The organism is Sinorhizobium prairiense, assembly GCF_029201645.2.
GTDB lineage: Bacteria > Pseudomonadota > Alphaproteobacteria > Rhizobiales > Rhizobiaceae > Sinorhizobium > Sinorhizobium meliloti_A.
In genome coordinates, this window is the sequence record NZ_CP104132.1 from 57,672 (window position 1) to 115,342 (window position 57,671).

A 57,671-nucleotide genomic window follows, 5' to 3' on the forward strand; every position below is an offset into this window, starting at 1 on the left:
GGAGGATCATGATCCCAGCGACGTTGATCGAGTGCATACGGCCTGCCTCTGTCTTTCGCAGTGAACCTTGCAGGCGGCGGTATGTTCCGCAGCCTCCGGAGGCCCGCAAAGTCATCAAGGGCCGGGCTAAAAATGCGAGTGCCCGCGCGCGGGGACGACACGGGCACTGCTAACAGGTTTGGGGACCTGATTGCCGATCGGCTCGGCACGACAATAATCCGCTTGGCGCATCATTGTTCCCCGCTGGCAGCCAAATCGAGAAGGTAGCCGCGCTCGCCGATCTCGGGCCGCGATCCCGCGCATTCGGTCTGTCTAAGAACGCACCTCCGACGATCAGAACCGTGAGGTAACCTACTGCGCAGGCTGCGAGGTAGACGGCTGAGTGGTTGATGGTTGCGTCGACGGCGTCGTTGGGGCTGGCTCGGTCGTCATAGGAGGAGCGGCGGTCGAAGGTTGCGAAGTCGTCGGCTCGGTCGTGGTAGCCGGCGGTGTCGCTGTTTCCCTGGCATTGTCGTCGGTCCCGGGCATCAGCAACGCGACAGCTACCAGAATCACGATGCCTATCGCTATGGCGATGTAAATGTTCCGATTCACGCCGGGTCCTCCTGAGCTGTCTCGGCCTTTGGGACGTCCAATGCGGGCGATGGAGATCCAGAACTGCCTAGAACGGACGTCTAGGCAGCTCCGGGTGATACATTATGCAATTTGCGGGGCGCGCCCTAGCGATGGAGCACCCTGCTTGCTTTGTGACCAAGACATAATGTCGCTGCGATTCGGTTCAGTTCCCGGCTCGGGATTCGTTTCCCCGAGTGTCGCCCTCGATTGTTGTCCTTGCAAGTCTAGTGCCGGACCCCTCCTTCCGGGCCGCTGGGATCGCCCGGCCCAGATGGGGTCGCGGAGGGACCTATGCCGGATTCTTTCTTTCTCATTTCTTTTTCCGCCTCCTCCCAATGGCGCTCGTGATCACCATCTTTGCGACCCTCGCGCTCCCAGATTTCATAGGCACGTTCGCGGATCCGGTCTTCCCTACTTTGTTCATTACCTGGTGCCATTGAGTGCACTCCTTATTCAACCGTTTGCACCTTCGCGATCACTCCCGAAGCCTGCCGATGAACTTGGCTCGAATAAGCAAGCTCGAGAACACTCGTTGGCAGTCGAAGAGCCTCAAATAGCCACCGCTTATGATTTGTTCGCCTGTAATTTGAGCGGAAGACCTTGAATTGCGTAGCGCGACCGCGACAGGCTACACGCTTGTCTGTGCTTGCCGGCTCTGCCCAGTTGGCACTCCAGCTTCGCCGCTAGTGCCGACCGGGAGTCTACACCAGACAGGAAGAGCTTGGTCACGAGCAACGCCGCCGTGTCGAACAAGCACTGATCCTGGACGAGGACGCCGGCATCGTAGCCGGCATCGTCCAAGACGGATCGGATCATCTCAAAATCGGCGGGTGAGATATTGTTTTCGACGGAAGACATGACGTCCTCCTTTCCTTGGGGCCAGGGCCTTCTAGCCCTCAAACGGCAGCGCCCGTAAAATTTGCTACCGAAGGTCGGCACATTGCGCCTTGGTCATGCAAATAGCAATCGTCTGCGTTTCATTCGTAAAGACGCGATCGATCGGAGGGTCAAGGGTGCCGGAGGCACCAGGTGGGCCCGCCGAAGGACCAAGATGAGCGCGATGAGAAAGGCATGGGCGCTTCTACCCTCACCGGCTTTCCTGAAGGACTATTCAGCGGTGCGAGCGGCTTCTCGCCTTTGCACAACTCTCAAAAGAGACGGCTTGCGCTGGGGTTGAAGTTCGCGAATTCTCCGATAACGAACTTCTGAGCCTCTCGCTGTGCCTTGCTAGAGAAGCTCATTTCTATCCTTGGTCGCTTTTGCCCGCCGCCCTTTGCCGTCCGTGTCATTGCCACGCCTGCCTTGAGTTTCGCCGCGCGGCAATTTGTCGACTGCGCCGCCTTCATTGTCCCATTCATCAAGCGAATCCCTCATGCGCGGCGCAGACTTTGGTTCTGGGGTATCTACGTCGAAACCCGCTAAAGCAGCTTCGCTGCTGATGGCGGCCATGAGATCTATATCTGAGATATTCAGGTCAGGAAACATGCGCCGCACCGCGCCAAGGGCTTCAGAGGTCGCAAATGGCCGCGCTTCTTTCAGACACCCGTTCAAAAATGCGCTGATCGCCGCGCGCACCTCAGGCGATAGTTTGCGAGAGGGCTTTCTCATCATCACCTCCCAGTGCATCAAGTCTCTGAAACAGAACGCTGCGTGCGTCTGGATGTTCCTGATTCCTCGCGAGTGCTATCGCCGTCTCTGGTCTCGGCGACCTTCACACAGATGGAACAATCAGTCGGATTCGCCGTCCGGAAGACCCAAGCGCCTTGTTTAAAGCCCAATTCAGGCACATATATACAACTCGTTGATCTGGCTGAGGTTTGGGTTCGCCGCCTCAAAGGACCTGCCATTCACCACGATTAGGAGCGAGGTTTTGCGCCGCGCGGGCGTGGAGAGTCGCTTCGTTCAAACTTGCTATACCTAGGCACCGCCCACTTCGGCGCGTGTCGACCATAACCTTCGCATACGGAACGCTGGAGGAGACGGGGCAGTCCGATCTGCACCCACGCCTTTAACGTCGTGCGAAACAGAGGCACGCTGAATATGACGCTGTTATTTCCAAATTCGAGCCGCAGCTTCGATGAAAAAAGAAACGCCGTCCGTTTCCTTGGCCACGAGGGTATGTTTGAGGTGAGGTTTTTCGTCGAGGCTGACGCGCTCGTGGTGGCCGATGCCGAACTGGGCAGAACGAAAATCTCTGAATTGAAGCTCCTTTCTGCTTTCGACGCATTGCGCTCGTCCGTCTACGATGTCGCTCGGAAGGCCTATTCGGGTGGTCGCCGCGATTGCTACACGCTGACGGCCGCCCATTTCCGCTAAAAGCATCCAAACTCTTCCGCGTTCGTAGGCCTGCTGCGGTCCACGAGACCGAGCGGCCGATATTCGCGGTCCCGAAGCGACATTGACCCCCCGATGTGCCGACATCCCTATCGCGATCTCTTGGGTCGCCGGTGCCGGCGGACCGGCAGGATTCTTAGTTTGTCGAGGCCGTGAGCGGCCGATGTCATCAAGTCTATCGGCCGCCCGTCCTAAGGTCGTCCGGTGTTGACTTTATGGGATTCGGCCTCGCAATAGTCGCTGGAGACATTTGCCAGTCGCGATCAATACCGCAGGAGTGGTTCACGGTATGAACGACAGTCTCTCAAGGCTTCCCAGGGAACCGGCAGATCGGCTTACCAAGCCGTTTATGCGGTTTCTGCGGATCGAGGCCACCGCAGGCATTATCCTTTTGCTCAGTACGCTCTTGGCGCTCGGCCTCGCAAATACCGCGTGGTCGTCGTCGTTTCTCGCCTTTTGGGAGATACCCGCGGGTGTCAGACTGGGCGACATCGGGATCTATCGTTCGCTGAAGCACTGGATCAACGACGGGCTGATGACGTTTTTTTCTTCGTCATCGCCCTTGAGCTGAAGCGCGAGCTGGTGCTGGGGGAGCTGCGCAATCCGCGAATGGCCGCTCTACCCGTCGCCGCCGCTCTCGGGGGGATGGTTGCACCGGCCGGAATCTATTTGCTGCTTGTCGGCGGGGGGCCGGGTGCGAGCGGCTGGGGCACCGTTATGTCCACGGACACGGCGTTCGTCATCGGATGCCTTGCTTTGCTCGGTTCGCGCGTACCTGGGAGCTTGCGACTGTTCCTGCTCTCTCTTGCGATCTTTGACGACATCGGCGCAATATTGATCGTGGCGGTCGGCTATGGCGAACCGTTGAATTGGGTGGCACTCGGAACCGGGGGACTCGGATTTGCCTTCGTCGCAGGAATTGCGCTTCTGGGCATCCGCAGCATTCCGGTCTATTTCGCGATGGGTGCCGCCATCTGGCTGGCATTCGACGCATCGGGGGTTCACGCGACGCTCGTCGGGGTGATACTTGGCTTGATGACGCCGGCGCGAAGGTGGGTAAGCGAGATCCGCCTCCACGCGATACTCGACCGGGTGATCGCCCATCCCCCCGGCGACCATCGCAGCCGTGACACGGCGGCACGCGGCGACCTCCATCGGGCAGGCGTCGCGACCCGCGAAGCAGTGTCGCCGATCGAGCGTCTCGAGATCGCCCTCCATCCCTGGGTCGCATTCGCAATCATGCCGCTCTTTGCCGTCTCCAACGCGGGCGTCCCGATAGAGGATGCAAACTTCGACGTTCCCCTCACAATCGCAATTGTCGTCGCCTTCGTGGTCGGCAAGCCGGCTGGCATTGTGCTCTTCAGTTTCCTCGCCGTGAAACTTCGCCTCGCGAGTCGCCCGGACCAGCTATCCTGGAGCCTATTGGCGGCCGGCAGTCTGCTGACCGGGATAGGCTTCACCATGGCTCTGTTCATTGCCGAGCTTGCTTTCGAGCCCGAGCTTCTGAACCCTGTCAAGCTGGGTGTGCTCGGCGCTTCCGTCATATCGGCAGCACTCGGTTTTATGGCGCTGACCTTGCTAACGTCTCCTGAACAGACGATAGTGCAGGCGCCCATCGGCGTTGCTGGCGACAGGTCCCTTGCGCATCCTTGTTCTGCGTCCATCGCCCGGGACCGTTATGAAGGGGATAGGACATTGCCGCAGAATGCCGATCCGCATTCTCTAGTTGTACCGGCGGCTATATCGCGCGACAGACGCGCTGCATCGGCGCGACGCACTAAGCTGTCGGCCAAAACAACAGGATCAGAGGCACACCCAGCACGACCACAATAAACGAGAGCGGCAGCCCCAACTTCCAATAGTCGCCGAAGCGATAACCACCAGGACCCAGAACCAGAGTATTGCACTGGTGTCCGACGGGCGTGAGAAAATCGCAAGCTGCCCCTACCGCGACTGCCATCAGAAAGGCGTCCGGATTGTAGCCAAGGCGATGAGCAAGGGTAACTGCGATTGGGGCGACGACGAGAACGGTGGCGGCATTGTTCAAAAACGGCGTCGCCGCCATTGCGACCACCATGATCATTGCAAGCGCGCCGAAGAGGGGCAAGGCGCCGGCAAGCGGAGTGAGGGCGCCGGCAATAAGATCGGCACCACCGGTGGTACGGATGGACTCGCTGACTGGGATGAGAGCGCCAAGCATTATGACAATTGGCCAGTCGATAGCCTCGTAGGCTTCTCTGAGTGAAAGGGCACCGAACAAGACCGTCAGAACAGAAGCGGCGAAGAACGCGGTGGCAACAGGCAGTACACCCAATGCGGTGAGCGCCATAGCACCGGCTAGGATCAGCATGGGCATCAGGCGTTTTCGCGGATTGCCAAGGCGGATCTCCCGTTCGGCCAAAGGAAGAAGACCGAGTTCCATCAGCTTGGTCGGGAGAAGCACGAGATCGCCCTTTAAAACGAGAACGTCACCCGGTCTCAACGCGATGTCGCGCAAACGTTCGGTGAAGCGCTGGCTACTCCGGCTTACCGCGAGCAAATTGATGTTGAATCGGTCATGCAGCGCCAAGCGCTTGGCCGTTTGCCCAATCAAAACTGATCTCGGACCGACTACCACCTCAATTCCGGCAATCTCTTCGTCGACTCCTTTTGCTTCGGTGGGACGGTTGTGCCCCTCCAGTTCCAGGCGCGCGCGCCGTATACCTCGCTCCAGCGCTTCAGGATCTCCCTCCAGCAATACGATATCGTCCTGCTGGAGAACGAGATCCGGCAGTGGCAGAAGGCGCTCGACCTGATTTCGAACGAGCCCTGTGATCAGGACCTCGTCATCCAGCAAAGTAGACAAATCACTGATCGATTTCCCGACGACGGGCGAATTCGCAGTGATGCGAGCTTCCGTCATGTAGTCTTTGATATTCAGTGCCTTCTCCATCGTAGACACCGCCTCTCTGTCTCGGGGAAGCAGCCGATAGCCGAAGGCCAGGAAAACCACCCCCGCTGCGGCAATACCAATACCGACAGGGGTAAAATCAAACATGCTGAAAGGCTGGCCCGTCAGTTCCTCACGCATCCGTGATACGACAATATTGGGAGATGTGCCGACGAGGGTGATGAGCCCACCGAGTAAGGAGCCGAACGCCATCGGCATAAGAAATGACGAAGGGGATGCTTTCGAACGGCGTGCCATCTGGAACGCGACCGGAATCATCATCGCCAACGCGCCGATATTCTTGATGAAGACGGACAGAACCGTGACGGCTGCCACCAGAATAACAACCTGGCCCTGCACGGAGGTCACGCTCGGCGCCACGCGATGAAGCAATGCCTCTATGACACCACTGCGCTCGATCGCGGCGCTTACGACGAGTGCGCTGGCGACGATAATGACAACGTCGTCCCCGAAGCCGGAGAACGCTAGCTTGTGCGGCACGATGCCGGCGAAAACTGCGGCAAGCAACGCGAGAACTGCGATGAGGTCGTAGCGGAGGCGTCCCCATATGAAAGCGACCATCAGGCCGATCAGGATGGCGAATGCGAAAGCCTGAGGCTGTGTCATCTCGAGGATCCGACGAACTCTTCCGATGTCGAGGCCATTTTACTCGCCCGAAGAGCTAATGTCGGGATAACTTGTCGGCTTCATTCAATGGCTCGGCACCCTGAACGCCGGTCCAGGATGCTTTGCAGCTTCATTGAACGGATGCACGCATGATCGCGCCTATAGAATGCTCCCGAAAAGGACCGAATAGACGATTACGGCAATCGCCAGAGTAAAGGCAATCATCGCGACCAGACGCGTGAAATCATAGGTATAGAAGCGAGCGGGAATGAGGTTTTTCATTTCGACCTCCTGATTGTAGAATATTTGAGATGCCCAAAGCATGGCATTTCGCCTTGCTTCAAGATAATGAGCGGCTACAGCTCGAGCTGATCTGGGGAGGATGTCCGCCGGAACCTGAATGTCGGCCATAATCACCGCGACGAACTCGTCGCGTTTCGCACGATTGTCGTAGCCCTTGAACGTGGCCAGGTCTGTGCTGCGGGCGGTTGCCATTCGCCCTGCGGCACTTGAGCAAATACCCGTGAGCGCATCCACTCTGGCTGTCTCGGCCGCCTGCGCGCTGGCCGTCGTGGTAGTAATCCATCCCGCATTGAACCCGACGATGGGTGCAGCAAAAAGCCCTACCACCAGGCCAATCGCATAGGGTTTCGTTCTTTCAAGAATCTGTTCGAATGTCATTAGTTTATTCCCTTTAATCGGTTGATTATCGGGATCGAGGCGGGCCCGCGCTCTAACCAAGAGCCAGTTGCAATCCAGATTTTCCATTTTGCGCGTTAATGTTCACAATGTAAACAGACTATTATTTGTGACGATCGCTTTACGCTAATTCGTGGATATGCAGAACAAATCAAATTATTTCGGAATATTTTATTGCGAACAAACGAGTGTTTTATTCGGTCTTTCCGTGAATTATTGCATGGTGACTTGGTAATGCCGCAATGGCGGTGTATTTATTTCCCCTTGATGTCGGCGGGAGTTTCCGCTGCTAGAAGAGACATCGGCACGGTAAGCTCACCGATCTGGAACGCAACTGTACCGATCCGGCCCACTTTCAAATCCCGCAGAGGACTCAAATCATGTTCGCCAGAACAAAACACCGAACGGTCCATTTTGATAAGCCATTCTGGATATCAGGACTATCTGAGATGGTCACTGCCGGCGACTACGTCGTCGATGAAGACGAGGAACTGATCGAAGGTCTCCCCTGGACGGCCTATCGTCGCGTGGCAACTTTCATCACGCTCCCGGCAACAACCGAGAACAAGTACCGAATGCGCCTTGTGCCGATCGATCCAGAGGAACTCGAAGGCCTCATAGCAGTCGATCGGCGCGACGCCGTGACTTGATCCAACCTGTAAAGGCCAATCCAATGCGTGACCATCGCTTTCCAATCGGCGTGACCGTGCGCCTCAAGAATCGCGCGTATATCTCGCCCGGCGCGGCAACGACCTATCGCATCACAGCCAAACTGCCCTTGACATCCGATTGGCACCAGTATCGCATTCGCAATGACGAACTCGGCCAGGAACGCGTCAGCGGGGAAGACAACTTGGAGTCTATTGAACGTGGCAATGCCGTCTCCTCACAGACGATCGCCGCTCCCGCTACTGGCAAGCCCGAGGAGGGCCACAAGAGGAAGACAAAAAACGAGGAGCACGCGCTCGCCCTTAGCGTATGGGAGTCTGAAGGCGGTGCGCCCGACAGATCTGGACAACTCTATCAATACGGCCGCCGTTTCGAAGGGGACGGCACCTATACGATTCACCACGTTTTTACGGGAGAGACAGTAAGGATAGGCCTTAGGACGATGGCAGGGCTTAACCCCACAAACGCAGCACGGGCAGTGCGGGTTCTCAATACGTTGCAAAAAGCTTCGGATTGAACGATGCGCGGCTGTTCCGACGATATCGTCGCAACCTCGAGCAGGGCCGAAGTGCGCGTCCTTCGATGCGTATACGCGTCGGTTTGTGTCGAGTTTGAGGTTTCGCCGAACGGAAAGGTGCTCAAGACGTTGCAAATTTCCTGATGGCCGAGTTTCAGCGTCACCCGTCTGACGCAAGCATGTTTCTCGCTGCAGCGCGGGCGTTCTGTCTCAACCGCAGAAGTACCGTAGCAGAGGGGGATTGGGTAATATCCTCCGGGCATCTGGTGATTTCCAGTTCCGCTCGCCTCCGCTCGTCCTTTTCTGACGCTTGCCGTTTGAGTTTCAGGACCCTTTGGGTGAGCACTCGGTGACATTCTTGGTTATTCCGGAACTTCTTGGAATATAGCAAAGCCCGCGAACCGCGAGCTTCACTAGAGTAATAAGGAGCGGCAATACGAAAACTTACTAAAAATAATGTAGAGATTTTTAAAAAGACACCTTCTTGCAAACAGCGGGAAAAGTCCAGTAATATTTAGGGGTATTGGAACGATTGCCATCTTTCTCTCCTCCACTCACCTCTCATAAGCACCGCAGCCAGAACGCTCCCTGTCGAGCACCGAACCGCACCCAAGGGAACAATGCCGCGGCGGTTACATCGTCCAACCGGCTCAGGGGTTGCAACGCCCCTTTGCGCAGGTCCCGGCGTGAGCGGACTTCAATGTTTAGCAAGAACATTTGGCACTTGTCTGCCGACCTCTCTTGATCGCTACCGAGATCCTGAAAGGAGAAGAATGCACGGGCCACGTTCATTGTGGATCGAGACTTCATCATTTAACGGTCGGTGACACCTTCGCGCATATCGTTCAATGTTAATTTGACGCCCGACGGGTGCCACGACCGCATTCGCGTGGAGCAGCCCGGTATTTCACTTGGCGCCGACGATCGAGATGACTTCACGGCAGGCGCCGTGAGCTCGTTGGGCACGCATGATCGAGGCCCTCTCTTCAAGCTCGTTCACAAGTGGATGGTTCTCAACATCCACGGGCAGCGTGAAAACGCCGGTAAGGTCGAAGACAACGGACACCGCGTCCGAGTGACCGATATTTCCAGCAACACATTGGTGCCTAAAGTGGTGACCGGCAGACATCGAGGCCAGCTTACCGCCGCGTGTCTCCCAGACTGACTGTACTCCAAGCGTTTGGTTGTTGATGCCGTAGTGCACTCTGATAATTTCGTTCTGGTACTCCTTGGTGCCTTTTTTCGGCGGCATGGTGACCTCCTCGTTGGCCTACGAACCACGTTACAGCCTCCTTCTATCACGTTAAGAGCGCACTCGATAATCAGATGAGGAACTACCGACCGTGCTAAAAACGCGTCGTCCTGCTGGAACTGGTTCAGGCCCGCCACCAGATGCGCGACGAGGGCGAACCCTCGATCATTGCGGCAATCACCACCGAGGTCATATCGGAACTCGGCCGCGATCGCGGTCGAACCTTCGTGGTCGGCCCATCGGCAGGGGGCGCAATGGCGGCGGTCACGGGCGAGACCTGCAACGATCTCAATTCAGCCGCGGGAAGCCATTCCGGCCTGGCATACGGGTCGGTCGACGCCGTCGTGTCCGCTTTCTCCACGATGCGCGACGATGGCGGCCTTGCATCCAGTCCGAAGCGGCTTGCCAATCGGCACCGGCTCCGGACGATCGTGTTACAAGGAAGTGTGGACCGGACGGTGCATTCTTCTAACGCCGATCGGATCGTCGAGGCGGTAACGTCAAGTGGCGCGGGCTGGGCCGTCCGGAAGAAATCTGGCCGATCCACCGGCGGGCGGCCGTATGCAAGAACCATCGTCGCGGACAGCGCGGATAGCCCGGCGCTGGAATGCTGGCTTGTGGAGGACGCCGGCCAAGCCTGGTCCGGCGGCCACTTCGCTGGAACGTATACAGATCCGCATGGTCCGGATGCCTCTTCCCAAACCGTGCGCTTCTTTCTCGAAGGGCAGGAATGAAGGCACGGATGAACCCCTGCCGGTATGCTGGTCGGTCAGTCATAAGCGCTTGCGACGACGAATGGCATGTTCTGCGCCCGCAATGGGCGGCAAGAGAAACCTGTTCCGGCAGGCGCAGGAACAGGTTCGCACCTTTGCACCAACCGCAGCTTCAATGCCTTAAGTCTTGTCGACAGCACCTTTAACTGCGTCCTTTAGCTTTCCCTTGGCTTGCTGGGCACCGCCCTTTGCCTTTTGCGCCGCGCCTTTGGCGCGGAGCGAGTTGTTGTCGGTTGCATCGCCTGCGGCCTGCTTGGCCTTACCAGCGAGCTCATTGGCCTTGCCGGCCACTTTGTCCTTTGCACTGCCCATGCGGGGTCTCCCGGTTTGGAGGACGCGACTTGCCCCCCACAGGCGCTCGAACGAGCGGCTCGGCGCTTTGTTCCCATTTGATTTGGATCAGGCGGCATGCATCAGCACCAGGCTGCGATCCTCCAGCCGTAAGCTTTGGCTTCACCGATATCCTCGCCCTGCACCTGAATCCGAAATGGTCAGGGCTTCGTTCCGCGGTGTGACAAAAGGACCGAGGGCGCTGCCGGGTGCTGCGGCTATTATGGGGACTTGGTATTGCCGCATGCGACTTGCTCAGTAAGCGTGGCTTAGTGACCGCCTACCGGCGCTGCCTCGGAGTGGGATAATGTCCACCGTCGAACTAGGCGTCAGCAAGCCCTGCCGGACGCGCAGATTGGGCAACATTGCTGTCAGCTAGAGCATCCACCGAGAACCGAACCCTGGACCGCCCTCTCTCAGCAAAGCGCTCTTCTGAGCGGGACCGTCTCACCTCCCCTGCGCCAGCGCCCAGGCGATGACAATGATGCCGTCACGCCCGCCGGTCGGACGCTCCTTGTCGAAGGCCATCCCGAGCCCGATGCGCAAGTCGATTAGCCCTCACCTTTCCGGCTCGGAATTGCGATGCGGCATGCCTTCCGTGGCGCGAAGTCTGGCGAGACCGGCATAGGCTAAAGCTACGAGCTGATGAACGGCAGCACGAACGCGGTGATCGTACCGGCGCCAGCAATGGTTTGCAGCGAGCTGGCGTTATTCGTGATCAATACCAGCGACCTCGGCCGTACCAGCCACCCCCGAGCAGCAATACGATCAGAACGATGATGAGTAATGTGGTGATATCCATTTGAGCTCTCCTAAGCAGCGACGCGTTTGCGCCTCTGGGATCCTGAGAACGCTAGGGATGCCCTTCGTTCCTGCGGTCGAGGAGCCGTTTCAGGAGGCGCCGAATGTGTTGCCGAAAGGCGTTCCTCCTAAAGCGTGTGCGCATTCTTCCCGGCGAGGCAATGACGCTGTAGGGTGATGAACGTGCAGCCCACCCCCGGAGTTCCATATGACCGAAATCTTGCTGTTCCATCACACACAGGGGCTGACCCCGGGTGTGCGCGCGTTCGCCGACGACTTGCGGGCCGGTGGTCACATCGTGCACACGCCGGACCTGTTCGACGGACGCACGTTTCAGAGCATCGACGAGGGTCTTGCCTACATCGGTGAGATCGGGTTCGACGAAATGCGCGAGCGCGGCGTCCGCGTCGCCGACGAACTGCCTCCCGAGCTCGTCTACGCTGGGTTCTCGTTCGGAGTGCTGCCGGCGCAGAAGCTTGCACAGACGCGGCCCGGAGCCCGCGGAGCACTGCTCTTCTGCTCTTGCCTGCCGATCAGTGGCGAGTGGGCCTTCGGACCCTGGTCGGATGGCGTCGCGGTCCAGATCCACGGTATGGAGAACGATCCGATCTTCGTCGGCGAGGGCGACATCGACGCCGCCCGCGAGATTGTGGAGAAGGTCGAGGACGCAGAGCTGTTCCTGTATCCCGGCGATCAGCACTACTTCGTCGACAGCTCACTTCCGTCGTACGACGCGAATGCGACCGCGCTACTCACCAACCGAGTGCTTGAGTTCCTGGATCGCGTCTGAGTTATGCAGGTATGCCGGCGTGAAGGCGTCGTTCTAGTCTAAACAGTTTGGCTGAAAGGGATTGGAACTGTAGAGCCGCTCGGGATGAGCGGCGGTTCCGCTTGATACATTATGCGATCTTTTGAGCACTGAACGCAAACATCTCCCACTGTGTGCGGCTCCCTCGATCCAAACCTCCATCATTCACCGTTTTCCGGTCAACTCCCAAGTGCCGGGCCTAAGGTCGCCCACTCGAAATCATCAGGTGGAAGCGACGGACGGATTACACCAAGCCGGCAAACCAAGGCCTCATTGGATCGATATTCAACGATACAATACAGTACCACCATCGATTGTGAGGCAGCTATCTTGGCGAGAGAAGTTCACGCCGTCCAAAAGGCGAGATCAGCTGGCACGTGGTAAGCGAGCATTCGTCGTTGCGGACGAAGAGGCTATTGCGGAGCCTCTCCTGGCGATTGCCTGATCCGCGCGTTTCGCTGGAGGATAGCCGGTCGTCAGAACTACGAATAGTTGACCGGTAGCCAGTCGCAATTGGTGCTGTCTTTACGCACATGTCCGATGCCCGGAAAGGCGATGTGCGCGCCTGCCACCAGATATTTGCCTGCCACCGCCTGTCGGAACGCAATGTCGCGCGCATCAACGGCGGCCTTCTGGTCAATATCGAATTCGATTGCGATGCCGGGTTCATCGAATTGCAGGATATCGCCATGCGTGATGTCGCCCCAGAATACGATCTTCTGGCCTTCGCTTTCCAACGTGATGGCGCTGTGACCCGGTGTATGTCCCGCATAAAGAATGGAACCAAGGCCGGGAACGGGCGCTGCGTTATCCGCGAAGGTTTCGAATTTTCCGGCTCTGACGTAAGGCGTTACGCACTGGTCCGCCTCGCGAAAATGCTGCTTGACGATGCCGGTCGCTGCCCTAGCGTTCTCCGGGCTTAGCCAGAATTCGGCCTCCCGCTCATTGACCCGCAATGTGGCGTTCGGAAAGGTACGCTTGCCATTGCTCATCAACCCGCCGGAATGATCGGTGTGAATATGGGTGAGGATGACATCATCGATGTCATCCTCCTTGTAACCGGAAGCCTCGATGTTGGCCACGAGTTTGCCGAGCGATGGCCCGAGATAGGCACCGGTGCCCGCATCGATCAGTACCAGTCTATCGCCGTTGTTGACCAGGAAGGCGTTGACGGAGGTTGGTACGAGCTCCGGCAGAAAGGCATCCTTCAACACGTTCTGGGCATATTGTTGGCTGGTATTGGTGTACAGCTTGGCCAGCGGCAGGGCGACCGTGCCGTCCGACAGGGCCGTGACCTCCACGGAGCCGATTTTCAGCCGGTAGAAACCGGGCGCCTGAACAGCGGCATAAGGTGCCTTGGCGAAGGCGGTCGGCGGTGCGACGAAGGGTGCAGCGATGATGCCGGACAGAGCGCCTTTGAGAATGGAACGACGGGATGGCATGGGTTTGCTCCTTGAAAGATGGTTCGGAACGGCTTGCAAGTTCCTGCTCATCAGCTAAGGATGCCTTGGTCAGCAATCAAATCGATATTGGTCATGCAAGTCATCAATCATTTCAATCTTCGTTCCTTCGACCTCAATCTGCTCGTTGCCTTCGATGCGATGATGGAAGAAATGAGCGTGACACGTGCTGCGCAGCGCTTGAAAATCCAACAACCTGCCATGAGCCACAATATATCCACGCTGCGCACACTGTTTCAGGATGAGCTTTTCATCCGTGTAGGGCAGGTGATGAAGCCCACCGCACGGGCGCTCAATTTGTCTGGCCCGGTGCGGCAGGCTTTGCGACAGGCGCAGGCGGCCGTGTTGATGGCAGACGCATTCGATCCGGCCACCGAACGGCGCACGTTCCGGCTGGGGCTTTCCAGCGAGGTGGAACTGCTACTGCTTCCCGATCTGACGGCTCGGCTGCGCGATATCGCGCCGGGCATCCGTATTCTGGCCCGCGGTGGTGATGCCCAAGAGGTTGACGCGATGCTGGAGGCAGGCGTCGTCGATCTGTCCGTGGGGTGCAGCTATCTGCCCGATTCACGGCACCATTGCGAGCCGCTGTATCAGTCCAGCGTTTTGTGCTGTTTCAATCCGCAATTGCTGAAGGTTTCGAATCCGGTAGGCCTCGATGCCTATATGACCGCACAACACGCGGTGATCTCACAGACAGACAGCCTGCATGGCTGCGTCAAGGATGCGCTGAAACACGCGGGCGCAGAACTGGAGGTGGTGGCGGCAGCACCCGATTTCATGTCGATATTGGCCACGGCACGCTCATCTGCCGTGATTGCCACCGTATCATCGCGCATTGCACTTCGTTACGGACCGCTGCTGGGACTTGAGGTGAGCCCGGTGCCACTGGAGCTTTCTTTTCCACCCGTGGCAATGGTTTGGCCGCTTCAGACGGACAGCGATCTTGGCTGCGCATGGTTGCGGCAGCAGATCCGTGAGGCGATGCTGAGGACGAACGGGAGTAACGTCGCGCATATTGCGGCGTGACGGGCGGTGGAGATCAGCGTGTGTGTTTAGGCCTCGCCTTGGGTGGATTCGAACCGCAGCCCCACAATCAAGGCCCCACGGCTGCGGAAAAGTTCCATTCAATGATTATCCGGCTCCTGCATCCCCTGCGGAATGTCGCGCTTGGCATGAAGCACACGCCAGACGTCGACATGATCTGGCTGGTCACGATAAAGGATTAGATAGGGATATCGCTTCAGCGAAACGCTCCGCAGATCAGGCAACCCCAACTCGTATGCATACCGCAATGATCCGGCCTCCGGATGGCTTGCGATCAGATCATAAGCATCTTCAAGTGCGTCAATGAAGCCGAGAGCGACTTCGGACCCAGCTTCGCGAGCATAGTAATCGACGGCTGCCTCGACATCACTGCGAGCAAGCTCTCGGGGAACGATCGATTTATTCACTTGCTGTGCCGACCACGTGCTCGATCGCGAAGGCTGCTGAAGTAATGCCCATCGACCGGTTCGGACCGTGCGGACGATGCTCCGTCAAGCAAAAGCCGGCGCAGAACAAGACGGTCCTGATCTCGACGGATCAGTTCGCGGATATACTCGCTGCTCGTCCCGTAGCCCCGCCCCGCAACCTGCTCATCGACGAAGCTCTTCAAGTGGTCCGGTAGAGAAATGTTCATCGTGCCCATACGAGAGACCATAACGGCAATGGCAAAAATTGGCAAGATTGGATCGCGTTCCCATTGAACTCCCGCCGCACGGAAGACGGGCAGCCATTGCACGTTCCCGTCGATACATGATGCGATGTTCGTGGCCCAAAGAGTGAACATCACAGCAACAAGGCTTGCCGGGCTCGTGGAAGAACAATTCTGTTCGGCCCTTAAGGCGCGTCCACGCTTGGGCCTGAAAACGACAGCATTGCGCCCATGCCGGCCATTCGAGCTGCATCCATGACGACCGAATGACGCTCGAGATCGACCATGATGCCGTGCCGCAAGGAATGCCGCCAGCTCCAATCATCAATGCCCACGACCCGAATATTGTCTTTTTGTATAGCCGCCGGATTATCGCGCTTCAATTGCCGCAAGATCGTGTCGGCGCTGACCGGCATGCCGAGCCGATGCATCAAGTATTCACCCGGCGACCACCCATCCTGTGCCCAATCAACCCGACAATCTCAGCCATCCGTTTAGTTCCTCGCATGTAGGGCGAAGCAATCTCGGGCAACCTGCCGGTGAAGGTCCGTCGCGCGGATTTTCGGTGTCTACACTGCCACCGGTTCAGTGCGAGGTTGATTTTCACAACTTGACCCTGAAAGGCAAATCCTGGAGGCGGCGGTTATGCCAGCAATCTGATGGCGGGCGATGTTGCGGTCTTCACCCATATCGCGGAGACAGACATCTCCATGAATGGCGAGGCACAGCGATCGCGAGCGCGAAACCATCGTCTTCAGCCGCGAAGGCGGCGATTGGCTCGCTTTTCGCGAACACCTGTACATGTCTCCTCGACTGAGCATTATCAAGAATGCACAGAGGGTATCGCCTCGGGACCGCCGTTCCCGTCCGTCTTTTGGGCGGCAGCCGTAGTTCCCGGCACCGAGCCACCGGTTTCCTGCTGCTCGGCCTCACTGCGGAGTGGTTGCTGTTGTCTTATGGTAGCGCCATTTGCCGCTGCCATCCTCAAGCAGATCAATGCCATATTTCGGAGAAGGTGGCCATCGGGGTCCGAGCAAAGAGGACCATAGATAAGGTCGAGAACGAGACGCTGGCTTGCAAGCAGCCAATGCATCCCCTAGCGTTGATAGCAGAGTTTCGGGTCTTAGCTCCACAACAAGACGTACCCGCAGTATCCGATGGGTCGGCAGGTTCGCTTCTGACTCGAGTTCACCACGAGGAGGATTCTATTGCGCTATATTCGTCCGAGTACGTTGGAGGACGCAGTTGGCCTGTTGGCTGAGGCCTCAGGCAAGGCGGCGGTTCTGGCCGGCGGGAGCGATCTGCTGGTGAGAATGAAGGGCGGCTTTGTCGAGCCTGAACTCATCATCGACATCAAAGCCATAGACGCTCTGCGCCACATAACCGAAAGCGACGAAGATTTCGTCATCGGCGCCGCCGTGCCATGCGCAGTCCTCAGCGAAAACGCCGCGCTCCGAGGAGCATGGCCTGGAGTGGTAGAGGGAGCCAATCTCATCGGCTCCAAGCAAGTACAGGGGCGTTGCACCATCGTCGGTAACCTCTGCAATGCGTCACCTGCGGCTGACAGCGTGCCGCCATTGGTGGCGGCGGGCGCCAAGGCTCTGATCAGAGGACCGGCCGGCTCGCGCACGATTGCCGTCGAAATGGTGGCAAACGGACCCGGCAGGACGTCGCTTGCGCCCGGAGAGATCATCGAGGCCATTCTGCTCGACAGGCGCCAGCCACGTTCGGGCGACGCCTATCAGCGGTTCACGCCACGTACCGAAATGGACATTGCCGTCGTTAGTGCCGCAGTGAATCTCACCCTTGATGATCAGGGTGTCGTCCAATCCGCGCGTGTCGCGCTTGGCGCCGCAGCGCCGACGGTGCTTCTCGTCGAGGAAGCAGCCAAAATCCTGGTTGGCTCCCGAGTGGACGATAGAGCATTGGACCGCCTTGCAGAGGCATGTTCCGGCGCCTGTCGCCCCATAGACGACAAGCGAGGCACCGTGGAATTCCGAAGGAAAGTCGCGGGAGTGCTGGCCAAGCGGGTCGCGCTGACCGCCTATCAACGCGCAGGACAGAAGTGATGGCAGGCATAGCAGTTTCGACGATCATCAATGGCGATAAAGCCGAGTTTCTCTGTCACGCAGACGAGACGTTGCTTGATGTGTTGCGCGATCGCCTGGGGCTCATGGGGGTGAAGGAAGGTTGCGGTACAGGTGACTGCGGCGCCTGCAGCATCATTCTCGAGGACCGCCTCGTTTGCTCCTGCCTCGTGCTTGGGGCCGAGGCGGAAGGCCGGCGCATCGAGACGGTCGAGGGCATGGCGCAGGGTGACAAGCTTCATCCGCTGCAGCAGAAGTTCCTCGAACATGCCGCCTTGCAATGTGGCATCTGCACACCCGGCTTCCTCATTGCGGCCAAGGATCTGCTGGCCAAGAATCCGGATCCGACCGAAGAGGAAATACGGTTCGGCCTTGCCGGAAATCTCTGTCGCTGCACCGGCTATGACAAAATCGTGCGTGCCGTTCAGGACGCTGCAAGGGTTATGAGAGGAGCATGACCATGAATTTTGATCCCAGCCACTCGACACGCAACTTCTCCTCCGTGGGCACCCGTCCCATCCGGCCGGATGGAGTCGACAAGGTGACGGGCCGCGCCCGCTACGGCGCGGACTTCAATATGCCCGGCCAGCTGGTCGGACGGATCCTGCGCAGCCCGCATGCCCATGCCATCATTCGCAAGATCGACACGTCGAAGGCCGCGCAGCTTCCTGGCGTCAAGGCGGTTTTGACGGCAGCGGATCTGCCCGACCTCACCCATGGCGACGCGGCGATGTATGACATTCTCGACAACTGCATGGCGCGCAAGAAGGCGCTTTACGACGGTCACGCCGTGGCCGCCGTGGCGGCAATTGATGCACGCACCGCCAAGCAGGCGCTCAAGCTCATCGAGGTCGAGTATGAAGTGCTGCCGCACGTCACAGACGTTGACCAAGCGTTTGCCCCGGATGCTCCGCTCGTCAACGACGCGATCTTCACTACGGGCGTTGATCCGAAGCCCGATCGCCCTTCGAATGTCTCGATGCGGAGCCAGTTCGGGCATGGCGAAGTCGATACCGGCATGGCAAAGGCCGATTTCGTGGTTGAGCGGACATTCAAGACCGAACAGACGCATCAGGGCTATATCGAACCTCACGCCTGTGTGGCCAATGTCAGTCCGGACGGCACGGCGGATCTGTGGGTCTGCACGCAGGGCCACTTCGTCTATCGCCAGCATTGCGCACAACTGCTCGGCCTGGATGCCTCCAAGCTGCGCGTGACGTCGTCCGAAATCGGCGGCGGTTTCGGCGGCAAGACCCATGTCTGGGCCGAGCCCGTCGCGCTGTCGCGCAAGGCCGGCAGGCCGGTCAAGCTGGTGATGACGCGTGACGAGGTGTTTCGCGCCTCCGGCCCGACCAGCGCCACGTCGATCGACGTGAAGATTGGCGCATCGAAGGATGGAACGATCATCGCTGCCGAAGCGACACTTCGCTATTCCTGTGGTCCCTATGCCGGATCATGGGCCGAGATCGGCGCCATGACCGCATTCGCCTGCTACAAGCTCGAGAATGTCAGGACCGTCGGCTACGAAGTGCTGGTAAACCGGCCGAAGACCGCAGCCTACCGTGCGCCTTCCGCGCCGATGGCAGCGTTTGCAGTGGAAAGCGCCATCGATGAACTTGCGAAGAAGGTCGGCATGGATCCGGTCGACTTCCGTATCCGGAACGCGGCACAGGAAGGGACCAAGGCTTCTTACGGTCCGGTCTACGGCCCGATCGGCATTGGCCCGACGCTGGAAGCCGCGAAGAACCATCCTCACATGAAGGCACCCCTTGGCAAGAACCAGGGGCGCGGCATGGCCTGTGGCTTCTGGTTCAACTTCGGGGGCCAGACATGTACCGATTTGAACATCGGAATGGATGGAACGGTCTCGCTCGCGGTTGGCACGGTGGATGTCGGCGGTTCGCGCGCATCGCTCTCGCTGGTGGCCGCAGAGGAGCTTGGGATCGACTATTCGCAGGTCAGAACGGTGATCGCCGACACGTCAAGTCTCGGCTACAACGACATGACCGACGGCAGCCGAGGAACGTTCTCATCCTCTATGGCCACAATTTCTGCCGCCCGCAACGCGATCAAAGTTCTCCGCGGGCGTGCGGCGCAGATGTGGGACGTTCCGGTCGAAGATGTGACGTGGGAACAGGGCCACGCGGTTGCCAAGGGCGAGACGCATGGAAACCTTCCGAAACTCTCCCTGAAGGAGATCGCGGCAGCATCGGGCACCACGGGTGGCCCGATTGCGGGTCACAGCGAGATCGTGGCCGATGGCGCAGGCGTGTCCTTCGCCACTCATATCTGCGATATCGAGGTCGATCCCGAAACCGGCGCGACAAAGGTGCTGCGTTACACCGTGGTGCAGGATGCCGGCAAAGCCGTGCATCCGACCTATGTCGAAGGACAGTACCAGGGCGGCGCCGCGCAAGGCATCGGCTGGGCGCTCAACGAAGAGTATATCTATGGCAAAGACGGCCGGCTGCAGAATGCCGGTTTTCTCGACTACCGCATTCCCGTATGTTCGGACCTGCCCATGATAGACACGCAGATTCTGGAGATTCCCAATCCCAACCACCCCTATGGGGTTCGCGGCGTCGGGGAAACATCCATCGTTCCCCCGCTCGCGGCGGTGGCCAATGCAGTATCCAGTGCAGTGGGCGTGCGGATGCAGCATATTCCGATGTCGCCGCCGCGGATCCTGGAAGCACTCGAAGCGTGAGGCGGTCCGATGATTGAGGTGACGCTCTGGGGTGCGCTCGCCGCGGCGGCCGAGGGCAACAGCAAGGTCGAGGTCGAGGCAAAAGACATCAGGGAACTGTTCAAGAGATTGATCGAACGGTTCCCTGGGCTGGAGCCGCTCATGGATCGAGGCATTGCGGTCGCAATAGATGGAACCATCTATCGCGACACCTGGTCGAAGCAACTACCTGCGGGAGCGGAAATCTATCTGCTGCCGAGGTTGGCGGGCGGTTGACAATGGGTCAAGATGAGCACGGTTTCTGGCCCGGTAAAGGCATGTGGTGAGGCAACTACGCCTCAAAACTACGATCGCTCGCCTTGAAGGGACTCGAACCGTGAACCCGTCGCGATTTTCCAGCTGATTAGATTCTCCCAGAAGGGAACTTCTCTTGTTCACGAGCGGGGAAATTGGCCGCTACAAGCTCAACCGCAAGGGCTCGGCGTCAGCGTCGACTGAACCCGTCCCTCAAACCCAACCGTCACCCTCGAGGGCGCGCCACCTTCGACGGCAAACTCCAACAGCGACACCGCCCCGAACCGAGCGGCCAACAACTTGCCGCTTCCAATCCTGCGCAGGCCGGCCTCGGACAGAGTGAGAAATTGTCGGCGATCGAGGAGTTTGCTCGCAAGCCGACGCGCATCGCCGTTTACACCGGCCTTGACCTGTTTGGCGATGACATCGCAACAAAGAGGACGATCGATCTGGCGGAATGCGCTAGAAGCTGCCTCGCCGCCTTGGAGGCTCGCCGCGCCCAGAAGGATCTGGGAGCATCATTTCGCCCGGCCTTAGGCCGAGGGAAATCGAGATCGCCCAGGTCTCTCGCGAGTTCGCCCCAAGGCAGATCGAGATTATGCGTGGTGAACTCGTGTCGGCTCTCGAGCAAAACATAAGCTATTTTCGACAACTCGATAAGCAGCATCGATGAACACGCAGGCGTCTGACCGTTACATTCGAGAAGGGTGGCTCACGCGATTTTTCGCTGGTAGTCGGAGCCGACGGCCAGCACTCGAACGTTCGGCATATCGCCTCCGGTGAGGAGGCTCGGTTTAGCCACTACCTCGGTGGCTATATCTGTGGGCACACGATTCCAGCCGTTCGGGAGCTTCAAGGTCGCCTATATCGGTACGTAGTGCCGAACAAGACCGTTATCGTCTTCCCAATTCGCCAGAGCGAGGGAAGCGGTCGCCTTTCTCTTCCGACGGCCAAACATGCTGAACCTTCACCACGAAGACTTCGACGGGCACGTGCGCGTCTTGCAAGAGACGTTCTCGGGGGAATCATGGAAGGTGCCGCACCTTTTAGACCGGCTGGACTGCGCAAACGGGTTTTAATTCGACGCAATCAGCCAGATCATCATGCCAAGCTGCCACTGCGGGCGCATCGCTGTCGCATCGAATGCACTCGGCCACTTTCCGATAAATAACGGATAAGCGCCGATGGTGATCTTGGTGCCTTTTCGGTCGGCATAGTGAGACCTCGCCAGATTTTGTTCGTCCCAATCGGACCGTCGGTGTACCACGCATATATGTGGATGGTTTCAAACCCCTTGGCTTCCGGCATCTACCGCATAGCGGTGGCGCCGGATATCTCGATCAGCCCCTTTCGTTGCTCTTCGAGGATCCGCCGCCTGTGAAACTTGGCGCGCGAACTCCGTTCAACGCGTCCGCCCGGCTAATCTAAGAGCGTCGCCGATGACCGTTGGGATTTTATCGACAAAAAGAACCGTGTTCAGATCGGATAGGCAATGTGGACAGTCGACGATATACGACGTCGAGCATGTAGGGGCCGCGTCCCGCAACGTGGCGCGGCAGGCCACGCACCATTCCTTCGTCGAGATTGACGTGTTCCCTGCCGCTATTGTCTTTCCAGATCTTCCGCGCCTGCCCGTCCACGGTTTCGGTAAGGCTCGGTTCTCTACCTGGGTCATGCACGCCGCGCCATTGTTCGACGATTGCGTGCGCGTTTACGACCGCAACCGTACTGTCCCTCGGACCATGCAGACGGAGTTGCCGGCCATGGTCCCGAATGAATGGATGCTGCGAGAACTCTGTCGCGCAGTTCTCGCGGTTTCGGGATGCCCTGCCCGCGCATCCGCTCGAATGCCTCCGAGACGGTAAGCGCGGTTTGCATATGGCAGGCCGGCAATAATCGCGCCCTAGCAACGGTCTCGGGACGGTCGAAAGCAAGACTTTCGCCCTTGCGCCGCCGGCGGACAGTCCGGTCATGTATATTCTTTAGGTTGCGACGTTGTGCCTCGAGCAAATCGTCTGGATCATTCCCGAACAGAGAGAGAGCCTCGCCTGCTTCGCGTCGAATATCGCCTGGCAAGAACCAGTTGCAGCAAAAGGAATGATATCGGAATAAGGGGCGGCCTGCCCCGGAAACTGCAGCTTAGAACTTCGGCGTGCATTATCGCGGATTGTGGCCCGGGACAAATTCAAGCCTGCGCTGAATCTTTCGCAAAGCACGGGCAAGAGGTGCATATACTGCACGTCCATCACCCGAAATCTGCGCCGCAAACAGACCGTTTTCGCAAGGCCGCTCGTCATCCCAGCCGAGATGAGAGATAATTGGATAAAGGCATATGCCCTCTACGGGTACTCCTGCGTCCATAGCGGCTCTGACCTCGGCGTAAACATAGGTTATCCAATCGGCGCGTCGTTCCGCTTCTATCCCCGTTTCCGCGAGAAAGAGCGGTTTACCATATCGCGCATATGTTTCGATCAGAATTGTCCTGAGTGGCTTGTAGAGCGGATGATCAATATCGATCGGCCGCCCGCCGTGAATCCATTGGTTGTTATGGTAGTAGTTCACGCCAACGATATCGAGAAACTTATCAGCACCGCCAATCTGCGGCCAGAGCCGTCCCGCAAGCAGATCCCAGCCCTGAAACTGGGATTGACGGTGGCCCTCAGCGGCGCGCCGCTCCCAAGGGCGCGACGGATCGGTGACAACATTGATCACCGGATCGCAGTGGACGAAGCGCGCTCTCGGATCCACTGCAAGAATGGCTTCCATCGCCTCGATAGAAGCACGCGCTAGCTGAACCTTCAATTCGAAGCCGCGCCCATTGGCAAAAGGATTGAGGTAGCCGGCGTCGCCGCCGCCCCACGAGAAGAACGAGATCTCGTTGACGGGCGAGTAAAATGGCACGGCGTCACTTTCCTGCCGGACGATACTTGCTGCAGCACCCGCAAAGCGCGCGAAACGTGTCACAAAATCCGGAGACCAGATGTCGATGGCGTCGGGCCAGCCATAATGCAACAGATCCCAGACCACCTGCGTCCTGGTCTCCTTCGCTGCCCTGAGCATCGGCAGGAAACTTGACCAGTCGTACTTCCGGGGGACCGTCTCAATCCGGTGCCAGCGCAATCCGTCGCGCACGGTGCGGATCGCATGGCGAGCGAGCTGCGCATAGTCCTCCGCCGCATAGATATCATGCCCAGTCGCGGCGATCACATCCAGGCGTTTTCCGGTAATTTCCCCTCGCGTGGACGCAAGCGATGCGTAGAACACTCGAAGCCGCCCTGAAGAAAGGACTGGAATATGCCCGCGGGGCCCGACTTCCGCCTCTCGTCGACGACCTTCTCGATGACGCTTTCCCACTGGGGTACTACGGCCGCCACACTGTAGTGGGTTTCCACCTTTGAACGCAGAGCCTGTCCGAGCTTTCTGCGCAAATCGGCTGACGCGATCAGTTTCTTCATCGCCGCCGCGACCGCGGCCGGGTCGTTATAGGGCACGAATATGCCAGACACTCCATCATCGATCTGCTGCAAGGCGCCGTTGTCAGGCGTCGCAATAACAGGCAAGCAGGCCGCACCCGCCTCCGCTATCACATGCGGCATACCTTCGCCCTTCGACAGCCAGGTGAAAATGTCGAAAGCCGACAGAAGCGCCTGAATATCCTTCCGGTCCCCAAGAAAAGTCAGCACATCGCCCAGCCCGCACGAAGCGACTAGCGACTGCAGCTGCACGGCATAATCCGGCATAAACGCGTCCGGACCACCTACAATCACGAAACGCGCAGACTCATTTTCCGCATGCACGATTGCCGCTGCTTCGATGAAATCCTCGACATTTTTCTTTGGATCGAGCCGCCCCACCCAGCCGATAAGAACTGTATTATCCGCTACACCAAGCGACGCACGCGTTGCGGCGCGCTGGGTAGCGTCGAACTCCGTCAGATCGACCATCGAGGGGATTTCGATCGCATCTTCTGCGCGCCCCGGCATGACCGAAGCAGCGGCGTCGCGTATAGATCGGCAGACGCCGACATAGCGACTGGTGAAATGCTTCGGCCCTGCCAGCGCTTCGGACACAAGTCCACCATGCTCGATCAGGGGCGGTCGCAGATGGACACGCTCCAACGCCGGGTAGATATCTGCAACATTCTGACACGCGACCACGACGTCATATCCCGGGATCTTATTTGCAAGATAGGAAACCGTGTCGTCGAAGGACAGATCGTAAGGCGTCGTATCCACGTCGACGCCCAGGGCCGTCAATTGTTCATGCGTCTGGCTGGGCATGTTGGGCTTATGGAAACAGGCGACAACATCTATCCGGTAGCGAACTCGATTGAGACTACGAGCCAGAAGGCGGACTTCCGTCTCCTCGCCCCCGACCACCAGCCACGCGAAGACGAACAGAATACGGAGTGGTGGCTCAAGCGGCCTCATCCGCTGACCTTAAAGACGATCTGCAGGAATTCCGGCCGGTTCTCCACCAGATCAGCGAGGAATTTTGGCCCATCGTCGAATGGAACGACATGCGTAATCATATGCTCGCGAATGAGAGCTCCGTGGATTTTTACGAGCTGGATCGTTTCCTCGGCAAGCCGGCGCCTGTTCCAGGCCGGCGCCAGTCCTCTGGGTACGCGGTTAATCTGTGCGCAGCGGATGTTAAGGCCATTGTGATGAAACTCTTCGCCTAGCCGCAGCCGCTCGGCGCCGCCCTGATAGAATGCGAGATCAATCACCGTGCCCTGCGGGCGCAGTGCCTTCAGCGCGACGTGGAGGCTCCACGGGTGCGCCCGTGTCTGAAACACGACATCGGCGCCGCGATCACTTCCGCCGTTATGCCACCGCGTTTTGGCGTGCTGCCAGACCTCATCCTCGGTCATCGCAATCAGACCCATGCCCCGCGCCTTGTTCCGCCGAAACGCCGAAGGATCGGCAACGACGATTTCCAAGGCCCCCGCTTTCTGCGCAAAAAGCGCCGTCATCAATCCAACCGTGCCTCCTCCGAGCACGACCACGTGACGCCCCGCAACGCCAACTCCGAGACAGGATACGTTGCTCCCAAAGCGTCCGCATCCGCGTGTAGAATGCCGTTGGCCGCGATAGGGCCCATCTGCGCTACGAAGACGCCGAGAACGGGATCGATTTCGGCTGGCAAGGGCACCAGCAAGTCGAGGAATGGATCGGCAGTATGGCCGCTTTTGTGCGCGTAGGTCGCGGCAACGACATCCCCTTCCTTGAAGCCTACCGCCTTCGACTCCGAGACGCGCGCCACTTCCATGTATCCCAGAAAAGGCACCGGGTAGTGAAGATCCGGCTCGTTCTCGACAAACACGCCACGCTCGCTATCGAAACGGGAGTGGAAGTAAGGATTGGTGTTCTTCATGAAGGTAAGTTCGGTGCCGGCGGAAAAACCGGTAAAGAGCGTTTCCAACCGGACATGGCCGTCAGCGGGCGGACCCTCTTCATAGTGGAAGAAGAATGCTTTTCCGGGCCCTTCGATGCCAAGAGATCGAACGGCACGATGGCCTGCGGATAATCCCTGAGAGGCCTCGGACGACGGTGGATACTGCAGCGTCGTCACGGCGTTGCGGACTATGACAGGCGGATCGAGCTTTATCGGCTCGCCGCTGCGCGCCGAGGATGCGACCGCGAGCGCGAGCCGGTGCGTCGCCAGCGCATCCGCGTAGGCACAGCGAATGTTATTATTTCCCCGCGCACCGCGTCGACAAAATCGCGATCTTCACGCCAGACGGGATCACCCTCGGCATGCCGCACTGGTCGCCCAGCACCCACATCGATCATGATGTCATGGTCAGTCAGCTCGATCGCAAGTCGGTCGGCGAAGATGTTCAGTCCGACCCTGTGGCTCCAACCGAGAAGACATGTCGAGGAGATGTTGCCGATAACGCCCGACTGAAAGGTGAGGCTCGCAGTGGTCACCGCCGGCACATCGAGGCCTGGAAATTCGGGCCGATCTTTGAAGCCGACACGGCCATAAACGTCCGTGACTTCACCAATGAGGTATCGCGCCAGATCGATGATGTGGGTCGCCTGCTCAACCATCTGGCCGCCCGAGCGGTCGTTCTTCCACCACCATTGCGGCGGTGGCGTCTGGTCCAGCCAATAGCCCGAAAGAAGCTGAGCGGGATTTTCGGCCAGAAGCCGGCGCGCCTCCTCTACTGTATCGAGATTGCGCCAATGATAACCGACAGCGGTGATCAGCTTTGCGGCTTCGATCGCGGCAGACAGTTCCTCCGCCAGGCCGATATCGAGCGTGATAGGCTTCTCGACAAAGAACGGGATGCCACGCGCGATCAGATCCCGTTCGGCATCGCCATGGGCAAAGGGGGAATGCAGATATAGACCGCATCCAGCGCCTCTTTCTCCAGCATCGCACTGTGGCTCTCGAACGCCTTCGCACCGAACCGCGACGCGGCATGCTCGGCGCGTCCGAAGTCCGGGTCTGCAAAAGCAACGAGTGCCACGTCCTCGAAACCGGCGAAGATATCGAGATGCCGGTGCGCGATGCCCCCCACGCCAATGAAGCCGACACGTGTCTTGTCCATGAAATGATGTCCTTGTTTATTCTCCGTCCGCTCGGAAAGAAATCGCCGATAAACAGCCGCGGTTTCGTCCGCCATTCGCTGCGCTGAAAATTGAGTGTGAAACCTGTCCTGGCCGGCCCGGCCGACCGTTTTCGCCCGTTCCGGGTCTCTGAGAGCTTCGATCAGCACGCGGGCCAATGAGGATGGATTTTCGCGTTCAGCCAGGAACGGATGTTCCGATCCAAGCGCCTCGAGAGTGCCGCCGATACGGGTCGCGACGACAGGCAGTCCGATCGACATTGCTTCGAGCACTGCTAAGGGAAGCCCTTCAAATCGCGACGGCAGGACGAAAAGGTTGGCGCTGCCCATCAACTGGTCGACGTCGACGCGATGCCCCAGAAACTGGACATGCGGGCCAAGCGACAGGTCTTCGACCAGTGCCCGAACAGCATCCATCTCCTCGCCTTTGCCCACAAGAAGCAAAACGACCGATGGGTCCGCCGCTAATACTGCCGGCATTGCCCTGATCAGAGTGGCGTGGTCCTTCTGCTTAGAAAAGCGCGCCACCGCAATGAGGACGCTTTTGCCGTCGAGCCCAAGTGCGGCTTTGCTGCGATCGGCAATGTTCCGTGTGCCCAGCGAGAAGATCCCATTGCGGACGACCGTCATTCGGTTGGCATTGACCCCGTTGCTCTCAAAGCTGAACTTCGATGCTTCCGAAACGACGATATGATGCGCAAGAGCGTTACTCTCACTGGCATAGCGCTCCTTCTGCTCGGTATCGGTGAGCAGATAGGGAAGGTGCTCCGTACGGATAACCGGGATGCCGCAGGCGACCCCTGCGCGCGCTATCTCATGCCCCTCCCAACCGATGCCAGCGTGGACGTGGAGCAAAGAAGCGCCCGAAAACCCCAGCCAATGTTCGAACGACCCATTATCATCGATGCCTTTAACCGCGAAGCCGCAACGCGCAGCCCTTGTCAGCAGGGCGGCTTCGATCCCATCGATGGCGGCAAGCGTCACGTCGAACTGGCCCTGGAGCACCCGACCGAGCGTCAGCATGTGTTCACCCATTCCGGATGGATCGACGCTGTCGGTCGCAAGCACTATGCGCAAACGTGTGTTCATTGAGCGCTGGCAGTCATGGCGTCGCTCAGGACTGTCTTCACCATCCGCCGATAGGTTGCTAACGCCTGACCAACAACCTGGTCCATATTGAAGTATTTGTAGGTTCCCAGTCGTCCGACGAACGTTACGTCCGCGCGCGCTAGTGCCAAGGCCTCGTACTGCTTGTAGAGCGCCTGGTTTTCCGGTCGCGGAATCGGATAGTAGGGGTCTCCGTCGGCACAGGCGAACTCATAGGAAATGCTGGTTTTCGGGTGGATCTGCCCGGTTAGATGCTTGTATTCGGTAACGCGGGTATAAGGCACGGCCTCAGACGGATAGTTTACGACGGCTACGGGTTGCACGCGACTGATGTCATGCGTTTTATGCTGGAACCTCAGGCTGCGATACGGCAGTCGGCCAAAGCGGTAACCGAAATATTCGTCGATTGGCCCTGTGAAGATCGTATGCGCTGCCAGGCTGTCCCGGTGGATGTCGGCATACTCGGTGCCGGTCATGACGGTGATGTTCTCGTGAGCCAGCATCTTTTTAAACATTTCGGTATACCCATGAAGCGGCATCGCCTGATAAGTGTCGAGAAAATACCGGTCGTCCGTATTTGTGCGCGTCGGCACCCGCGCCGTTACCGACTTGTCGAGCTGCGCGGGATCAAGCCCCCATTGCTTTCGGGTGTAACCCTCAAAGAATGCACGGTACAAATCACTGCCGATCTGTGACACGACCAAATCCTTTGACGACACGATCGCACCGCACGGCTTGGCGCGGCTGGCCAGAAACAGCGCTGCTTCCGCCTCGTTCTTGAGGTCAAGACCGTAAAGGGCGTTCAGCGTCGTTCTGTTGATGGGAACAGGCAATAGATGATCGCCGACTTGTGCAAGTACCCGATGTTCGTAGGGTCTCCAAGCGGTAAAACGCGACAGGTAGTTGAAGACGACCTCGCTGTTGGTGTGGAAGATATGAGGTCCGTATCGATGAACCAGGATGCCGTCTTCATTGTGGAAATCATAGGCATTCCCGGCGATATGAGGTCGTCGGTCGCAAAGAAGCACGCGCTTATTGCCATCGGATGCAAGTCTCTCTGCCAGGACCGAACCGGCAAACCCTGCACCGACAATCAGATAATCGTAAACCAAAGAAGACGCGGCGCCTGATCTTTGAGGATGGCTTCTTTTGGGAGGCAGCTCGGGCACGATCCGCCGTGTCACAACGTCATCCATCAGAGCATTCATCGCAAGGAATGTCTCGTCCCAGGATGACCCCGCAAGCATAGTATCGACTGATGCCAGCCAACCCGTGCCTGACCTTTTCAGGGTAAGCGCACTTTCGCATGCCGTAGCAAAATCATCGGCGTTTCCAGCTAGAAATACGCCACCCACATCACCGTAATGACGCACCACATCCGTAATCGGCGTGCTGACAACTGGCCGTCCGGCTGCCAGATATTCCGGCGTCTTCGTGGGGCTGATGAACTTCGTTGCCTCGTTGAGGGCAAACGGCATCAACGCCACATCCATCCCGAAAGATAGGCCGGCAGTTCAGTGTAACTCTTCTGTCCGAGATAATGGATGTTTGGAGCCTTCGGCAGATCATCCGGTGAAATCTTGGAGATCGGACCGATAAAGATGAAGGAGAGGTTTGGTCTTGCTTTGGCCACTGCACCGATCAGCGCCAGATCGAGGCGCTCGTCGATAACGCCATAATATCCGAGTTTCGAGCCGGGAATTGTCCGTTGATCGGACGGCTCCTCACAGTTCAGCCGTGCGGTCTGAAAATGGCTTGCGTCGACACTCGATGGAAAAGGATGAATGTTGGCATGCAGATGGCGCTTCGCCTCGTAAAGGCTATGCCCTCCCGTGAATACCGCATCGGCCCGAACGATGAGCGCAGCCTCCGTTTCCTTCAATCGGGGCGGTGCAAATTTGAAATTCGCCAGTTCGTCCATGCAGTCATATATGACTGCCGACGCATCCACATGGCTGGCGAAATCATACATCAACGGAGTGTAAAACCACAAAATTGGCCGTGTCGCGCCGCAAAGCCCGAGAAGATCATCCAGCAGTCTTCTCAACGCCTGTACCCGGTCGCCTTCGCTCCATCCATGCGGAACCCGGGGACGAACGGCCTTGACCGCCGTCCCGTCGAATGAATGGATTTCGAGATAGGCGAGATGATGGTCTGTCGGAATAAATTCCTCAAAGAAGAAGACCTTGCGATCTTTGGCAAAGCGGTTCATCAGGTGTTGCGGGCGCTGCAACACAAAATCCCAGCGTAAGTGAGAGAAACAAATAAGGGGCGTGTTGTGGGCAGACACGGTATGTGCCGCTGGAGAAAGCGAACTGGAGAGGTTCATTGCACATCCGCGTTTGAGAGACGGATGCAAACTACGATCCTATTGGTTTGTTCCGCGTGCTTTCTTCAAAATATCTAATATGCGGAAAAATTCATCAGTGTTACCAAAACTGGTCCAGTTTGAAGGGTTCAGATCACGGGCGCGATGGGATGAAGCGAAGGCGCTTGCCCGGCCGCTTCCCGACGATGTAATCGTTGTCACGTCGCATGAGCCCTATGGCGCCACGATCGTTGCCAAAGCAGGCGAGCCGGTTACCCAACTGATGCTATTTTGACGCGCCTTTGACCGGTGCCGGTCGTCAGATACCCGCACAGTGTCTCCCTCCGGGTCCGCCGCCAAATGCCGGAAGGGTCTCCCCTTTCGGCAAAGAGCCTTTTGCATCTCGGGGATCGTGCCGCGGTCGACCAGGCCCTTTCGCGGTTGACCGAGCGCGGAGAGCTCGTCCGGGCTGGTCGTGGCATCTACATGCGGCCCGTCAAAAGTCGGTTTGGGAGCAGACCGCCGACGGTCGAACAGGCCGTGGAGGCAGTGGCGCAGCAGCGCGGCGAGATCATCGTTCCCAGTGGCGCCGCCGCGGCGAATGCCCTGGGCCTGACCACCCAGGTCCCGGTCCGCTCCGTCTACCTGACATCCGGCCGCAGCCGGACAATGAATCTTGGAAGACAGAGTGTCGAGCTCAAGCACGTGCCTCGCTGGCAGCTGGCTCTGGCCGACCGGCCGGCTGGCGTGGCGGTCCGGGCGCTTGCATGGCTTGGACCCGAGAAGGCCGAGGAGGCACTATCGAGCATCAAGCAAAAGCTCCCGCCGGCCGAGTTTGGCGAGTTGGTGGCCGCAGCACCGCAGTTTCCGACGTGGCTCGCAAGAAGCGTGGGCAGGGCTGCGCATGGCTGACCGTTTTCTGGCACTGTCAAAAGACGACAGGCGTGAGGCCTTGGCTGTCGCAGCCGCCCGCACTGGACGGCCCATTCATCTGCTGGAAAAGGATGTCTGGGTCGCCTGGACACTCGAGACGCTCTACTCGTCAAAACTTGGCGAGCACCTGGTGTTCAAGGGCGGCACCTCGCTCTCGAAAGCCTATGGCGCCATTCAACGCTTTTCGGAAGACATCGATCTGACTTACGATATCCGCGCTTTGGCTCCCGATCTTGTCGGTTACAATGACGAGGCACCGCCGAAAACCCGCAGCGAGGAGAAGCGCTGGACAAGCGAAGTGCGAAAGCGCCTTCCTGTCTGGGTCGCCGAGTCGGTAGAGCCGGTCATTGCAGCGGCAGTGCGCGATCAATCCCTTCCCGCACGGATCCGCATCGAGGGCGATACGCTCTATCTCGACTACGAGGTCGTGAACAGCGGATCAGGTTATGTCGCACCGAGCGTTATCCTTGAGCTCGGAGCACGATCGACCGGCGAGCCGGCCAGCATCCGCGATGTGGGCTGCGACGCCGCGGGTCATGTCGATGGTGTTGAATTTCCAAAGGCGAGCCTACGCGTCATGCATGCCGAAATGCCGCGGTGTTTGACATGAGCGAACGAGCGACCCTCTGAAAGGCAGGGTGGCGAGCCGCGCCGCGAATGACCGCTACCAGAGCTCCTCCTCGACCGCCTCTTTGATAGCGCCGACGATATAGTTGACGAGCCCGCCGCCAGCCGCTTCCACCAGCATGTCGCGGCTGATGCCCTCCTTCTCCGCATCCGCGAGAAGATCCTCGACCAGCCTCGACGCGTCGCTCTGCTGCGTGCCGCTGTCGATATGCTCCGATTTCCAGCGTTCAAGGAATTGTTCAGGCTTCATAGCTTGGACCTCCTGACGAGGAGCGAACCCTTAGGAACGGAAATGGTTCTCAGTATGACGCCACCGAGATTTGGACCCGGCCGACAATAGAACAGGGCGCTCGACCCTTGCGGGGAGCGCCCTGTCAGACCCGGACAACCGCGCGGCAGACAAGCTGCTCGGCAAGGCGATCATCGATACGGGTGTGAGCGATAGATGATGACCAGCTGCCCGGATTTCAAGGTCCGTCGACGCGCTGGAGTTCGAAGAAATAGATCCGCTCGTGATTCCTGATGGTCATCGCGCCCATGATCCTGTCCGCATCGATCCGCCGGAAATAGTCGACGATCGGCTGGTAGTCATAGACCATGGCCGCGCTCTCGACGCCGCCAAACACCATTGTCTTCAACGAAGCGACCGGAGCCCTCGCCCGCAGCCGGCGGTGAAGATAGGAAAACAGGTTGCTCGCCATGCGTATTCTCCCGACCTCGTGAAAACGCAATGCCAGCCGAAGCGGGATCCACTTCGGATCAACGGCAACCAGCCGCCGGTCTCCCGATCGAAACAGCAAGGCATCGGCGCGCAAATCCGGCGTGAACCGTTTGCCGAACCAGCCGAGATTTTCGAGCACACCGTCGAATGGATGCCCCGTCGGGATGCCGCGTCCATTCCAAAGCCCGACCATTTCGCGCGGCGGGATCGGCGGCAGGCGTCGGAACTCCTCAAGCACTGTCTGCTGGTCTTTCACCGGGAGCTTCCTTCTTGTCCTCGCGCTCTCTGGCCCGGCGCCTGGATTTGGCGTCGCGCCGCGCGATCCGCAGTTCCTCTAGATCAGGTATCCACCAGCCCCTTTTGAGCTCGCGCTCGTTCGGCGGCGTTCGTGCAGGCCAGGTTGTGACTAGTTCTTCCAGCGACCCCGATTGCCACGACGCCCAGACATATTCCTCGCCATCTACGGCGGGGAAGTAGAACGCGGTGACTGTCGCCGGATCGGCCAGTTCGCCGTCGATGCCGAGGAAGAAGACGACGCCGACATGCGTTCCGATGGCGCGGTCGGAGGGCGGAACATCATCGGCAGGAACGGGATAGCGTTTCCGATGGCGCTCCCTCATCCTCGCCTTGCATGCCTCGTCTTCTTCCGTCCCCCTGATCGCTTCGCGCCGGGCCCGGCGTGCTTCCGGCTCATTGCGCTCGGCCGCCGCCTCGATCGTGGGCCATCGCTTGCGGAGTTCATCGAACGAGCGGTAAGGAACGGTCCATAGCCGGCGATCGGCGTCCCAGCGTGCATATGGAATTTCCCGGATCTCGTTGACGACCGTGCGGGAATAGGGCGTCCGGATCTGAAAGCCCGTCGGTGCCGCCGTGAGGTAGCGGCTTTCGATCGGGTCGAAGGCGCACGCGTCCCTGCCCTTTTCATCCGCGAATCTATCCGCCTCCGCCTCCATCTCGGCCAGCCAGCGGCTGATGCGCTTCTCGGCGGTGCGACCCGGCACGAACCAGGCATTCAGCCTGTCGCTCCAGCGCGCCCGCGGGAACGCCTCCCGAAACCGTGCCACCGTTATTCGGTCATGCGGCAGGTTGGTCGTCGCACCCACACGGGTGGGCCTGGAAGATTGGTCTTTCGTTTCTTCGTCCATCGGTCATGGTCCGAGCCAGCACCTTGTCGCGATCATGCGGCCCGTCTGGATTTTCCGAGGCAATTGATCGCCTGTTCGAGCGGCCGCTCGCCGTCACAATAGTCCTGCCAGGCAGTGGTTTTCGCAAGCAGCGCCGGCACGGTTCGGACGGTAAAGCTTCGGGTCGAGATCAGACTTCACCTGCGTCCAGTTGAGCGGCATCGAGACGGTGGCGCCGGGCCGGGCGCGCGGCGAGAGCGACGCCACGGCGGTCTCCATGCGGTCATTGCGCAGATAACGTACGCTTCACCGCTCGGCTCGCTGGTCTTCTTGAAATCGCGCTTGGCACGGTATTTCGAAAGATTGTCAGCCATTGGTGTCGCGGACCCTTCCAGTGGTACGAGGAGCGGCGCGGGCATCTGCCTCCCGCTCGTCGATGGTCACAGGACGACAACGCCGCTGGCGGTCCGTAGTTTCACGGGCCGCGTGGGCCCAGGCCAGTCGAACAGTTGATATCGCGGGAAAGGCTGGTATGTTCCCTATTTGTTTCGGCGCAGGTTCTTCGGATGATCCCGATCCCATCGCCATCGCTGAAGCCGCCATGAACGACATGACTCGATCCCCATTCGGAAAATCATCCATGTGGACATGGATGCCTTTTATGCGTCGGTGGAGCAGCGCGATAATCCAGACCTGCGCGGCAAACCAGTTGCGGTTGGCGGCTCCGCCGCGCGCGGCGTCGTCGCGGCGCGAGCTACGAGGCGTGCACCTATGGCGTCCATTCGGCGATGCCGTCGGTGACTGCGAAGAGAAAATGTCCGGGCCTGATTTTCGTGCCGCCGCGCTTCGACGTCTACAAGGCAGTATCCCAGCAGATCCGGGAAATCTTTGCGGAATAGACGCCGCTGATCGAGCCGCTCGACGAAGCCTATCTCGATGTTACCGAGAACCTGAAAGGCATGGACATCGCCACCGAAATCGCGCTGGAGATCCGCGCCAAGATCAAAGCGGTCACCAGCCTCAACGCGTCGGCCGGCATCTCCCACAGCAAGTTCCTCGCCAAGATGGCAAGCGACCTCAACAAACCCAACGGCAAGGCCGTGATCACGCCGAAGAACGGGCCGGCCTTCGTCGAGGCCCTCCCCGTCAAGAAATTCCATGGCGTCGGGCCGGCGACTGCGGAGCGCATGCGGAAATATGGGATCGAGACCGGACTCGATCTCAAGGAGAAACGCTTGAATTCCTGGCGGAGCATTTCGGCAAGTCGGGTCCGTATTTCTATGGCATCGCCCGCGGCATCGATGAGCGCAAGGTCAAGCCCAATCGAATCCGCAAGTCCGTGGGCGCGGAGGATACCTTCGTTGAGGACATCGCTGATCTCGGTCTGGCGACCGCGGAGCTAAAGCCCCTTGCCGAAAAGGTCTGGCGCTACTGCGAGGCGCAAGGCATCAGCGGCAAGAAGGTGACGTGAAAATGAAGTACTCGGACTTCGCCCAGGCGACGCGGAGCCGGACCGGGTCGGTGGCGTTTGCGGGCATTCCTGACGTCCTTGCTGCGGGGACGGATCTCTTGGCGACAGTCTATCCATTCAGGCGGCCAGTGCGGCTGCTTGGCGTAACGCTTTTCAACGCTGAAGGCCTCCGAAGTCGGCGATGCGCAACCGCAGTCCCAGCTTGATCTAGGGCTCTGACGGGCCACCACCCCGAAATAGAAAAGCCTGCCGCGGGAGGAGGTGCGGCAGGCTTTCCTGAAAGAACCGAACAGCGACTTGGGAGGAGGAGTGCCGCTGTTCCACCAGACGTCCCTTGAGGAGGAGTAGGCCGTCTGAATTTCGAAGCGTTGCGGGAGGAGGTGCAGCGCTTCGATGAAACTGATCATACTCGGACCGGGGCCGTACGCCAGCGTCTATGTTGCACTGCAGCTATGCACACGCCGCAACAATGGGCAGAACACGTGGGTATTCCTGCCCCTGATTTTCTTGGCGGCTCTGCCGCTCCAATCGAATTTGTAGCGCCTATAAGGCCCCAGAAATGTGCATCTGCGAATTAATCTGAGAATTCCATTGTGCGACGCAGCAATCGTCCCCACATCAACAGTTCAGGCCCAATTGGCGGCCGAGGAGACGGCATTGCTCAACAAGCCCCCACAAAATCACCGCTTAGTCGAAATCGCCGGGTTTGGTTCAAATCCCGGAACATTGAAGGCGTGGCTGTTTCTGCCGTCGATCATGGCCCCCGACGCCCCGCTTGTGGTTGCGCTGCATGGCTGCACACAGACAGCAGAGGGCTATGCAACTGGATCCGGCTGGTCTCAACTCGCAGAGCGACGCGGATTTGCGGTGCTCTATCCCGAGCAGCAGCGATCGAACAATGCCAACCTCTGCTTCAACTGGTTCGAGCCAGGCGATATCAAGCGGGACGCGGGAGAGGCGCTGTCCATCCGGCAGATGATCGGTCATCTCGTCCGGTCGCAGGGCATCGATCCCAAACGCATCTTTGTCACGGGCCTTTCAGCAGGCGGCGCGATGGCGAATGTCATGCTGTCGACCTATCCCGACGTATTCGCGGGCGGCGCAATTATCAGCGGGTTGCCTTATGGCGTGGCCGGCACGGTCGCGGAGGCGTTCGAGCGCATGCAAGGCCGCAATCCGCCGACTGTCTCCAGGCTCCAATCCGTACTCAAGAGCGCATCAAACCATCGCGGGCCCTGGCCTTCGGTTTCGATCTGGCACGGCACGCATGACCAGACGGTCCGACCCAGGAATGCCGACCAGATCGTCAAGCAGTGGTCCGGCGTGCACGCCCTCGCTACCGAGCCGACTTGGAGCGAGTTGATACACGGCCATAGCCGGAAAGTTTGGCTCGACACGAAAGGCAGGCAGGTCGTCGAGACCTATTTGGTTCAAGGCATGGGCCACGGCGTTCCTCTGGCGACGAACAGCGATGTCGGGATCGGGAGAGCCGGTCCGCATATGCTTGAGACTGGGATTTCCTCTACTGTGCGTATCGCCCGTTCATGGGGTCTGGCCACAGAGGTAGATGTCGAGGAGGTTGAAGCAGCAGGTAGTCTTGTCCGCCGGGAAGAACCCGATGTGGCGTCATCCACGGTAGAAAGGGCATTGCGCTACGCAAGATCGCGGGCGACCGCCATCGGCACCGCGTCGGACGGCAAGATCGCCAAGGTCATAAACGATGCGCTTCGGGCCGCGGGTCTGATGCGGTAAGAAGATAGCCGCAAGGAGCATGATGAACTTGTTGCGAACACAATCTGCCTCTATATGTTTGCGCATCGGCCTTGCTGGTGAGCGTCTGAGGATGTTCGCGGGGCCGCAAGTCGCTTGAGACTTTTGACGACGGATGTACTGGCACTGGAATTGAAGCGATGTGAGGAAGGTCGGGTTTGCCCGACCTTTTTGTTGCCTGCCGATCTGCTGCAGACGGGCGCCAACATTTCGGACACTCCTGCACTCGTCTCGGAGCGGCGCGTTGCTATGTCCTCCGCGCTTGCTGGCATGTAGGCCGCTTGCTCGCCGACCCCTTTGCAACCACCTCGTGGTTGCTGCCCAGTTTTCAAGATCGCCAGACAGTTTGGCGTGGCGGCCGCAGCCGCCACGCTTCGCCTCCGCGTTACGCGGTCCCCGGCCGGTTGATCGCCAGGAAGTGTCGGACGAAAGGCTTATCGGGACCGACATGGTAGGCCAGCACCTTGCCCTGCAGGTCGGCGTCTGCGTTGGAGACCCGCTTATGCTGGCGAAGATGTTCAGCCCAGGATTCCACCATGAACCATTCGACGATCTTCTCCGGGTCGGCCGAATCCTCGGTGATGCCCCACCCGTAGGCACCATCGCGGCGGCGCTCCCTGGAAAGATGATCGATCGCGTGCAGGAAGGCTGTGCGGTGCTGCTTCTCGACCTTGTACTCGATCAGTATGAGAACCGGGCCGCGGTCATGGGCGATCGGTTCCGCCACAAGCGGCTCGGGCCAGTGGTTGGACGGCACCAGGTCGGCGTCCCCTGCGGGAAGCTTCACGCGGTGCATGATGAACCCGGCGATGAGCAGGCCGGCCGCTCCAATGAGCAAGGTGGACTGGATGCCGACAACTTCGCCGACTGCACCCCAGCCGAGGCTTCCGGCAGTCATCGCACCGTTGAAGACGGTCAGATAAACGGCAAGCCCTCGCCCGCGCACCCAGTTGGGGAGAACAGCCTGCGCTGCGCCGTTGAGTGTAGTCAGAGCGGTGATCCATGCACCACCGAGGAACAGAAGGACCATGATGGCGACGATCTTCGGCGGGGCAAGCGAGAGGACACCCATGACGGCAGCGGTGATCAGCGCGGCACCGAGAAGCAGGCCGTCGGAACTCAGGCGTTTGCGCAGCTGCGGCATGACCAAGGCTCCACCGATCGCGCCTGCACCGACTGCACCGAGCAGGATGCCGTAGAAGCTGGCATCACCACCCAGCAACTGCCGAGCGACGAGCGGGAGGAGCGCCCAGACGGCGCTGGCGAAGGCGAAGAAGATCGCGGCGCGCAGGAGGACGACGTGGAGCGGTGTGCTCGAGCGGGTGTAGCGAAGCCCGGCCCGGAAGGCACCGAAGAAGTTCTCCTGAAGCGCGTCGTTTGCATTCTTCGCCCGTGGCCACCAGACCAGAGCTGCGATCACCACGGCGTAGCTTGCGACATCCGCGCCGTAGGTGATCCCGGCTCCAAAGGCTGCGAGAAGCAGGCCGCCCGCGGCAGGCCCGATGGAGCGGGCAATGTTGATGCCGAGCGAGTTCAGCGCCACGGCGCTCTTGACATCCTCGCGTTTGACCAGTTCGGGAACAATGGCCTGCCATGTCGGTCCCATCAGAGCAGCGCCAATGCCGCCGAGGAAGGTCAGACCGATCAGCGCGCTGACCGACAGCATGCCCGTCTGGGACAGGACCATAAGCGAGATACTAACGGATGCAAGCAGGAGCTGGACGGCGATCAGGAACTTGCGCCGATCGAGGATGTCCGTGAGAACGCCTGCAGGGATGGCGAGCAAGAAGATCGGGAGGGTTCCGGCGGCCTGAACCATCGCCACCGCGGCGGGCGATGCGGACAGATCCGTCATCAGCCAAGAGCTGGCGACATCACGCATGAAGCTGCCAGTGTTGCCAAGGACGGTCGCGGTCCACAGAACCGCGAAGACTGGCTGAGCAAGGGGCGCAAAGGTTCCCCCGGATGCTTTTGCGGCGCTCATTTGCCTGCTCCCTTCGTGAGGTCGAATGCTGCAAGTAAGACAAATGCCCCTGCGAGGCCGAGGTGTTCGAAGAAGGCGTTGGTCGCCACCATGCGGTCCATCCCGGGGGTCATTTCCCAGAAGCGGAGGGCGATGAAGGTAGCGAGAAGCGTGAAGCCAGACAGCGCCAGGGCACCTGCCCAACGCAGCAAGCCCGAGATCACCATGGCAGAGGCCGTCAGTTCGAACACGATGACAGCGACAGCGAAGAAGGAGGCCGGATGAAGACCGAAATGATCCATTTCAGCCAGTGCACCATTGAAGTCGAAGATCTTGGTGAGCGGACCCTGTATGTAGGCTGCGCAAAGAGCCAGCAGTGACACCGTCCGCACGACAGGCGATCCGACGATGCGCGCCACGCCGCTCCGGATTGGGTTGGATAGTTGAGAATGGTAGGTCATATCTGCTCCTGTATGTTCGCCGCGAGGGCTGCGTTCGATGGAGCGATATTGGCTGGTTAACGCATTGCCAACAATTGCAGCAATAGTTTCGATTTAATTGCAAAATCAGCAATTCTGGGGTGACGCTCGGGTGTCGGTGGGCCACCCGAGCTGAACGTTCGTCAGACCGCCCAGCAGGAGCAGCCGAGAGCGCCGAAGAAGCCCTTGAGGTCGGCTATCGGGAGCTTGGATGTCCAGGCCCCGGCATGGTCGTGGCCGTGCACGCCGCAATCACTTGCACATCCGCATGTGGAGATCGCCGTGCGGCGCAAGGATCGCGCGCCTGCCCCTTCCGGTTCGCCCCAGGCCCCGTAACCGCCGAATTTGCGCACCGGAGACCAGTCGGGCATCGCGGGCGGGATCTCGTTCTCGTCGAGCGTCTTGAAGTCGCCTGCGCCATAGACAATCTTGCCGCCGACCATGGTCAGCTCGGAAACGATGAAGGAGATCTCGTCCTCGGCGCAGGAGAAGAAGTCCTTGTCCGGCACCACGAGGTCGGCAAACTGGCCCTTCTCGATACGGCCCTTCTTCCCCTCTTCGTTCGAGAACCATGTGACCTTTTCGGTCCACATGCGCAGCGCCGTCTCGCGATCGAGGCAGTTTGCACGCGGGTAGAGCTGCATTCCGCCGACTGTCTTGCCGGTCACCATCCAGGAGAGCGAGACCCACGGATTGTAGGAGGCGACGCGGGTGGCATCCGTACCTGCCGAGACATTCACGCCCTTGTCGAGCATGCGCTTAATCGGCGGCGTGGCTTCCGCCACTCCATGGCCGTAGCGCTCAACGAAATATTCGCCCTGATAGGCCATGCGGTGCTGAGTGGCGATGCCGCCACCGAGTGCGGCGATGCGGTCGATAGAGCGATCCGAGATGGTTTCGGCATGGTCGAAGAACCAGTTCAGTCCTTCGAGCGGAATGTCCCTGTTGACCTTCTCGAATACATCGAGGGCGCGGGAGATGGTCTCGTCATAGGTGGCGTGGAGACGCCAGGGCCAGCGGTTTTCTGCCAGTACGCGGACGACCTCTTCCAGCTCGCCTTCCATTTCCGGAGCCATTTCTGGACGGGGCTGGCGGAAATCCTCGAAGTCGGCAGCCGAGAAGACCAGCATCTCACCGGCACCGTTGTGACGGAAGTAGTCGTTGCCCTGCTTGTATTTGACCGACTGCGTCCAGTTCAGGAAGTCCTGTTTCTCTTCCTTGGGCTTCTGGGTGAAGAGGTTGTAGGCCAGACGCACCGTCATCTGGTTCTCATCGGAGAGCTTCTGGATGACCGCGTAGTCGTCCGGATAGTTCTGGAAGCCCCCGCCCGCATCGATCACGCCTGTCACGCCAAGCCGGTTCAGTTCGCGCATGAAATGGCGGGTCGAGTTGACTTGGTAGTCCAAGGGAAGCTTGGGGCCCTTGGCCAGCGTCGAGTACAGAATGCCTGCATTCGGCTTGGCCAGCAGCAAGCCGGTCGGGTTACCGTTGGCATCTCGGGTGATCTCGCCGCCGGGCGGATTCGGCGTCTCACGGGTGTAGCCGACCGCGCGGAGAGCTGCCCCATTGAGCAGCGCACGGTCATAAAGGTGCAGGAGGAATACGGGCGTGTCGGGCGCGACGGCATTGATCTCCTCGATGGTCGGGAGGCGCTTTTCCGCGAATTGATTTTCGGTGAAGCCGCCGACGACACGGACCCATTGCGGCGCGGGCGTGATCGCCACCTGGCGCTTCAGCATGTCCATCGCGTCGGCGAGCGAGCGCACGCCGTCCCAGCGCAGTTCCATGTTGTAGTTGAGGCCACCGCGAACGACGTGGGTATGGTTGTCGATCAGGCCGGGAAGGACGCGCTTGCCCTTGAGGTCGACGATTCTGGTGCCGGAACCAGCCAGCACCATGACCTCGCTGTCGGATCCGACTTCCAAAAACAGCCCATCCTTGATGGCGATTGCCGTTGCATTCGGATTGGTCTGGTCTAGGGTCGTCACGCGGCCATTGTGGAGGATCAGGTCGGGATGCATGGTGTCTACTCCGGTCTGGTTGGGATCGGCGGCTTTCGCCGGGGAGAAGAGGTTCGAGAACGCCAGGCTCGACGCGCCTCCGAGGAAGGATCGACGCGTCGTCATCAGCTCCGCTCCTCTACACTCGCCTTTGCCTGATGGGCGACCTCGATACGATCGCTGCCCTTCGGGAGATGACCGAACATGTGCGGCTTGATCTGATGAAGCCATGAGATGGCTGCGGCTCGCTTCTCCAAAGCGTCTTCGCGAACGGAATGATCTGTTCGCCGCCGAGGATTCCGAGAAGGCCGACCAGAGCAATGACAGGCGGTGCTGGTGATCGGACGTTGAGCAGGCTGTAGACAATGCCGACAAGCAGGCCTGCGCCAAGCGATAGGAGGTAGACTTTCATGGGATGATCTCCGGTTGCGAAAGACGCCGCTCCGACCGGGTGATCGGAGCGGCCGGATCAGGCCCCTACTTTGCGGGGTTCGGGCCGATGCGCTTGCCGTGCTTGACGCGTTCCTCGGCGCCGTGAACCATCGTATAGGCGTAGTCGATGCCCATGCCGTACGCGCCGGAATGCTCCTTCACGAGGGTGGTGACCGCGTCATATGTCTCCTTGCGCGCCCAATCGCGCTGCCATTCGAGAAGAACCTGCTGCCAGGTGACCGGGATCACGCCTGCCTGCACCATGCGGTCCATTGCGTATCTGTGTGCGTCGGAGGACGTGCCGCCGGAAGCATCAGCGACCATGTAGATCTCGTATTCAGGAACATCATGGAGGGCAGAGAGCGCGAAGGTGGTGTTGCAGACTTCAGTCCAGAGACCGGAGACGACGATCTTCTTGCGGCCGTTGGCGGCGTTCTTCGCCAGCGCGTCACGGACGTTCTGATCGTCCCAGGAGCTCATCGAGGTGCGCTCAAGGAGGTCGTTCTCCGGGAAGACGGCAAGCAGCTCGGGGAAGGTGTTGCCAGAGAAGGACTGCGTTTCGACCGTGGTGATCGTGGTCGGGACATTGAAGATCTTGGCGGCCTTGGCGAGGCCGACGACATTGTTCTTCAGCGTCTGGCGGTCGATCGACTGGACACCAAAGGCCATTTGCGGCTGCTGGTCGATGAAGATGAGCTGGCTGTTTGCCGGGGTCAGGACTTCGAGCTTGGACATGGGTCAATTCCTCTTCGGTTGTTTGGGACGCCTGGTGCGGCGTCAGAAAATGGGCAGCAGCTATCGATCGGACGCCGCCAAGCGGCGCTCTTTCTGCAATCCTTGGAGTGTTGCTGGCTCTCTGTAGGACCGTTCACCCGTTGTCTTGGCTGCTGAATAGAAACCTATCGCAATGGCCGTAAGCGCAGAATTGCAATATTAATTGCGAATGAATTACGTCCTCCGCAACAATGACATCAGCTTTAAAGCGTCCGCCGCTTGCCCTAGCATCACGCTTCTCGCGCGAAGTATGCGGTGGGTCTTGTCACATAGTCAGGTCGATGGAAGGAAAGGCAGGCAAATCCCGATGACTGGACCGCGGATGCGTGTTTAGCCGCTTCGCCGCCAGGCTCCCGGGGTGGTTCCGACGATGCTCGAAAATACGCGCGTGAAGTGGCTCTGATCCGAGAAGCCGCAGGAGATCGCCACCTCGGAGAGAGCAGCGTCCGACTCGAGTAGCAGGGTCCTTGCCCTAGTGATCCGCTCGCGCAGAAGCCATCGATAAGTGTCATGCCTGTCGTCTCGCGGAACGCGTGGATGAAGTAGCCCCTGGACAGGCCGCAGGCCTGTGCAAGATCCGCGACCGACACGTTGCCATGCAAATTGTCCAGGATCAGCGACTTGGCGACATTCTCCTGAGCGCGGGACAGTTTCCGCGGTCTGGATCCTGCTGCGACGGCACGGTAGCCGTATTGTTGCACGACATGGGTACCGATTGCAGCCGTCAATTGATCGACGAACAGCCTGCTTACCTTCTCCGGATATTCGAGCGCGGGAATCAGGGCGCGCCCCAAGTTGGCGAGAACGGGATCCGGATGGGCAGTGATCGTGTTCAGCGCAGCGACTGTCGGGAGATCGGCCTCCTCGGCGATCAATGCGAGGGACTCCGGAGATATCTCGAGAAGAACGAAATCGAAGGGAGCCTCAAGATCGGCTTTGTAGTCCTCTCCCAGACTGCGTATGTAGACCGAGTCGTGATCGAAGACATGCGTCGTTGCGTAGTGCTCATGAAAGATGCGGCGTGCATGTCCTGGAAGTGTCGAGACACCGACTGCAAATCCCCGGTCGCTGGCAGGAGTACAGACCTGCTGCAAGAAGGCTTCCCTTGAGCCCTTGCGCAAGACGGTGAGGCCGGCGCCCCGAATTGTCTGGTCCTTGTAGAGCTTGTCGAAAGGGCAGCCGAAGCTGTCGGTCGATTCGTCGATAGGATTTTCCAAGGGGGTGGTGGATTTCCTCAGCAAACACGCTACCTTCCACTTCGACTAGGCCTGCAGGCGGCTCTCTTCCCCCGTTTCCTTCCGGGAAGATCGAGCAATTCACTATCCTAACACAGTCGGATGCGCCACAACGGTGGATTGAACGGAAGTCTGCAACAAACGCCGTCGAGGTCTGCTCCAAGGTCCCATAATATGAGTTCATTGTGAGTGAAGCATCGGCGTCGGCCAAGAACATTGGCCGATGGTTCCAGGCGGATAACGCACGGACTTCTCGTGACGAGACCGCTTCATCAGTCCAAAGTGACTATGGCCTACATCGCACGCGGTCACTCCGATCAGGATCCTGCAGTCGTCATACCCGCCGACGACGCGTTTCTCGTCGTGCTATATCTGACCGATGTAGAGCATTCGGACATATGGCGGAACCGACCGCCTTCTCCGTTCAAGATATCCCAGGGAACCCTATGACCCATGAGCCTGGCGCAGAGAGCCGCAATTGCGGTACGCGGGCGGTTCGAAGCGCTTGTGATCCACCTGCCTCGACACAGACCGGTCGCTGGTCGCCTGGTCGCGCACATTGCCCTCCCCCTCAACGCCCACACAGTCTATCGCTACGGGCGTTTGCGCAGCACTCACTGATGCGCCGTGACCCGAATGGTCCTCGACGCATCACTATCTTCTTCACAAGACAGCAGATTGCCTTCAAGCCGCCAGCGGTGCGAGATTGGCCTCGATCTGATCCCGATAATTCTCGTATCGGGTCGGAAGCTTGAGTGCCTCACCGAGATGTGCCGTATCCTCGTCCCGATTGAACCCCGGCTCATTCGTAGCAATCTCGAACAGAACTCCGCCGGGTGTACGGAAGTAGATCGCCCAGAAGTAATCGCGGTCGATGACGGGCGTGACCTGATAGCCGGTATCCATCAGTGCCTTGCGGACCTCAAGCTGCTTCTCACGGTTATCGACGGCGAAAGCGATGTGGTGAACCGAACCTGCGCCCTGACGCGCAAAAGGCGTCTTCGGCAAAGCTGCGAGATCGATGGTATCCGCCCCGTTGCCATTGGGGATGATGAAGCGGGTTACGTCACCTTCCTTCTCGGCGCGCTGATAGCCCATGAAGCCGAGCAGCTCCTCGGTCGCAGAGGTGTCATGAAGGCTGAAGCGAGCGCCGGCGAAACCGCGGATAGCCGCATCTTCGGGGATTCCATCTGCAACCCACGGAGTCCGCGCGTCCTCGGGAGATTCGATCAATGCAAGGTCGTCGCCGTCTGGTCCCATGAAGCGAAGCCGGTTGGCGCCAAAGACGGTGTCCAGTTCCAGACCGTCCACGCCTTGAGCGGTGAAGCGATCCTGCCAGAACTTCAGCGATCCCTTCGGCACCGAGAACTGGATTTCGCCGACCTCGCCCACGCCAGGGCGGCCAAGCATCATGTTCGGGAACGGGAAGTAGGTCATCACTGTCCCGGCGGAGCCGATCTCGTCACCGTAGTACAGGTGGTAGACGCTCGGGTCGTCGAAGTTGACCGTCTGCTTGACGCGCCGCAGACCAAGCGTGTCCGTAAAGAAGCGGTTGTTCTGGCGCGCGTCCGATGCCATCGAAGTCACGTGATGCAGTCCCTTGATATCCTTGATCATGGCGATGCCTTTCAATGAGCGTTGGTGTTCAGGTGTTGATATGAATGTAGACTCATTGATCGCCGCCAAGAATTGCAATATTCCTTGTGATTGAATTGCAGTTTTCGAAACAATGCCATGAACGAATACAAAGCCCTTCGCACCTTCCTCCTGGCCGCCGAGAAACGTAACTTCGCCCAAGTTGCCCGCGAGCTAGACATGACACCCGCGGCCGTCACGCGCGCTATCGCAGCGCTTGAGGCGGAACTTGGCGTGCAGCTCTTCGTTCGCACGACCAGGCAAGTGTCTCTGACGACCGACGGCGCGATCTTTGCCGCGCAGATCCAACCCGCGGTGAAGACACTTGAAGAGGCGCGGCGTGAGGTGATGAACGCTCACAAAGCCGAAGAGGGGCGGCTCCGGATCAGTGCACCGACGTGGTTCGGCAAGGCTGTGCTGCCGCCGATCCTTTCGGGGTTCAAGGAACGATATCCGAAGATGAGCTTCGAGATCTCGCTGTCGGATGGATTGGTGAACATCGTCGACGACGACTACGATCTAGCGATCCGTATCTCCTCGCAGCCCTCTGACAAGTTCACCATCTGGCGCAAGATCAGGGTGGTGCCGCGCATCCTAGTTGCCGCTCCCGGGAGCCGGTTCGTCGACATGCGGCACCCGAACGAATTGACACCTGACGACTGCCTCGCCTACAGCAGCGAAAGCCGGCGAGAGAACTGGATACTGTCGGACGGCGGATCGAGCTTGACGATCTCGGCTGGCCGGGCATTCAGCGCCAACAACGGTGAAGTGCTCGCCGACATGGCCGCGGATGGCGCGGGTGTCGCCATGCTGCCAGGATTCCACATTTCCGAGCACCTTCGTACCGGGCGTCTGGTACACGTCTTCCGGGGCTGGGCACCGCCGGACTTGTGGTTAACCCTTTACTATCCGCCCTACCAGGCCCTTCCGCCGCGGATCGCCTCCTTCTCGAAATTCTTTGAAGAGCAGGTTCCGGTGCACATGGTCACGCTGGATTGAAGCGGGATCCAGGTGATCGCATCAGCTCGCTTGTTTTGCCTTGATTCGTTCGGCGACGATCGCCTTCAGATGCCAGAGGTTCCGGTCGCGGATTCCTTCCGCCTCTAGATAAACGATCGTGTTCTGCAGATATTGCGCGCACTACTGCCCTGCCCGCAGACACAGGCAATGTGGGTGGCAGTAGATTCTGTCGACAGTCGCTGTGTGAGGCCGGATCGCCTTGTATTTACCTTGAACGACAGGGCACGTCGCGGACCTTCGGGTGTCTGCACCAGGGTTCCAGCGGACCATGTCCCCGACTTCGCGGTGTCTGATCTCGCGCGCCCCGAGCGGGGAACGTAGGCCAAGATCGGATCGCCGCCTGCCTCCCGTTCGAGCCTATTGACGAAATCGTCGAGTTCCACTTCGGAGCGCGCTCCGGGCTGCAGTCTTGAATTTGTCGCAACGTCACAGCAACAGGTCAGGAGTTAGCTTCAGGCACGCGTAGAACAAGATCGGAGCCGCGACCGCCTCTGCATCGCGGCTCCGATGATTTCGGTCAGGACTGAACGAAAGCCAGCAGGTCTGCGTTCAGAACGTCGGCATTGACGGTCAGCATGCCATGCGAGAAGCCCGGATAGGTCTTGAGCGAACCATTATTCAGGAGCTTGGCAGACTTAAGCGCCGAGTCGGCAATCGGCACGATCTGATCGTCCTCGCCGTGCAGGACGAGTGTCGGAACCGTGATCGCCTTCAGGTCTTCCGTCTGGTCCGTCTCTGAGAAGGCCTTGATGCCGTCGTAGTGGGCCTTCGCGCCGCCAATCATCCCCTGCCGCCACCAGTTCTGGATGACACCTTCCTGGGCTGTCGCGCCATCCCTGTTGAAACCGTAGAAGGGGCCTGCGGGAACATCACGGAAGAATTGCGCTCGGTTGCCGGCGAGCGCCGAACGGAAGCCATCGAAAACCTCGATTGGCAGACCCTCGGGGTTGCTTTCAGTCTTCAGCATCAGCGGCGGAACGGCGGAAACAAGAACCGCCTTGGCAACGCGGCCGGACGGCTGACCGTGCTTGGCGACGTAGCGGGCGACTTCACCGCCGCCAGTGGAGTGGCCGATATGGATGGCATCTTTCAGATCGAGTGCTTCAACGACGGCGAAGGCATCGGCGGCATAGTGATCCATGTCATGTCCGTGAGCGACCTGCGCGGAGCGGCCGTGGCCACGACGGTCATGGGCGACGACACGATAACCCTTGGAGAGGAAGAACAGCATCTGTGCGTCCCAGTCGTCCGACGACAGTGGCCAGCCATGGTGGAAGACGATCGGTTGAGCGTCCTTCGGGCCCCAGTCCTTGTAAAAGATTTCGACGCCGTCCTTGGTGGTTACATATGCCATTGTCTTGGTTCCTTCGATGGGGTTGATGGCGGCAGCCGCATTGGCTGCGAAGCTGAGTGCGGGTGAAATGGTCATGACCGCTGCGGCGGCACCTGCGGATAGCAGCACGCTCTTGCGTGTCATGGAAGAAAGCGTTTCGGTCATCAGGCGTCCTAACGAACTTCGTCTTTGAGAGCTTCAGGCGAAGCTAAGTTCGTCTGACAGGTTGATAATGCCGTCAGATTCCATGTCTCACAATTGCATCAATGGTTTCTAGTTTATTGTGCATTTCGCAATGACGGGGTTCTTACATGCCGATCGTGTTGATCCATCCACCGGGTGGATGATCACTGCGCTCGAAGTCCCTTTGGTCGGATGGCATGAAATTGATCAGCGCATGATGCACCTTTTTCTGGATCGATCGAACCATTTCGTGGATCGACACACAATTCCCAGGCTCTCCAGGGCGGCGACCAATCCGCGCTCAGCCGACGTGCCCGAGACCATCTGGTGGGCGCAAGGCCAGGTGTCCGGTATGCGACAGCAGATCGTCGGTCATTGCGCGTGAGATAACCGGCGCCACTGAGACGTTGTCCCAATCGCCTCGTCCTGACGGAAGCCGGTTCTTACCGGCCGGCATACGTGATCCACGCCCTCGAGGGTCGCCGGTCAGCGGCTTCGGCAACAGCTTCGGAGTCCCTGGCGACTCGGAGTTCCTCGGTGATCCGGGCCTCCGTAGACCATGTCTGTCCTCGAGAACGCATATCTGCGCAATCGGCCTGCACGCGCCTCCCACTCAAGACCTTCAACTTTGTCGGCGATCGCGCAGCATCCGTATGGAGAGGCTCCTGTTTCCGGAAACCAGGACCTGAGCGGCATCATAGACCGAACTAGATAGGTGGCCCGGCATGGGGCACTATCACAGATCCTGCGTGCGGCGGCATGCCGATTGGGAGCAACTTTGAGGGAAATCCCGCATTTTACTTGATGGAGCGTCGCCTACTTTCGGAGCTCCATTACAGGAGGAATTGATCGTGCACATCCTACCACTCAGTAAAGACCCTCAGCCCGACGAAGCCGAGTTTAACGCCTTCTTCCCTTCAAAGTTCTCTTTGAGCCAGTTCACCAGCCCGAAGAGCGATCTGGCGGATGCCGACTATCCGCAACCGTATCGCGGTTCGCGACGAATTCTAGTGATCTGCACTGACGAACGCTATTTGAAAATGGAGAATGGCACGTTGTTCTCGACGGGCAACCATGTTGACGATCAGCCAGGCGAGAAAGGTCGATGCTTTGAAACAGGGCTCGCTATTCGCTTCAATGCGCAGCCTTGCTCTGCGCTTCCGCGGAATCTTTGCAGCCGCGATCCGGGCAAGCTCGACAGCTGGATTCGCGATGCCGTCAACTCGGGTTTGGTCGCTGTTGAGCGGTTCGCACGCGTCCTGCACCGCGATCTTGACGCCGTCTACAACGCCATCGAGCTGTCGTGGAGCAACGGCCGGGCGGAGGGCAAATCAACCGCCTGAAGACAAACAAGCGTGCGATGTATGGCAGAGCTGGCGCCGAGCTGCTTAGGGCACGCATGTTGCCACTCGACCAAAATCGCCACCACACAAAATGAGGAAGACCCTCTTTAAAGGCCAAACCTGGCTGAAACCTCCGCATTCTCACTTTAACTGGCAGCGACACCTCCGCCTGCTTCGCTCTGCCAAAGGCGGAGTGGAAAACGGGAGTGGGGCGGAACTCTTCTATTCTGGGCTGCTTTGCATGAAGACACACCGAGCCTCCAGTACCGCCGCTCGCGCGCTACGGCGCGGTCGAAGCCGCATTTGTGGGAACACCACCCCTGTCAAGCGATGGTTGGAGTTGACCGTTTGCGATGACAGGGCGACACTTGCAACCTGCAGCAGGACAGGAGGAAAAATGATGGCCGAGCCAGAGCACTGGCACCACATGGCAAGCGCGCCGAAAGACGGCAGTCGGATCCTCGTCACTATCCGCCCATCCGAGCAGGGGGCGGCCGAAGTTGACCTCGCCTACTGGTCGAATGGCGATCAGTTCGGTGCAGAAGGCTGGCGCGCCGCTGATTCGTCGCCCGGCTGCATCATCGAGTACGCAGAGCCAGAATTGAAGTGCTGGATGCCCATGCCAACGGCCAATCTCAATCGCACCTCTATGCCCTCACCGTGGGAAGGCGAGGACGAGCGAGAGCTCGACGGGTCAGGAATTTAAGAACTCGCGCTGCCGGCAATCTCCGTCGGTCCCGTTGATACATTTTGCGTTCCTTAGCAGATGCCCGCAACGCGATCGCAGTTCTTGTGGCGCTCCAACGCGCGGCACAGAGGGACGGCGTCGCCGTTCGTTCGTTAGCTCTCCCGTGCATTGAGCGGCAGCGGCTTAAGCGACGTCCCCTGCCCCGCGACGCTCGAATGAGCCAAGCAATGAGCGGGTCATGATGAGATGCACTGCTCCAGCACCGTGAACAGGCGGCGCTCCTCGGTCGGCTTGCCCACATTCGGGGCCCCCACCAAAACGTCCCCGCCGATGAGCTCCGGTCTGCTGTAGGCGCTCGCCACGATAAACGGTACGTTCCGCGCGCGCAGAGCCTCCGCCACCAACGTCACCGTTCCATCTTTCAAGGTCACGTCAAGCAGGGCGACGGCAGGAAGCTCGTCGCTCAGAAGCCGGAGTGCCTCCTTCACGGTGGCCGCCGGTCCGAGGACGCGCCATCCACGACTCTCAAGCAAAAGCTTGAGGTCCATAGCGATCAGGAACTCGTCTTCAACGACAAGCACTGCCTTGTGCATCCGACCGGCCTCGATGTCATGAGACCGATCCGAGCGGGGCGACGATCTCCACCTCCAAACCCGCCGACGTGTAATTCAGTTCCACCTCGCCGCCCAGTTCATGGCGCGCGGCAAACTCAATAAGCTTCGTGCCAAATCCCAAAGAGTTTGGCGTCGCTACTGGCGGCCCGCCAGTCTCCTGCCATACAAGCCTCAAACATCGAGCGCTCGCTTCCTCCGCGTCCCATCGGACGCGGACCTGACCGCTGGGCACTGAAAGGGCGCCGTATTTGACCGCGTTCGTGGCGAGTTCATGCAGGATCAGGCTTAGAGACATTACTTGCCCAGCCACGAGCGGTACGATCGGGCCGGCCTCGATGAGGACCGAGGCGGGATGTGATGCATACGGTTCCAGCGTCCGTTCGACCAGTTCCTTCAAGCCCGTCTCGTCATCTTCGGAGAAGGCAACTTCGTGCGCCTGTACAAGGGCATTGAATCGCCCGAGGAAAGCGTCACGGTATTCCTCGCCGGACCGGCCTTGTACCGAGGTTTGGCGCGCTATCGCCTGGACCAGGCCAAGCAAGTTCTTCATTCGGTGCCGAAGTTCGCCGACAAGGAGGTCCTTCTCTGCCTCGCGCTCGCGGCGTTTCGTGGCGTCGACGATCGAGAGAAGCAGGGTGCGGCTGTTGTTGTCGGGATGGAAGAGCCGGTGCGCGCTGACGAGCATCGTCCTTTGACCAAGAGCTGGGAAATCGTGCTCGACCTCGTAGTCCACCACCGCCGTGCTCTTCGGGATCACGTCTTCGAGCAGGTGGCGCAGCTCTGGGATATCCCATTGCCGATTTCCGAGTTCGTAGAGGTGCTGCCCAATCGTTTCGTCGCGGGCGACCTTGAATGCAGCAAGGAAGGCCCGGCTGGCGCTCTGGACACACAGATGCTGGTCAAGGACAAGCAACGGGTCGGGGACGGTGTCGAATATGCCTTGCGCTTGGACGTGGCCGTTTCGCAAGAGGCGGTAGAGGTCTTCCAGATCCATCGGTTGCTTCGTTCCCCTGCTCGACATCGCAAAAATGATACTACACCCGTCCGTGCGCCCGAAAAACGGCTTTGCTGTCGTCGTGAAAAATTGGCGAAGTCGGAAACGACACCGCTATTCAGCAGCGTGATTTCTACCCGGTGCGGTCTCAAGCCGCCATTCAGTCCGAAATCATTCCGCCTCGAATTCCGAGGATCAGTTGCTCGCCTGGCACGATGAAGATAGCAGGCAACGGTCGCCACACTGTTGCTCGACTGCAAGCATCTGCGCGAACAGCTTGCGGTTGCCGAGAGTTCACGAGGAATCTCGATGGCGCCGGCGGAATTCACGTGGGATGTTCACGTCATCGCCGCAGCCGTGAGGTCCGTTCTCTTGATGCCGTCCCGTGCTCTACACGACGGTTAAAGTTGCAGGTGCGGTTTGTGATGGTGTCGCTATGCCCCTCCCGCATGAAGATCGTCAATAATGAAGCGCTGGCTCCTTGCCCCTGCGGCTATTGAATACGCCCATGCTGATTAAAATGCAGCTCGCACCAGTGAGCGTAACTGTCTTCCAAGTTCAACGGCACACCCGTGAATGACGACGACCATCCGCGACCGACTTCGTTCCGCTCGTATTCGAAGCCGTTCGGCAGGAGAATACCAACGCGATGCTCGTCGCCGGTTACCGGGTTCAGGATAGGCTCGCCACGGCCAATGGCGACGCCCTCCGCTTTGCACTTCGCCCGACGAGCCTTCAGGTCGACATCGATGCTGATCGCCGTATAGATCGGATCGCGGACGGTTTCGCACATCGCAGTGTAGACCGCCCAGAACGTTGCCATCGGATCAGTTTCCTCGCCGGTCAGAATACTGAGGAGTGCACTGCGCTGAGCGTCGTCCGCACGTTCGTCGATGATCGGCTGCATGACGCCGCGACCCTCATGAACCGCACCTGGCCAAGCAACGGCGATGGCCATATTCAATCCGTCGAGCTTCGCCGCGCCGAAATTTCCCCTGGCGATCGTGAAGAATCCTATGGCCTGACAATGGCCATGGGTCGGTAAGGCATTGAACTGGCACGGGCATCCGTAGGAACAGTTGCAATTTCCGAATTCCATTCCGTGGAGTTCCCAATCCGTCATTGTTTCCTCCCTGTGTCGCCGGTACGCACCCATGCGCCGCCATGGCGCGATGATCTCCACCTCCGGCACTGCGAATTAATATGTTACCACCAATTGGCGCGGCAAGACCCAACGAAGCGCATTAAGCTGTGCCCCGCTTGGCTCCTATGATGTTGGTTTTCGGACGCGTGACCACTTGCGCGCGACTCAGGCGCCATGCGAACTTGATTTCAGTTTGCTTAGATATTCGGTGATTGAATGAATGAGCTGATGGCGGTCACAGTGCTCCCGCCTGCACGCTAAATTGGCTGATCGTTGCGTCGCAAAGGATTGGATGACGCGCGGACCCGCCACGATCAGATCCGACACTATTCGGTTCAGGTATGTCTCGGACCGCCTGCGGTGGATACAATACCATTTGGCTCACGGTACAGCGCTCCATCGGCGGCCAGCAGCTTTTTGCAAGATCATCGTCGAATTCCGGCCGGGCGATCCTGACGCTTCCGAGTGCTCCCTCAAGGCGTGGGATCTCTGCGAGGACGCCGTAACGCGAACCGCACCGCCGGCCCATGCGATTCCGTCCTCGCGCTTTTCTACATAATGTCGGTCATGCCTTGCATGCCGGTGTCGCTGGGCCAGAGCGGCCAGGGATTGGGCGCCACATGCGGCCTTGAACTCGCGTCCGCGATGCTGCCTCAAGCATAGTGCTCGCGTTCGCCTCACGATGCCGTTAACGCCTCTTTCGTGACGCAGCCTTGAGCATGACCAGGCTGGTTGCGGCAAATGACCGTCTGTAGACCACAGTCTGCCAACGCAATCTCTAACCTGCTAACGCCGATGTCTTTCAGCATATGCTGATCCGCTGCCAGGAGGGCACGGGTAGTGGCCAACCGCTTTCTGTGGTCGAGAAGGTTTCTCAATCCGGCTCGCAAAACTGCTACCAGGACCCGCTCTGTCCCTCGGAACGGCCATGCCGCCAGTGATGTCGCTACCGTGCTTTTCATTTTGCTGCTCCACGCTGCCTTAGAAGGGGCGAAGGCGACGCTCGCCCCCCTTTGCTTGCTGCCGCTCGAAGCGCAAGAGACGGCTGCCGAAAGTTTAGAGCCGTGCTTCGAGGATCAGGTTGAACGGCGTTTCCATCGCGCGCCGAAAACGGGTGAATCCGGCTTTGCGGAAGACCCCGGCGAGCCTGCTTTCGCCGGCCTGCGCCCCAAGCACCATTCGGCCGCCATCGGAAATCGCGTGGGCGCAGCAGATCGTGGTCGAGGCCGCGTAGTACATCCTGGCCACGGGCGAGATATTGTCTTCGACCCGATCATTGGCAAAAGGCTCGACGAGCATCACCGTGCCGTTAGGCGCGATCGCCTTGGCTGCGTACGTCGCGGCAGCGACCGGATCACCCATATCGTGCAGACAATCGAAGAAGCAGATCAGATCGTAGCCGGACCCGGGATAACTGTCCGCCGCAGCTTCCGCGAAGGTGACCCGTTCCGAAACGCCTGCCTCGGCAGCAACCTCGCAAGCCTCATCCACGGATTCGCGATGCGCGTCGAAGCCCCGGAACAGCGAAGCCGGAAAGCTTTGGCCATGAGTACCGTTGAATGCCCATGCCCGCAGCCAATATCCGCCACGAGTGCGCCCGCTTCCAGCTTTTCGACTACGCCATCGAGGGCCGGCAGCCATTGCGAGACGAGGCTTGCCTTGTAGGCATTGCGGTAGAAGCCGGCGACTCCGCAATAAAGTCGCCCGTCGTGATCGCCCCAATGTACGCCATTGCCGGTGCGGAAAGCCTCCACCGCTTTGTCCTCGTCCGCCCACATCGACGCCGGGACAGCCCAGGCGTTGGGAATGAAGAGAGGACTGTCCTCGTTGGCAAGGACAAGCACCTGCTCCGGGGTGAGTTCATAGGTGCCGCTCACCGCGTGGTAGAAGACGTATCCGCCGGCGACCTGAGAATTTAGCCATTCCCGAACATAGCGTTCAGCACAGCTCGCGCGGCTGGCAAGCTCGTGCGATGTCAACGGCCCGGCTTCCGCCATGGCCTTATAGAGGCCGAGCCTGTGGCCAAGACTCACCATAACTCCACCGTATCCGGCCGAGAGGTCGCCGAGCACGCGCGCCACAAGTGCATCCAGCTTGGCAGTGTCGATCGTGTTGGTCTGGACAGGTTCCATTTCATCCATCTCCGTTCAGATAGCATGGCCGGAGCATTGCAGTTCCTACCGACTATCGGCAGAGCGGCACTGGCCAGAATCGGGCCGATCGTGCCACATGAGGTTTGATATCGATCGGGCAAATACCCGATCTCGAGCGTGGCGCGGCTGCCTTGTCCACGTTATCTTGCGGCCTCCAAGTCAAAGGAATTCAACATGCCGCATTACGCTGGGCAGCCTGGGTCGGAGCCGCTCCATGTGAGCCTCGTTGCCATCCCCGAGGCCGTCGTGTCGACGCTTAGCGGGATCTTCGATGTGATGAATGCCTTTGCCGTGATGCCTCCGGGCAACTCACAGCCCCTCGCTCCACCGTTTCGGGTCGAAATTGTCGGGCTGCATCCCGGCCTGCTGGAGCTTGCCAGTCGCGTCCCGATCACCGTCCAACGCAGTATTACGGCGCTCGATACAACCGACATCATCATCGTACCGTCCGTCCTGCTTGGACCGGATGGCTGGCACAAGGATCGCCACCCGGAACTAGTAGGATGGCTTCGAACCATGCATCGGCGGGGAGCACTTCTGTGCTCCGCCTGCTCCGGCATTTTCCTGCTCGCCGAAACAGGACTCTTCGATGGGGTAGAGGCGACGGTGCATTTCGGCTACGCTAACGCCTTCAAAACTGCGTTCCCGGAGGTGCTTATCCATCCTGAACGAGTTCTGGTCGTCTCGGGCAAACGCGAGGAACTCGTCAGTTCCGGTGCCTCGATGACGTGGCACGATCTGGTGTTGTACCTCATTGCAAGACATGTTGGATCGACTGCCGCACAGGCCGTTGCTCACTTCTTCGCCCTTCAATGGCATCAGGATGGACTTGCGCCCTACATAGTCTTCGAAGGGCGCAACGATCATGGCGACAGCGCAATCCGATCTGTGCAGGAATGGGTGGCGACGCATTTCTATGTCGCAAACCCGCTGGAAGAAATGATCCGCCGGTCCGGGCTCGGCGAGCGGACGTTCAAGCGCCGCTTCACTGCCGCGACCGGCTTCAGCCCAATTGCCTATGTGCAGCGGCTTAGGATCGAGGAGGCAAAGCGCCGATTGGAGCGAACGGAGGCGTCCGTCGACGAAATCGGCTGGCTGGTCGGATACGAGGAACCAGCTTTTTTCCGCCGCCTCTTCAAGCGTGTAACCGGGTTGACGCCTGGGATTTACCGCCGGCGGTTCAGAATCCCAGAATTTGCCCAGGTCGGCGTCAAAACCTGAGTCTACGCACTGGATCTTGGTTTCATCCCGACACTCAGTCCTCCCACTGGCGGCGATCCTAGTCGCGCTCCCTCTCAGACCGTCAGGCCGCTGATCTTCCAACCGTTATTCCGATCTGCCCGGAAAGGCGACAGCAAGCTGCAATTTGGCAGGGGCATTTAAGGTCAGTTAACGGCTCTCTACGCCGCTTGCGGAGAGGCACCGGATCGCACGAAGCGGAGTGACAGGTACCGAGAACCGAGACCCAGAAAGCGGCGGCGCCCTCGCTCCCATGAATATGGTTTGTTTCGTTACCGAAGCGGCGGCTTTCCGATCGGCATAATGGATTGTCTTGACGCGAACACCTTAACGCCTGCTGTCTGGGGCCATCTGAAGAAGGGCCTGCGCAGCTGTTGCCTGCGAAGGTCCCGCCCGAGCCCGAGCAGGATCGACGCAGCTTTGACTGCGGCGGAGCTGTCGAGGCGAACGCCGCGTAAAGCACACCAGTCCTCCAATACCTCGCGCATGAGCAGAACCTCGTCTCTAAAACCATCTGCACCGGATTTGTCCAAGCCTTTTTCCTCCCGAATCTAGCGGTTGAACAAGCGCCCGGGCCGTGATTTGGATCTCGATGCCATAGCGTCTGAGCCGGATTTTGCCTCCGAGCAGATCCGCCACAACTTGACCAGGCAGACGGAGAATATCGGCGATCCGGAAAGGCCCTGCTGCTTTCGCGTGTAGCCTGCTGAACGCGCGAGCAATTTACAACCAAAACCTTCAGTGGGCCACTCGACACCTTGGCGCGTGACGCGCTTTGATGCCCCCACATGCGGGACAGCAATTTTCAGGGATGGATTGTGACGGCCAAGCGTCTGGCCTCTTCGATGAGCCGCGGGATGTCTGGCGGTGAGTCGGAAGGCGGGGGAAATTCACTCGTACCCACCGGCATTGGCTCGCCCAAACTCGAGAAAAACGCCGCATGGATCCTCCCAGGCACGTTGAAGACAAACATGCGCCCGGAGCTCTCGCCGATATTCTTCAGTGCATGAACCGCTCCGTTCGGGATTGCTACGACGTCTCCGGAGCGGGCAATACGCTCCTCTCCATCGATGTGAAAGGCGTAGGTGCCCTCCAGAATGCAGAAGACCTCGTTGTCTTCGCCGCACGTGCACTGCAGTCGGGATCTGACGGCGCTCCGCGCTATCGGCGCGCGGCACGGCGCCTGCCGATGTTCAGGGAGGCTCTGGCACCTGTCGGCACGCGACT

At 59.3% G+C, this 57,671-nt stretch carries 37 protein-coding genes and 16 pseudogenes; 21 read left to right on the forward strand and 32 right to left on the reverse strand.

The window, feature by feature from the left end; all coding sequences use genetic code 11:
* Window positions 1-839: 839 nt before the first annotated feature.
* From N0Q91_RS19870 to N0Q91_RS19880, 3 genes are all read right to left on the reverse strand, one after another.
* On the reverse strand, window positions 840-1,052 hold the full coding sequence (locus N0Q91_RS19870) for a DUF2934 domain-containing protein (protein WP_275598452.1): 213 nt from the start codon (window positions 1,050-1,052) through the stop codon (window positions 840-842).
* Window positions 1,053-1,179: 127 nt separating this feature from the next.
* On the reverse strand, window positions 1,180-1,473 hold the full coding sequence (locus tag N0Q91_RS19875; RefSeq protein WP_275598453.1) for a hypothetical protein: 294 nt from the start codon (window positions 1,471-1,473) through the stop codon (window positions 1,180-1,182).
* Between the two features lie 369 nt (window positions 1,474-1,842).
* On the reverse strand, window positions 1,843-2,223 hold the full coding sequence (locus N0Q91_RS19880) for a hypothetical protein (RefSeq protein WP_275598454.1): 381 nt from the start codon (window positions 2,221-2,223) through the stop codon (window positions 1,843-1,845).
* 432 nt (window positions 2,224-2,655) lie between these two features.
* Between N0Q91_RS19880 and N0Q91_RS19885 the strand changes: the two genes are divergently transcribed.
* Window positions 2,656-2,931, forward strand: coding sequence for a DUF1488 family protein (locus N0Q91_RS19885; protein ID WP_275598680.1), 276 nt, complete (start codon window positions 2,656-2,658; stop codon window positions 2,929-2,931).
* Window positions 2,932-3,238: 307 nt separating this feature from the next.
* Window positions 3,239-4,545: pseudogene (nhaA, locus tag N0Q91_RS19890) on the forward strand (Na+/H+ antiporter NhaA); the annotation flags it as partial.
* A 181-nt stretch (window positions 4,546-4,726) separates the two neighbouring features.
* Here the strand turns inward: nhaA and N0Q91_RS19895 are convergent.
* Together N0Q91_RS19895 and N0Q91_RS19900 are read right to left on the reverse strand one after the other, a co-directional pair.
* A complete protein-coding gene (locus N0Q91_RS19895) occupies window positions 4,727-6,505 on the reverse strand; it encodes an SLC13 family permease (protein ID WP_275598455.1) in 1,779 nt (592 codons plus the stop codon).
* A gap of 340 nt (window positions 6,506-6,845) precedes the next feature.
* A pseudogene (locus tag N0Q91_RS19900) lies at window positions 6,846-7,186 on the reverse strand (hypothetical protein).
* 398 nt (window positions 7,187-7,584) lie between these two features.
* On the opposite strand from N0Q91_RS19900, the gene N0Q91_RS19905 reads away from it, so the two are divergent.
* Window positions 7,585-7,854 (forward strand): hypothetical protein, encoded by a 270-nt coding sequence (locus tag N0Q91_RS19905; protein ID WP_275598457.1) that lies wholly within the window; start codon window positions 7,585-7,587, stop codon window positions 7,852-7,854.
* A gap of 23 nt (window positions 7,855-7,877) precedes the next feature.
* Window positions 7,878-8,094, forward strand: a pseudogene (locus N0Q91_RS19910) (hypothetical protein); the annotation flags it as partial.
* 1,203 nt (window positions 8,095-9,297) lie between these two features.
* On the opposite strand, the gene N0Q91_RS19915 reads toward N0Q91_RS19910, so the two are convergent.
* Complete coding sequence (locus N0Q91_RS19915; protein ID WP_275598458.1) at window positions 9,298-9,642, reverse strand: hypothetical protein; 345 nt, start codon at window positions 9,640-9,642, stop codon at window positions 9,298-9,300.
* A 140-nt stretch (window positions 9,643-9,782) separates the two neighbouring features.
* Between N0Q91_RS19915 and N0Q91_RS19920 the strand changes: the two genes are divergently transcribed.
* Window positions 9,783-10,376, forward strand: coding sequence for a CE1 family esterase (locus N0Q91_RS19920; RefSeq protein ID WP_275598459.1), 594 nt, complete (start codon window positions 9,783-9,785; stop codon window positions 10,374-10,376).
* A 159-nt stretch (window positions 10,377-10,535) separates the two neighbouring features.
* Here N0Q91_RS19920 and N0Q91_RS19925 read toward each other — a convergent pair whose 3' ends face one another.
* A complete protein-coding gene (locus N0Q91_RS19925) occupies window positions 10,536-10,727 on the reverse strand; it encodes a CsbD family protein (protein ID WP_026617182.1) in 192 nt (63 codons plus the stop codon).
* 1,027 nt (window positions 10,728-11,754) lie between these two features.
* Here N0Q91_RS19925 and N0Q91_RS19930 point away from each other — a divergent pair.
* A complete protein-coding gene (locus N0Q91_RS19930) occupies window positions 11,755-12,336 on the forward strand; it encodes a dienelactone hydrolase family protein (protein ID WP_275598460.1) in 582 nt (193 codons plus the stop codon).
* Window positions 12,337-12,836: 500 nt separating this feature from the next.
* On the opposite strand, the gene N0Q91_RS19935 is transcribed toward N0Q91_RS19930, so the two are convergent.
* On the reverse strand, window positions 12,837-13,796 hold the full coding sequence (locus tag N0Q91_RS19935) for an MBL fold metallo-hydrolase (RefSeq protein ID WP_275598461.1): 960 nt from the start codon (window positions 13,794-13,796) through the stop codon (window positions 12,837-12,839).
* Window positions 13,797-13,889: 93 nt separating this feature from the next.
* On the opposite strand from N0Q91_RS19935, the gene N0Q91_RS19940 reads away from it, so the two are divergent.
* Window positions 13,890-14,843: a LysR family transcriptional regulator gene (locus N0Q91_RS19940; RefSeq protein ID WP_275598462.1), complete on the forward strand. Its 954-nt coding sequence runs from the start codon at window positions 13,890-13,892 to the stop codon at window positions 14,841-14,843.
* A 98-nt stretch (window positions 14,844-14,941) separates the two neighbouring features.
* On the opposite strand, the gene N0Q91_RS19945 is transcribed toward N0Q91_RS19940, so the two are convergent.
* From N0Q91_RS19945 to N0Q91_RS19955, 3 genes and pseudogenes are all read right to left on the reverse strand, one after another.
* Window positions 14,942-15,268, reverse strand: a complete 327-nt coding sequence (locus N0Q91_RS19945; RefSeq protein ID WP_275598463.1) for a type II toxin-antitoxin system RelE/ParE family toxin — start codon at window positions 15,266-15,268, stop codon at window positions 14,942-14,944.
* Window positions 15,265-15,540, reverse strand: a complete 276-nt coding sequence (locus N0Q91_RS19950) for a type II toxin-antitoxin system ParD family antitoxin (RefSeq protein WP_020479825.1) — start codon at window positions 15,538-15,540, stop codon at window positions 15,265-15,267. Before N0Q91_RS19950 ends, N0Q91_RS19945 begins: the two co-directional genes overlap by 4 nt.
* Window positions 15,541-15,767: 227 nt before the next feature.
* Window positions 15,768-16,161: pseudogene (locus N0Q91_RS19955) on the reverse strand (ISL3 family transposase); the annotation flags it as partial.
* A gap of 557 nt (window positions 16,162-16,718) precedes the next feature.
* Here N0Q91_RS19955 and N0Q91_RS19960 point away from each other — a divergent pair.
* Genes N0Q91_RS19960 through N0Q91_RS19975 form a run of 4 tightly spaced genes read left to right on the forward strand, consistent with a single transcriptional unit; the run spans window position 16,719 to window position 20,559 of the window.
* Window positions 16,719-17,579, forward strand: a complete 861-nt coding sequence (locus tag N0Q91_RS19960; RefSeq protein ID WP_275598464.1) for an FAD binding domain-containing protein — start codon at window positions 16,719-16,721, stop codon at window positions 17,577-17,579.
* Window positions 17,579-18,055 carry a (2Fe-2S)-binding protein gene (locus tag N0Q91_RS19965; protein ID WP_275598465.1) on the forward strand — a complete coding sequence of 159 codons (477 nt, stop codon included), beginning with the start codon at window positions 17,579-17,581 and terminating at the stop codon, window positions 18,053-18,055. The genes N0Q91_RS19960 and N0Q91_RS19965 overlap by 1 nt, the downstream gene beginning before the upstream one ends.
* 2 nt (window positions 18,056-18,057) lie before the next feature.
* A complete protein-coding gene (locus N0Q91_RS19970) occupies window positions 18,058-20,304 on the forward strand; it encodes a xanthine dehydrogenase family protein molybdopterin-binding subunit (RefSeq protein WP_275598466.1) in 2,247 nt (748 codons plus the stop codon).
* A gap of 9 nt (window positions 20,305-20,313) precedes the next feature.
* Window positions 20,314-20,559 (forward strand): MoaD/ThiS family protein, encoded by a 246-nt coding sequence (locus tag N0Q91_RS19975; RefSeq protein ID WP_275598467.1) that lies wholly within the window; start codon window positions 20,314-20,316, stop codon window positions 20,557-20,559.
* A gap of 2,175 nt (window positions 20,560-22,734) precedes the next feature.
* Here N0Q91_RS19975 and N0Q91_RS19980 read toward each other — a convergent pair.
* The 3 pseudogenes from N0Q91_RS19980 to glf form a co-directional block, all read right to left on the reverse strand.
* A pseudogene (locus tag N0Q91_RS19980) lies at window positions 22,735-25,007 on the reverse strand (glycosyltransferase).
* Window positions 25,004-28,243, reverse strand: a pseudogene (locus N0Q91_RS19985) (glycosyltransferase). Before N0Q91_RS19985 ends, N0Q91_RS19980 begins: the two co-directional pseudogenes overlap by 4 nt.
* Window positions 28,240-30,473, reverse strand: a pseudogene (glf, locus tag N0Q91_RS19990) (UDP-galactopyranose mutase). The pseudogenes N0Q91_RS19985 and glf overlap by 4 nt, the downstream one beginning before the upstream one ends.
* 253 nt (window positions 30,474-30,726) lie before the next feature.
* Here glf and N0Q91_RS19995 point away from each other — a divergent pair.
* The 3 genes and pseudogenes from N0Q91_RS19995 to N0Q91_RS20005 form a co-directional block, all read left to right on the forward strand.
* Window positions 30,727-30,864: pseudogene (locus N0Q91_RS19995) on the forward strand (SOS response-associated peptidase); the annotation flags it as partial.
* A gap of 65 nt (window positions 30,865-30,929) precedes the next feature.
* Window positions 30,930-31,481 (forward strand): DUF6088 family protein, encoded by a 552-nt coding sequence (locus N0Q91_RS20000; protein ID WP_275598468.1) that lies wholly within the window; start codon window positions 30,930-30,932, stop codon window positions 31,479-31,481.
* A pseudogene (locus N0Q91_RS20005) lies at window positions 31,474-32,091 on the forward strand (nucleotidyl transferase AbiEii/AbiGii toxin family protein); the annotation flags it as partial. The gene N0Q91_RS20000 and the pseudogene N0Q91_RS20005, both read left to right, overlap by 8 nt.
* 75 nt (window positions 32,092-32,166) lie before the next feature.
* On the opposite strand, the gene N0Q91_RS20010 reads toward N0Q91_RS20005, so the two are convergent.
* The 4 genes and pseudogenes from N0Q91_RS20010 to ligD form a co-directional block, all read right to left on the reverse strand.
* Complete coding sequence (locus N0Q91_RS20010) at window positions 32,167-32,379, reverse strand: DUF768 domain-containing protein (protein ID WP_037418696.1); 213 nt, start codon at window positions 32,377-32,379, stop codon at window positions 32,167-32,169.
* A 217-nt stretch (window positions 32,380-32,596) separates the two neighbouring features.
* Complete coding sequence (locus N0Q91_RS20015; protein WP_375341894.1) at window positions 32,597-33,043, reverse strand: DUF4334 domain-containing protein; 447 nt, start codon at window positions 33,041-33,043, stop codon at window positions 32,597-32,599.
* A gap of 37 nt (window positions 33,044-33,080) precedes the next feature.
* On the reverse strand, window positions 33,081-33,995 hold the full coding sequence (locus N0Q91_RS20020) for a hypothetical protein (protein ID WP_275598470.1): 915 nt from the start codon (window positions 33,993-33,995) through the stop codon (window positions 33,081-33,083).
* 32 nt (window positions 33,996-34,027) lie between these two features.
* Window positions 34,028-34,271, reverse strand: a pseudogene (ligD, locus tag N0Q91_RS20025) (non-homologous end-joining DNA ligase LigD); the annotation flags it as partial.
* A 351-nt stretch (window positions 34,272-34,622) separates the two neighbouring features.
* Here ligD and dinB point away from each other — a divergent pair.
* Both dinB and N0Q91_RS20035 read left to right on the forward strand, forming a co-directional pair.
* Window positions 34,623-35,664, forward strand: a pseudogene (gene dinB / locus N0Q91_RS20030) (DNA polymerase IV).
* 438 nt (window positions 35,665-36,102) lie between these two features.
* Complete coding sequence (locus tag N0Q91_RS20035; protein WP_275598471.1) at window positions 36,103-37,197, forward strand: extracellular catalytic domain type 1 short-chain-length polyhydroxyalkanoate depolymerase; 1,095 nt, start codon at window positions 36,103-36,105, stop codon at window positions 37,195-37,197.
* A 403-nt stretch (window positions 37,198-37,600) separates the two neighbouring features.
* On the opposite strand, the gene N0Q91_RS20040 is transcribed toward N0Q91_RS20035, so the two are convergent.
* From N0Q91_RS20040 to N0Q91_RS20075, 8 genes and pseudogenes are all read right to left on the reverse strand, one after another.
* Window positions 37,601-39,199, reverse strand: coding sequence for an MFS transporter (locus N0Q91_RS20040; protein ID WP_275598472.1), 1,599 nt, complete (start codon window positions 39,197-39,199; stop codon window positions 37,601-37,603).
* Window positions 39,196-39,639: a DoxX family protein gene (locus N0Q91_RS20045; protein ID WP_275598473.1), complete on the reverse strand. Its 444-nt coding sequence runs from the start codon at window positions 39,637-39,639 to the stop codon at window positions 39,196-39,198. Before N0Q91_RS20045 ends, N0Q91_RS20040 begins: the two co-directional genes overlap by 4 nt.
* 161 nt (window positions 39,640-39,800) lie before the next feature.
* Window positions 39,801-41,783, reverse strand: a complete 1,983-nt coding sequence (locus N0Q91_RS20050; protein ID WP_275598474.1) for an amidohydrolase — start codon at window positions 41,781-41,783, stop codon at window positions 39,801-39,803.
* Window positions 41,783-42,069: pseudogene (locus N0Q91_RS20055) on the reverse strand (XapX domain-containing protein). Before N0Q91_RS20055 ends, N0Q91_RS20050 begins: the two are co-directional and overlap by 1 nt.
* A gap of 65 nt (window positions 42,070-42,134) precedes the next feature.
* Window positions 42,135-42,824, reverse strand: coding sequence for a hydrolase (locus N0Q91_RS20060; protein WP_275598475.1), 690 nt, complete (start codon window positions 42,822-42,824; stop codon window positions 42,135-42,137).
* Between the two features lie 369 nt (window positions 42,825-43,193).
* Window positions 43,194-43,427, reverse strand: coding sequence for a helix-turn-helix transcriptional regulator (locus tag N0Q91_RS20065; protein ID WP_345774973.1), 234 nt, complete (start codon window positions 43,425-43,427; stop codon window positions 43,194-43,196).
* Window positions 43,421-43,564, reverse strand: a pseudogene (locus N0Q91_RS20070) (AraC family transcriptional regulator); the annotation flags it as partial. The gene N0Q91_RS20065 and the pseudogene N0Q91_RS20070, both read right to left, overlap by 7 nt.
* 1,218 nt (window positions 43,565-44,782) lie before the next feature.
* Window positions 44,783-45,715 carry a VOC family protein gene (locus N0Q91_RS20075; protein WP_275598681.1) on the reverse strand — a complete coding sequence of 311 codons (933 nt, stop codon included), beginning with the start codon at window positions 45,713-45,715 and terminating at the stop codon, window positions 44,783-44,785.
* A gap of 117 nt (window positions 45,716-45,832) precedes the next feature.
* On the opposite strand from N0Q91_RS20075, the gene N0Q91_RS20080 reads away from it, so the two are divergent.
* Window positions 45,833-46,732, forward strand: coding sequence for a LysR family transcriptional regulator (locus N0Q91_RS20080; protein ID WP_275598476.1), 900 nt, complete (start codon window positions 45,833-45,835; stop codon window positions 46,730-46,732).
* Between the two features lie 538 nt (window positions 46,733-47,270).
* Here the strand turns inward: N0Q91_RS20080 and N0Q91_RS20085 are convergent.
* The gene (locus N0Q91_RS20085) at window positions 47,271-48,107 is read right to left on the reverse strand and encodes an alpha/beta fold hydrolase (RefSeq protein WP_375341932.1); all 837 of its coding nucleotides are present in this window, start codon (window positions 48,105-48,107) and stop codon (window positions 47,271-47,273) included.
* Window positions 48,108-49,126: 1,019 nt separating this feature from the next.
* On the opposite strand from N0Q91_RS20085, the pseudogene N0Q91_RS20090 reads away from it, so the two are divergent.
* The 3 genes and pseudogenes from N0Q91_RS20090 to N0Q91_RS20100 all read left to right on the forward strand — a co-directional run.
* Window positions 49,127-49,345, forward strand: a pseudogene (locus tag N0Q91_RS20090) (glyoxalase III HchA); the annotation flags it as partial.
* Window positions 49,320-49,707: pseudogene (locus tag N0Q91_RS20095) on the forward strand (transposase); the annotation flags it as partial. The pseudogenes N0Q91_RS20090 and N0Q91_RS20095, both read left to right, overlap by 26 nt.
* A gap of 305 nt (window positions 49,708-50,012) precedes the next feature.
* Window positions 50,013-50,318 carry a hypothetical protein gene (locus N0Q91_RS20100; RefSeq protein ID WP_275598478.1) on the forward strand — a complete coding sequence of 102 codons (306 nt, stop codon included), beginning with the start codon at window positions 50,013-50,015 and terminating at the stop codon, window positions 50,316-50,318.
* Window positions 50,319-50,536: 218 nt separating this feature from the next.
* Here the strand turns inward: N0Q91_RS20100 and N0Q91_RS20105 are convergent, their stop codons facing one another.
* The 4 genes and pseudogenes from N0Q91_RS20105 to N0Q91_RS20120 all read right to left on the reverse strand — a co-directional run bounded on the left by N0Q91_RS20105 (window position 50,537) and on the right by N0Q91_RS20120 (window position 55,184).
* Complete coding sequence (locus N0Q91_RS20105; RefSeq protein ID WP_275598479.1) at window positions 50,537-50,893, reverse strand: response regulator; 357 nt, start codon at window positions 50,891-50,893, stop codon at window positions 50,537-50,539.
* 16 nt (window positions 50,894-50,909) lie between these two features.
* The gene (locus tag N0Q91_RS20110; RefSeq protein WP_275598480.1) at window positions 50,910-51,908 is read right to left on the reverse strand and encodes a PAS domain-containing HWE histidine kinase family protein; all 999 of its coding nucleotides are present in this window, start codon (window positions 51,906-51,908) and stop codon (window positions 50,910-50,912) included.
* Window positions 51,909-52,401: 493 nt separating this feature from the next.
* The gene (locus tag N0Q91_RS20115) at window positions 52,402-53,031 is read right to left on the reverse strand and encodes a DUF1326 domain-containing protein (RefSeq protein ID WP_275598481.1); all 630 of its coding nucleotides are present in this window, start codon (window positions 53,029-53,031) and stop codon (window positions 52,402-52,404) included.
* A 1,077-nt stretch (window positions 53,032-54,108) separates the two neighbouring features.
* Window positions 54,109-55,184: pseudogene (locus N0Q91_RS20120) on the reverse strand (class I SAM-dependent methyltransferase).
* A 195-nt stretch (window positions 55,185-55,379) separates the two neighbouring features.
* Here N0Q91_RS20120 and N0Q91_RS20125 point away from each other — a divergent pair.
* Entirely contained in the window at window positions 55,380-56,426 is a 1,047-nt protein-coding gene (locus tag N0Q91_RS20125; protein WP_275598482.1) for a GlxA family transcriptional regulator, read from the forward strand.
* 823 nt (window positions 56,427-57,249) lie between these two features.
* Here N0Q91_RS20125 and N0Q91_RS20130 read toward each other — a convergent pair.
* Entirely contained in the window at window positions 57,250-57,609 is a 360-nt protein-coding gene (locus tag N0Q91_RS20130) for a cupin domain-containing protein (protein ID WP_345774932.1), read from the reverse strand.
* Window positions 57,610-57,671 lie beyond the last annotated feature (62 nt).

Bases quoted from the DNA above. Each gene is read 5' to 3' on its own strand.
- N0Q91_RS19975 (WP_275598467.1), top strand. From the start codon at position 20,314: ATGATTGAGGTGACGCTCTGGGGTGCGCTCGCCGCGGCGGCCGAGGGC.
- N0Q91_RS19935 (WP_275598461.1), bottom strand. From the start codon at position 13,796: ATGCCATCCCGTCGTTCCATTCTCAAAGGCGCTCTGTCCGGCATCATC.
- N0Q91_RS20060 (WP_275598475.1), bottom strand. From the start codon at position 42,824: ATGTCCAAGCTCGAAGTCCTGACCCCGGCAAACAGCCAGCTCATCTTC.
- N0Q91_RS20040 (WP_275598472.1), bottom strand. From the start codon at position 39,199: ATGAGCGCCGCAAAAGCATCCGGGGGAACCTTTGCGCCCCTTGCTCAG.
- N0Q91_RS20085 (WP_375341932.1), bottom strand. From the start codon at position 48,107: ATGGCATATGTAACCACCAAGGACGGCGTCGAAATCTTTTACAAGGAC.
- N0Q91_RS20000 (WP_275598468.1), top strand. From the start codon at position 30,930: ATGCCGGAAGGGTCTCCCCTTTCGGCAAAGAGCCTTTTGCATCTCGGG.
- N0Q91_RS19965 (WP_275598465.1), top strand. From the start codon at position 17,579: ATGGCAGGCATAGCAGTTTCGACGATCATCAATGGCGATAAAGCCGAG.
- N0Q91_RS19915 (WP_275598458.1), bottom strand. From the start codon at position 9,642: ATGCCGCCGAAAAAAGGCACCAAGGAGTACCAGAACGAAATTATCAGA.
- N0Q91_RS20100 (WP_275598478.1), top strand. From the start codon at position 50,013: ATGGCCGAGCCAGAGCACTGGCACCACATGGCAAGCGCGCCGAAAGAC.
- N0Q91_RS20110 (WP_275598480.1), bottom strand. From the start codon at position 51,908: ATGGATCTGGAAGACCTCTACCGCCTCTTGCGAAACGGCCACGTCCAA.
- N0Q91_RS20015 (WP_375341894.1), bottom strand. From the start codon at position 33,043: ATGGTCGGGCTTTGGAATGGACGCGGCATCCCGACGGGGCATCCATTC.
- N0Q91_RS20075 (WP_275598681.1), bottom strand. From the start codon at position 45,715: ATGATCAAGGATATCAAGGGACTGCATCACGTGACTTCGATGGCATCG.
- N0Q91_RS19895 (WP_275598455.1), bottom strand. From the start codon at position 6,505: ATGACACAGCCTCAGGCTTTCGCATTCGCCATCCTGATCGGCCTGATG.
- N0Q91_RS19940 (WP_275598462.1), top strand. From the start codon at position 13,890: ATGCAAGTCATCAATCATTTCAATCTTCGTTCCTTCGACCTCAATCTG.
- N0Q91_RS19970 (WP_275598466.1), top strand. From the start codon at position 18,058: ATGAATTTTGATCCCAGCCACTCGACACGCAACTTCTCCTCCGTGGGC.
- N0Q91_RS19885 (WP_275598680.1), top strand. From the start codon at position 2,656: ATGACGCTGTTATTTCCAAATTCGAGCCGCAGCTTCGATGAAAAAAGA.
- N0Q91_RS19930 (WP_275598460.1), top strand. From the start codon at position 11,755: ATGACCGAAATCTTGCTGTTCCATCACACACAGGGGCTGACCCCGGGT.
- N0Q91_RS20080 (WP_275598476.1), top strand. From the start codon at position 45,833: ATGAACGAATACAAAGCCCTTCGCACCTTCCTCCTGGCCGCCGAGAAA.
- N0Q91_RS20125 (WP_275598482.1), top strand. From the start codon at position 55,380: ATGCCGCATTACGCTGGGCAGCCTGGGTCGGAGCCGCTCCATGTGAGC.
- N0Q91_RS20045 (WP_275598473.1), bottom strand. From the start codon at position 39,639: ATGACCTACCATTCTCAACTATCCAACCCAATCCGGAGCGGCGTGGCG.
- N0Q91_RS19925 (WP_026617182.1), bottom strand. From the start codon at position 10,727: ATGGGCAGTGCAAAGGACAAAGTGGCCGGCAAGGCCAATGAGCTCGCT.
- N0Q91_RS19905 (WP_275598457.1), top strand. From the start codon at position 7,585: ATGTTCGCCAGAACAAAACACCGAACGGTCCATTTTGATAAGCCATTC.
- N0Q91_RS19875 (WP_275598453.1), bottom strand. From the start codon at position 1,473: ATGTCTTCCGTCGAAAACAATATCTCACCCGCCGATTTTGAGATGATC.
- N0Q91_RS19920 (WP_275598459.1), top strand. From the start codon at position 9,783: ATGCGCGACGAGGGCGAACCCTCGATCATTGCGGCAATCACCACCGAG.
- N0Q91_RS20020 (WP_275598470.1), bottom strand. From the start codon at position 33,995: ATGGACGAAGAAACGAAAGACCAATCTTCCAGGCCCACCCGTGTGGGT.
- N0Q91_RS20115 (WP_275598481.1), bottom strand. From the start codon at position 53,031: ATGACGGATTGGGAACTCCACGGAATGGAATTCGGAAATTGCAACTGT.
- N0Q91_RS20105 (WP_275598479.1), bottom strand. From the start codon at position 50,893: ATGCACAAGGCAGTGCTTGTCGTTGAAGACGAGTTCCTGATCGCTATG.
- N0Q91_RS20050 (WP_275598474.1), bottom strand. From the start codon at position 41,783: ATGACGACGCGTCGATCCTTCCTCGGAGGCGCGTCGAGCCTGGCGTTC.
- N0Q91_RS19870 (WP_275598452.1), bottom strand. From the start codon at position 1,052: ATGGCACCAGGTAATGAACAAAGTAGGGAAGACCGGATCCGCGAACGT.
- N0Q91_RS20010 (WP_037418696.1), bottom strand. From the start codon at position 32,379: ATGAAGCCTGAACAATTCCTTGAACGCTGGAAATCGGAGCATATCGAC.
- N0Q91_RS19880 (WP_275598454.1), bottom strand. From the start codon at position 2,223: ATGAGAAAGCCCTCTCGCAAACTATCGCCTGAGGTGCGCGCGGCGATC.